This is a genomic window from Streptacidiphilus jeojiense, from assembly GCF_000719095.1.
Lineage (GTDB): Bacteria > Actinomycetota > Actinomycetes > Streptomycetales > Streptomycetaceae > Streptacidiphilus > Streptacidiphilus jeojiensis.
The window spans coordinates 115,064-172,734 of the sequence record NZ_JOEH01000015.1 but is presented as its reverse complement, the minus strand read 5'-3'; the positions used below and the strand labels follow the sequence as shown (position 1 = coordinate 172,734).

Below are 57,671 nucleotides of genomic sequence, written 5' to 3'. Positions count from 1 at the left end.
CTGCGTACATGGCGCCCGAGCAGGTCTTCCAGACCGGTGGGTTCGACGCCCGGGCGGATGTGTACGCGCTCGGCGTCGTGACCTTCGAACTCCTGACCGGGCAGAAGCCGTTCGGCTCGGGCGGGCACACCACGCTGATGACGGGCCAACCGTCCACGTCAGCGCCGCCGGCGATTCCCGCGGCGCTGGCGGTTCCGAACGGCATCGACGCACTCCTTCGCGCTGCGATGGCGGTGGCTCCCCAGGACCGACCATCGTCCGCGAAGGCGTTCGCGGACGCGCTGCTGGCACCGGGAGCAGGCGACTGGACGCCGACCGGGACGCCGACTGGGTCCTCGCGACTGACACGCCGTGCGGTCTGGTCTGCGGCGAGCGCGCTGTTCGTGGTGACGACACTGCTGACCTGGCTGGTGCGCTGAGCTCCGATCGCAGTGACCTCACGTGGCCGTGGCCGTGGCCTTGGTCGGGTCAGTGGCCGGTGGGGGTGTCCCCGCGGAATGCTCCAGCCACCACAGGGACCAGCTGCCGTTCGATCTGCTCGGCGGACAGCGCGGCGAGTTCGGTGCCGATGGGCGCCAGCGCTAGCCAGTTCAGCAGGCCGGCTGCGCACCGGGTACGGAAGATCAGTTCTTCCTCGTCGACTCCGGGAAGGTTGGGTGCCAGCACCCGGACGGCTCCACGGCGGCTCCGGTCGAACTTGTCGTCCAGTCGATCCCACCCCTGGGGCGGATCGATTCCGACGCGCGCCACCGTCCGCATCACGGCCAGGTCCTGGCCTCCGGCCGACAGCGCACGCATCATCGGTCGGGCGAACGCCACCGCCACCTCATGGAGTGTGGCGGTGGGGGAGAGGGAGTCGAGTTCCCGGATCTTGTCGTCCAGATAGCGCTCCAGCGCGTGCTCGATCGCCGCGTCGCACAGCTTCTTGAGCGACCCGAAGTGGTAGCTCACGGCGGCGACGTTGGCTCCGGCGCGATCAGTGATCTCGCGGAGTGTCACGCCCTCCTGGCCCCGTTGCGCGATCAGCTCCAGGGCGGCCGTCTGGAGGCCGTCCCGTGTGCGCTGGCCGGCCTCCCGGCGCAGGTCTGCCTTCTCCACGCGCATCATACGATGTATTCAATCAGATGTTTGAGTGCATCGTCAACGGCCGCCTCGCAGGTCGGGGGGCGGATGGTAGCGCTCGCGACGGCATAGGTCCGGTCCGTAGGCGTGCCTCGGCGGCCGTGCGGCCACGGAATTCAAACAGTGGCTTGACATTCCGCGCTGGCCGTCCATAAAGTCAAGCGAGCATTTGAATTACCAAGAGCGCGGCAGACGCCGTCGCGACGGATCTCGAACCCTGAGTACCAACCTGGAGGAACACGACATGAAGCTGCTCAGCCGGAAGTCGATCACCGCCGCGACCGCGGTAGCTGTTCTGGGTGCACTTTCCATCGCCGCGGTGCCGTCACAGGCCGCAAGCTCCGCCGACAGCAGGGCGGCGGTCCGCAGCAACGCGGCCGCCCCGACCCTGACCGCACGCCAACTGGCGGAACTGCCGCTCACCGACCGCCACCTGACCGCGCACGAGAAGGCCAACCTCGCGGTGGTCCTGCGCGACTACTACGTCGCGGAGGGCAGCCACCTGGACGTCGCGACGTTCGTCAACAGCTTCACCAAGGACGGCGTCTTCAACGACATGGTCGCCGGCCAGGCCTACCGGGGGAAGGCGCTCGGCAACGTTCTGCCCTACATGAAGGGCCTCTTCTCCAACGTTCACCGTGACCTGAAGCGCATCACCGTGAACGGCGACGAGATCAGCATCGAGCTGTCGATCCAGGGCACGTTCGACGGGCAACTCGTATCGCCGACAGGCGGCGTCGTCAAGGGCAAGGGCCAGCAGGTCGACGCGCCGACCGCCGACTTCTGGTACCTGAAGAACGGCAAGGTCCAGATGTTCAACTGCTTCGTCGGGTACTCGAAGATGTACCACGACATGGGCGTGGACTTCGACTGGGCCTCGGCGGTCAACAAGCCCTGACCCGCTCGTCGAGCGGGCCGGGTACTCACCCGGCCTGCGGACACGTACGTACGCGCGTCCGCATCTCGGCTGAGGTCCGTGCCCGGGCCGGCTGCCCGTTCTGTTGGCTACCCATCAGCTGTCGCCGGCGAAGTGCCAGGCGTCGATGTCGCGGTAGCGGATGGCTCCCGGGCCGCGGCCGATGTTGCTTCCCACCAGGTGGAGGCGCTCGGTCTGCCAGGGGTGGCCGGTGAAGTGGGCGAGGCTCGCGGCTGCTGGCGGGATGGTGGCCTGCTCGCTCCGGCGGGCCCGGGCCAGCGTCAGGTGGGGGCGCAGCGGGCGCTCCGGAAAGGTGATGCCGCAGGTCCGCACCAGCTTGCGGACGTCGTCGGCGAGGTGGTGGAGGCCTTCGAGTTCACCCTGGATCCCGCTCCACAGCAGGCGCTCGTCGAAGTGGCCGCCGCCGTTCAGGCCCAAGGTCAGGGGTGGGCGAGATGCGGCCAGTCGGGCAAGCACCGGTCGCAGGGTCGGAACGGCCGTCACCGGGAGCTCGCCGAGGAACGCCAGGGTGATGTGCCAGTCCTCGATCCGGTTCCACCGCAGACCGGGGTACTGCTCGTAGGCGGGCCGCAGGGCATTGGCCAACTCGTCCTTCGCGTCGTCGGGCGGGGCGAGTGCAACGAACACGCGTACGGTTGAGGGCTGCTCGGGACGATCGTTCACCAGGGCTTTCTAACACTCTTCCGTCGCTGCTCCTATCGCTTCGTGATCTGGCTGTGGTTGGTGAGCCTTCAGATGGTGCGCACCGGGAGTGCCTCCCGTCGTTGTTCTGCGGTGGGAGGCACTCCCGGTTGTGTGGCGCGGGTGGATCGGTTCTGCAGCGCAGTGCCGGGGCTATCCGCCGAAGGCGATGGCGAACAGGTGCACCGTTCCGGACGCCCCGGTCACCGGGAGTGTCACGGATGCCACTGCCTTGGTGCTGTCCAGCGGTACCTTCACCGAGAAGACGTAGGCCTGCACGGTGTCCTTGGTGCCGTCGGCGGTGTTGCGGTAGGTGGTGGTGATGGCGGTGGTGTCGCCTGCCACCGGCTTCGTGGAGGCGCCGTTGAGCGTCCAGTCGGAGAAGGTCACCGTCGCCGTCGTGGTGGTGCCGTCGGTGTAGGTGACGGTGAGTCGGCCGGGGACGCCGGTTCCGTCGAGAGGTGCGTCGGTCGCGGCGCCGAGCAGGCCGAGGTAGGCGCCGGTGGTGCCGTCGGGTTGCGGGATCGTCTGTCCGGCGACTTCCAGGTTGTCCGGTCGGCCGCTGGCGACCGTCGGCCAGGTGTAGGTGATGCCGTCCGCGCTGACCTTCGTGCCGCTGCCGACTCCGGCCGTGGTCAGCGCGCTCTGTGAGTAGGCCCATCCTTCGTCGTCGAAGCCGCCGGAGAAGTGTGTGCCGTCGGGGTAGATCCCCTCGTTGGACTCGTACGGCCACAGTTCGCCCGGTTGGGCCACCGACACCCGCAGCGTGGCGGCGGCGATCGAGGCACCGCTGCTGTGGTCGGTGACCGCGAAGGTCACCGCGTAGGCACCTTCGGTGCCTCCGGCGGTCACCGGAATCTTCGCCTCGGCGCTGCCCGAGGCCGGCACGGTCAGTGAACCGGTGAGGGTGGTGAGTGTGACGCCGGAGGGGGCGGTGGCGGTCCAGTCGGCGGTGACCGGTTGGGTGCTGAGGTTGGTCAGCCGCAGGGTGGCGTCGGCCGATCCGCCCGGTGCGACGATCAGCCCGTCGCTGCTGGGGCCGGTGGCCGCGAGCATCCGGCTGCCGCCGGTGGTGTCGGAGGGCGGGACCGCGGTGCCCGAGGCGGCCCAGGTGGTGTTCGGCACGGTGTTGAGGCTGTAGTCGAGCGTGCCCGCCTTCTCGAACTGACTGAACGTCAGCCACGGGCTGTTCCACTCCTTGCCCTTCACGTCCAGGGCCTGGACGTAGGGGGCGTCGGGTGCTGCCTGCGGGGCGCTGATCGCGGCCTGCTTGCCGTTGCCGAAGGTCACGTTGGCGACGGGGAAGGTCGGGCTGCCCAGGACCAGGGTGTCGGTTCCCGGCGTCTCCGGGTACATCCCCAGCGAGGACCAGACGTACCAGGAGCTCATCGCCCCCAGGTCGTCGTTGCCGAACGAGCCGACCGGGGCGTTGAAGTAGAGCTTCTGCTGGGCCTGGCGTACGGCGGCCTGGGTCTTCCAGGGCTGGCCGAGGTAGTCGTACTCCCAGGGGATCTCCAGGCTGGGCTCGTTGCTGAGGTCCGCGTTGGTGCCGCCGGGGTCGGTGATGTTGCCCAGCAGGCTGTCCAGGTAGGACGAGTACGCCGCGTCCCCGCCGCGGGCGGTGATCAGCTGCTGGAGGTCGAACGGCACCATGGGCGTGTACTGGGCGGAGGTGCCTTCGACGAAGCCGTTGGACGTCCCGGGGGTGAAGCTGCCGGCGAACTGGCCGTCCAGGTCCTTGCCCTGGATGTAGCCGGTCTGCGGGTTGAAGACGTTCATCCAGTCCTGGGCGCGGGTGGCGAACTTCTGGTAGTCCGTCGTGTCGCCCAGCGCCTTGGCGTAGGACGCCAGGGCGTAGTCCGCGCTGTCGTACTCGAGTTGGGTGGAGACCGGACCGTAGAAGTTGCAGCAGCCGTAGTCGGTCTCGTCCAGCGGCAGGTAGCCCTTGGCGTCGCGCACCGACTCGCCGGGACGGTCCTGGTTGGGCGCGGTGGCCTCGTGGACCATCGCGTCCAGGGCGTGCGCGGTGTCGAAGTTGCGTACTCCGAAGGCGTACGCGTCGGCGATGATCGAGGCGCCCGGGTCGCCGACCATCACATAGCTCTCGCCGTTGTTGGAGGCCCACTTGGGCAGCAGGCCGGTCTGGTCGTAGCCGTTGAGCATGGAGGTGACGATGTCGCCGGTCACCTTCGGCTCGACCATGGCGATCAACTGGGTCTGGGAGCGGTAGGTGTCCCAGCCCGAGTAGTTGGCGTACTGCGCCTTCTGGCCCTTGCTGAGCTTGTGGACCTGGTCGTCCATGCCCATGTACTGGCCGTTGTCGTCGGAGTACACATTGGGGTGCAGCAGCGAGTGGTAGAGGGCGGTGTAGAACTGCACCTGCTGGTCGTTGCTGCCGCCGCCGACCTGCACCCGGTTCAGGACGGCGTTCCAGGCGTCGTGGTTGGCCTGCCGCACGGCGTCGAAGTCCCACCCCTTGACCTCGGTGGAGAGGTTCGAGGCGGCGTTGTCGTCGCTGGTGTACGAGATGCCGACGGCCGCCGTCACCGTGGTCGACGCGGAGGTGTCGAAGGTGAGGTACATGCCGTTGGCGCCGGTGACCGGGGCGGAGGAGGCCGTCGCGGTGGGCGAGGGAGCCTTGTCGGTCGGAGGCCGGGTGCCCACGGCCTTGGCGCCCCCGGTCGGGTGGATCTTCGGCGACGGGGTGGCCGGGAGGGTGAAGTGCTGCTGCTTGCGCGGGGTGGTCTGCGGCGCGGCCGGCGTCTGCTGCGGCTGACCGAGGCTCAGCGACTTCGCGTCGGGGTTGATGGTGCTGCCGACCCAGGTGCCGCTCTGGGTGAACGGCTGGTTGAACTTGATGTCGAAGTGCAGGGTGTAGCGGTTGTCCGCGCCGCAGAAGTGGCCGCTGTCGACGGCGCCGCTCACCTCGGTGTCACTGACCACCTTCGCCCGGGTGCCGTCCACCTGGGTGGCCCCGCCGCTCAGCTTGAGCAGCAGGTTGGCCTGCGCACCGGCCGGGAAGGTGAACTTCCCCAGGCCCGCCCGGGTGGTGTCGGTCAGTTCGGTCTTGACGCCGGCGGCGTCGGTCAGGCCGTAGTAGCCGATCCCGGTCTGCTCGTTGGCGTGGCTGAACGTGGCAGTGGTGGTGGAGAGGTTGCCCGACAGTGCGCCGGTGAGCGGCAGGATCGGGATGTCGCCGGCGACGGGGCAGCCGGGGCCCGATATGTGGGTGAGGCTGTAGCCGGAGATCTTGGTGCTGTTGTACTCGTAGCCGCCGCCGTCGGTGCGGGAGGGCGTGGTGTCCGGGCCCCACTGGATCATGCCGTTGGGCATGTCGGGGCCGGGGAAGGTGTCCACGGCGCCCGAGGTGCCGATCAGTGGGTTGACCAGGGCTGCGGGGTCCGTGACGAGCTGCGGGCCGGATGCGGCACCCGCCACGGCACTGCCGAGGGTCTGGAAGGGGATGACCGCGACGGCCACCAGGGCCACTGCGGTCAGGCGTTGACGGAGTCTGCTGCTGAGACGGGGTGTGTCCGGGTGCCGCCGGGTGGTCATCGGTTGCCTCCGCGTTCCGTGCTTCGCGCATGGGTGTGCCAGGGACAGGTGGCTTCCACGCTCGGCAGCGACGTCGGACCTGATGATCTGACAACGTTGCCAAGTGGCACGAAGCCTGAGTAGAGCGCGGATGCTGAGTGCATGTCAACCAGGCGTACGTGCGCCTCCGGCGGAGGTCCCGGCCAACCGGGCGGTCCTAGCGGAGGGTCTCCCGGGCCGCGGCGATCGCGCCGCGTAGCAGTCCGGTCAGTCTGCGGTTGCCCTCGGCGGTGATCAGATGGCCCTGCCAGGGGTCCACCGACTGCCAGTCACGGTCGGTCAGGGGAGGGACCGGCTCCCCGGGCTTCAGGTTCTCCGGCAGGGCGGGCAGCCGTACCAGCAGGGTGCGCATGCCCATGGCGACGGCCACGGCGATGCCCTCGTAGCAGAGCACCGGAACGCCGTAGGCGCAGTGCAGGCGCTCCTGGTGGGCCCGGACCGTCCGGGTGGTCAGGGTGGGGGAGTGCAGCCGCTCCTTGGGGGTCAGGTCGGCGAGTCGCCCCTCCAGGTCGGGATGGGTGTGCAGCTGCCACTCGCCCAGGGTCCAGTCCTCGGGGCCGCTCGGCGGAGAGGCCTGTTGCCGGAGGAAGTCCAGCAGGGCCGTGTTGGCGGGCAGTTCCGGGACCGTGCGCGGCGGTTCCAGCTCCATGCGGTGGGACGCTACCCGGCTCCCGGTGCGGAGGCCAGGGGTGGTGGGGCATGGGGCCCGGCGCTCCGCGGTGATGACCTGATTATGATCGCGGGAACCTTCGACCGGTTGGCGGACACATACAGAGCATGGAACTGAACGACGCTGGTCCCGCCGCTTCGGTCGGACGGATGTCCGACCGGGAGTTGTGGGCGCGGGCCGTCGACGGGGACCGGGAGGCGTTCGGTCGGATCTTCGACCGGCATGCCAAGACGGTCTACAACTACCTGTTCCGGCGCACGGCCGACTGGTCCGAGGCCGAGGACCTCACCTCGACGGTGTTCCTGCATGCCTGGCGACGGAGATCGGAGACGGTGCTCGACCGCGACTCGGCCCTGCCCTGGCTGCTGGGGATCGCCGACGGTCTGCTGTCGAACACCAGGAGGCGGCTGCGCCGGGCCGAGGCGTTGCTGCACCGGCTGGTCTCGCACGACGAGCCGGTGGGCGACCACGCGGACGGGGTCGCCGGTCTGGTCGACGACGAACGCCGGATGTCGGAGATCCACCGGGCGCTGGCCCGACTCCCGCGCCATGAGCGCGAGGTCGTCGAGCTCTGCGTGTGGGCGGGCCTGGACCAGCAGGCGGCCGCGGCGGCGCTGCGGATCGCCGTCGGGACGGTGAAGTCCCGACTGCACCGGGCACGGCGGCGGCTGGGGGCCGACCTCGGCGTGAGCGGCGGGTCGGCGGGCCCGCCGGGACCGGCGTCGTTCAGTTCCAGACAATCCGTCAACGCGGGGGAGGTCGCACGATGAATGACAAGCAGGGCATTCCCGCAGCTCCCCCAGATCGTGATCTGCCGAACCATCGGCGGACCCGGGAGGAACTGCTGATGAAGATCGATCCGGATGACCAGCGCGCTTCGATGCACCGCAGGTGGGGACTGCCGGTGGGCATCGCCGCCGGTGTGGCGGCGCTGAGCGTGGCGGCCGTGGCCGTCACCAGCGGCCACGGGGCCGCCAAGCCGGTCACCGCCGTCCCGGCGCTGGGCGCCGGCAGTTCGACGAGCGCCGCGCCGTCACCGAGTGCGACCGCGACGCAGGGATCCGTGTCGGGCGGAACCGGCTCGGGGCCGACCGCGGTGCACGAGAGCTCCGGCTCCGGCGCATCCACGGTGATTAGTGCCACGACCACTCCGATCGACGCCGGGACCGTCAGCCAGATCCTGGCCTCCTGCCTGGGCTCGGACGCCTCGCGCTACCACGCGGTGCTCGCCGCGCGCACGCCGATCGCCTCGACGGACTGGGACGGTGCGGTGGTCGCCGTCGACTCGGCCGGCCAGTACGTGCAGTGCGAGACCAAGGGCAGCAAGGGCACCAGCCCGGACGTCCCGCCGACGTTCATCAACAACCGGATGTGGAGCCCCGGCCACCTCATCGAGTTCTTCGACAGCTTCGGCATGTCCGCCGGCCGCGGGAAGTACCTGCTGCTGGGTGCCGGGCACTACGCGTCGAACATCGCCAGGATCACCATCAGCTACGGCACCAGCCCCAAGGAGTACCCGGCGACCATGACCGGCGGCGTGTTCTTCTACTCGGCCGCCCTGTCCGTCGCCGTCACCCCTTCCAGCTCCAGGCCGGTCCCGGGGCCGAGCGCCTACATCCACGCCTACGACGCGTCGGGCAAGGAGATCTACAAGCAGCAGGATTAGCGGCAGGAGTCGGACGGACCGTCAGTCCCGGCGGCGCGGTGCGCTGCCGGGACTGGCGGGACTGCCGGACGTACTGACGGCTGACGGGTGTTGCTGCGTCAGCAGGTGAGGTTGGAGCCCGGGGAGACGCCGAGGATCGCTGCGAACGCCTCGTAGTCGTTGACCCGGTCCTGCATCTCGGCGGTGTTGCCGCCGTTGCACTCGATGCTGCCGTTGATGGCCCAGATGGTCTGGCCGAAGCCGGCGCCGTTGACCATGGCGTTGTGGCCGGTCATGGTGCCGGGGCCGGTGTCGGTCATCCAGTACCACAGCGCGGTCTCCCAGGAGACGGCCGCGTTGGTGGAGACCAGGTTGGGGTTGTCGAGCAGGTCGACGCCCAGCGCGTTGCCGGCCGCCTCGTAGTTGAAGTTCCAGCTGATCTGCAGCGGGCCGCGGCCGTAGTAGGCGTAGGTGCCGGCCGGGCAGCCGTAGGACTCGGCCGCGCAGTAGTTGCCGGACTGGTCGATCTCGTTGATGTAGACCAGACCGCCGGTCTCATGGTCGACGTTGGCCAGGAACGCGGCAGCCTCCTGCTTCTGCACGGTGCTGCTGCCGGTGGTGGCGAAGCCGGGGTACTTGCTGAGTGCTGTGACCAGGCCGGTGTAGGTGTAGAAGGAGTTCCGGTTCGGGAACATCTGGCTGAACTGCGCGCTGCTCACGACGAATCCGCCGGTGCCGCCGCCCCCGCTGCTGGGCAGGGTCCAGGTCTGGTTGGAGCTGCCGGCGCAGGACCAGATCTGGACCTGGGTGCCGGAGCCGCCGAACCCGGTGTCGTCCAGGCACTTGCCGGAGTTCGGGTTGAGCAGTGCCCCGTTCGACTGGGGCTGCCAGACCTGGGCGGCGGTCCCGTTGCAGGCGTACAGGTCGACCAGGGTGCCGTTGGCGGTGCCGGCCCCGGCCACGTCCAGGCACATGCCCAGCACCTGCAGGGTGCTGTTCGACGCCACCGTCCACTGCTGGGCGTTGGTGCCGTTGCAGGTGTAGACCTGGACCGGGTTGAAGTTGGCGGTGCTGGCACTGCGGTCGTCCAGGCACAGCCCCTGGTAGCCCGTGATCGGGCCGGTGCCGCCGGCGGCCTGGGCCAGGCTCGCGGCGCTGACCCCGAGGCCGACCAGGAGCACGACGGCTCCGAGCACGGCCATGACGCGACCCCGAAGGGTGCGGATCGGTAAGTTCTTCGAGCGTCTCATCATCCGGTGTGTCCCTCGCTCCATGGCGCGCGGTGTTGGGCCCTGATGGAAGTGCACGATCCCGACCGCGTCGGCGGCCCTGCCGCATGCAGGCGCGTGTCCGCTCACGCGACTGCCAACGCGAGGCGCCGGGTCCGTCCCGGCCAGGGCAGTCCTGTGCCGGTGTGGTCGAACCCGTGGCGCCTCGCGGCGGTTGTGGCCCACGTTCCCGATGCCTGGTCGTGGGATCGTCTGCGATGCTGAGAATGGTCTAGTCCAACGGAACCGTCAAGACCCCGCGTCGACGCTCACGTGCCGAGCCCACTCTGCGGGCTCACTTTCCGATGACGGACTCCACCCAGTCGATGAAGTTGGTCGCGGGGTCGCCGTTGTCGTACTCGGCCTGGGTGTGGGCCATGGCCCAGACGGTGGCGAAGTCCACGCTGCGCACGCCGTAGTCCTGCAGCGCCAGCGAGACGTTGATCTCGGTGGTGTTGGCGGTGTCGCCCTGCATGATGCCGGTGCGGATGCGCCAGTGCTGGGCCACCTGCGACTGCCGGTAGCCGTCGAAGGCCGGGGACAGGTAGTACAGCGGGTTGTAGGCGTCCAGCCGCCAGGCGGTGTCCTTGCCGGCGTTGTCGCGCTCGGCGAAGTCGCTGTCGTACCCGGCGGCGCCGTAGGAGGAGTCCCAGTCGGAGTACGCGGCGTACTTGGCCTGGTTGGCCGCGATGACGTCGCGGGTCAGCGGCGCGAAGTGCTTGGGCTGGCTGAGCCCCTGCCCGAAGACGCCGTTCTCGGTCTGCCCGCGCGAGTACCCGTCGAACGCGCCGACCGGCTTGCTCGCGGTCTTCTGGCTGTTGACGAACCCTTCGAGGCTCAACACCTTGGCGGTGTTGCTGGCGGAGTCGTAGACCGCCCAGGTGCTGTCGGTGTTGAGGTGGGCGAAGTAGTCGGCGACCGTCGCGTAGGTGGTCGAGGTCCCGGTCATGCCCGAACCGGGCGGGCCACCCTGGGTGGTGTAGGTGTACGGGAACGTGGTGTAGCCCAGGAACTCGTTCAGCGAGGTGGTGATCACTGAGATCAGGTGGTCGTAGTAGCTGCCGGCCTGGTAGACGCCGCTGCTGGAGCGGGTCAGCTCCAGCCGCTTGCCGTGCCCGTCGCGCAGGCCCAGGCGGTTGAGGTAGGTGGCCCAGGCGTGCGCGAGGTCCGTCGAGTAGGCGCTGGTCCAGGTGTCGGTGGCGCGGGTGCCGGTGGAGGCGAACTGGCCCATGTTCCACTCGTAGGACAGGTTGGCCTCGTGCAGGCTGGTGATCGGGCACCAGGCCATGACGCCGGCCACGGCGTCGCTGAGGGGCCGGCCGTGGGCGTCCTCCATGGCCGCACCGATCGAGCGCAGGTAGGGCAGGTACAGGGCGCTGTCGCCGGACGCGCCGGCCACGGTGTCCTGGGCGCCGCCGCCGCTCATGCCGAACAGGGCGATGCGGTCGGTGCTGCCGGGCAGGGCCTTCCGGTTGTACCGCAGGTACCGGATCGAGGCCTTGAGGTCGGTCACGCCCCAGGGGGCGTCGCCGGTCAGCGTGCTGGTCGAGCTGGACGTGCCGCGCATGCCCGGCCATACGTAGACCAGCCCGGCCTCCAGGTACTGGGACACGGCCGAGTAGTTGTAGGACGTGGCCGGGGACTGCGCGGAGTAGCCCGGGGTGTTGACCGGGACCACGATCGGCGCGGTGCTCGCGGTGTACCGGCCGACGGCGCCCTTCTGGTTCACCGTGGCGGTGTACGTGGTGCCGTCGCTGTTCTGAGTCGCCGTCAGGTAGGCGCCGGGCACGTAGACCGACAGGGTCTCGTAGTTGGTGTCGGCCGGGTTCGCGGCGTACACCGTCCCGATCTGGTAGTAGACGTCGTTGGCCGAGTCGTAGGACCAGGCGGTGGAGTCGAACTCCAGGGAGTACTTGCCGGTCGCGGTCGAGCTGCCCTGCGCGGCCGGGGCACTGGCGAAGGCGGTGCCGGCTCCCTGGGCGATTCCGAGCGCGGCCAGTGCCGCGGCACCTGCGCCGTGGATGACGTTCCTGCGAGTGACGTCCACCCGTGGACCTCCTAGTGCATCGGTGTGCTGTGGGCACGGCCCGACGCCTCCGCCGCGTCAGGACGCGACGGAAGTGGCAGGCGGTGCACCTGATGAGCCGACCGTAGAACGGATAGCTATTGATTTCAATATTGTTGACAATTATGAGAATGATCTGTGAGCAAGTCTTGGATACCGACTTACTCCGAACTGGACCCGGGGCCGGTGACGCCAGATATGCCATCGTGAAGGCGTGACCGAGCAGCCGATCTACCGCCATCTGCGCGCCTACGCCGACCACCTGCGGCCGGAACTGCCGATGTCCCCGCACGTGGAGATCAGTAACGGCCAGATCCTGCTGACGATGAGCCCGGCCGGTGCGCACGGCCTCAACGCCAAGCGCGTCACCACTCAGCTCGACCACCAGCTCCCGGACGGCTTGATCGCCTACACGGCCGATATCGAGCACCCGGGAGCCGCCAAACTGCGTCGCCCGGACGTCGTCGTGGTCGACGAGGACGCGATGGACGTCCCGGGCGCTGTCGATGCCACTGCCGTCCGACTGGCCGTGGAGATCGTCTCTCCCTCGAACCCTGAGAACGACTACGAGGGCAAGCTGCGGGACTATCCGGTCATGGGCATTCCCCACTACCTGATCATCGACCCCCGAGACGGCACTGCCCACCACCACTGGAAGATCGCCACGGAAGACGGCCCTGGCCGGTACTCCGCGCATGTTCCCTACGTCTTCGGTGACAAGATCACCGTCGGTGACTGGGTCATCGACACCGGTGAGCTGCGGCGCTACCCGGAGTCGAAATGACCCCGGGGGAGCTCGTACGCGAGCGCCGTGAACAGCTGGGCTGGTCCCAGGCGCAGCTTGCCAAGGCGGCCGGGACGGGACAGGCCATGATCTCCCGGATCGAATCCGACCGCGTCAGCCCGACTGTCGGCATGCTGACGCGGCTGGCGGAAGTCATGGATGCCCAGCTGTCGTTGACGATGTTTCAGGTCTGATCCGAGGGAGGGCCCGGGTCAGCGGGCTGTTGCGTGCGGGGGCAGGTCGGCGTTCCTGGGGTCGCGGGGTGGGGACTTGGGGGCCGGTGGGTCCGGCTGGTAGAAGATGTCGATGTCGACCTCCTCGCCGCCGACGATCAGCGTGTCCCAGGGGCCGCTCTCGCGCAGGGTGCGCAGCGTTCCGCTCTGCAGCGTGTCCAGGTGGGTCCGCAGGGTCGCCTCGTCGGGCAGGCCGGACATCCGGGGGGCCAGCCGTGCTCCCACTTCCTGGAGCTGCTGCAGCAGGGCGTCGATGTCGGCCTCGCGGGTCTCCTCGGCCCCGTCCGCGGCCTCGGCCTGGAGGCTGCGGGCGATCTGGTCCTTGATGGCGTAGGTGACCCCCTGGTCGTCGGTGGTCACCATGGCGTTCCAGGCGCGGCTCTTGTGCCGGTACTGGAGGACCGACATCGCGGCCTCGTGGCGCAGGAAGTCCGCGTCGCGGAACCGGTTGCCGCGCCAGGCGCTCTTGAGCGAGCGGGCCAGTGAGATCGCCGACGCCAGACCGCTGTTGAGGCCGCGGCCGGGCCAGAAGTGGATCGCGTTCGCGGCGTCGCCCAGCAGGAAGCCGTAGGTGCCGGGGGCGTCGGCCGTCGGCGGGAACACCCGGGAGGTGAAGCGCGGGCGCTGGACCATGTCCAGGCGGAAGGCGGTGACCGCGGACAGGTCGGCCTCGGGGACGTCGAAGAACTTCAGCCCCTCCCGCACCTGCTTCCACAGCGCGGACCCCTTGATCAGGGCGGGGAGGAAGAGGGTGCTGTGGGTCGAGCAGTGGAAGTCCCCGTACTCGTCACGGGCCATGACGCAGGGGCGCGAGGCGATGCACTCCTCGAAGACCTGGCGGACCGGGTCGATGCCGACGACCTCCTTGGCCTCGGTGTCCGTCAGCCGCATGTTCAGGAAGCCCTCGCCGCGCAGCGAGTTGAGCAGGAAGCGGTTCTGCGCCACGGTCAGCAGCACGCTCATCGGGTCCGGCAGGCGGGACTTCACCTTCAGGCCCAGGACCACGTCCTGGACGTGCTCGCCGTTGAGCGAGTAGATGTTGGCGTCGGCCGTGCCGAACTTGTCGCTGAAGTGCTCACGGGTGCGGGAGCGACCGCCCTCGCAGATCGCCAGGACGTGCTGGTCGGTGAGGGTGCGCTGCTTCTGGGTGATGTCGAAGCGGGCCGGGACGAGGCGGATGCGGTCCTGCTTCTCGTTGGCTATCTCCAGCAGCCGGTCCTCGATCTCGGCGATGCGGATGTTGCGCGGGGGAAAGCCGTTGATGGAGTCCGGGCCGGCCGGCCACATCTCGGAGAACTCCTCGGGGCTGAAGAGACGTTCCTGCACCTCCTCGGGGAGGTTCAGGTACTGACGGCTCTGCACCGTCACCACCTGCTGGCGCCTGACGTTGCCCTGGGCCTCGGTCTTCCAGACGACCTTGGCGCCGTCCCTGGTCCAGCGTCCGTCGTAGACCGTGATCGCCGCCCGCGGCCCCATCGCGCTCTCCAGCAGCAGCGCGAAGGCCAGGCCGACCGGGCCGCCGCCGGTGACGGTCACCCGCAGCGTGTCCGGGTCGGCGGCCCGGGGCAGCGCCGAGGCATCCTTGACGGAGAGGTCCAGCAGCGTCTCCATGGCGTCGGTCAGCTCGAACGCGAAGGTCTCCTCGCCGATCCTGATCACGTCGTTGGGCCGCAGCACCCGCCGGGTCACCTCCTCCCCGTTGACCTCCGTGCCGTTGCTGCTGTTGCGGTCGTAGAGGACGAAGCCGCCGTCCTCGGGCACGATCTCGGCGTGCAGCCGGGAGGCGATGGGGCTGACGATGACGATGTCGCTGTCGCTCTTGCGACCGAAGGTGACCGGCGCGGTGCCGAGGGGGATGCGCTGCCCGGCGAATGGGCCCTTCTGCCCGACGATGACGGGTGGCAACCGACGCTCCTTCTGTGTGGATCAGCGGGCCGGCACCGGCATGCGGTGGTGAGGGGTCCTCAAAAGCCCACCTCAGCCGCCGGGTTGATGAATGCTCAACGGATGGCAGCATACCGAGGACCGGGGGTCCTGCCAGGGACGGGGACAGCCAGTGACCAGAGACATTAGGCCGTTCGTCGCGGCGCGGTGGCCCGAGGGTGGGGGCCGGGGCTGGCCCGGGGCGCTCACCCGGCGCCGCGGTGGACCGGAGTTGGTCGGCCGCGGGGCAGAGCCGGTGCGGGGAGGCCGCTCGAATTGCCGACCGCACCTGCTGCGCCCCGCGCGGTCGGCCGCCCAGCGACGGTGGCCACCGTCCGGAATCCGCCGGAATTCCGGAGCCATCGCAGTCACCCGTTCGATGGCTGCAGCAGAAGTTCTAGCACATACCTTCCGTCCTGTACTGGCACTTCGGGCGGTCGGGTGCAGTGGCCGGCCGGCTACGGCAGTTCGGTGATGCTGTCGACCCGGTCCGGGTAGAAGGCGACATGGTCCTTGATCTCGGCGACGGCCGGGTACGGGGACTCGTAGACCCAGACGGCGTCGACCGAGCGGTCACCGCCGACCGGGATGCTGTAGTAGCCGGCCTCGCCCTTGAAGGGGCAGTAGCTGGCCGTGTCGCTGGGCTCCAGCAGGGCGAGGGACACGTCGGCGCGCGGGATGTACTGCACGGCGGGGTACTGCGCCTCGCGCAGGGTCAGCGCGTCGCGGGTGTCGGCGACGGTGCGGCCGGCGACCGTGACCACGACCCTGGCCGGGTTGGCCGTGACGGTGATCGGATGGCTTGCGCTGGGCTGCAGGACGGGGCGGTCGGTCATGGCTGGGCTTCTCTCTCGCGGAGGTGGCATGCGGACCGGTGGCGACCGGACGGCCTGTGGCTGCCGGACGTTACTACCGATCAACGCTCCTTCCCGGCGCATGCTTCCCGGCGACCGCACCCGGCGCGGCGGGGTGGCGCTGCCGCAGTGGTCGGCGAGGATGGGGGCATGGACTCCCAGACGGTGATACACACGCGCCGGGCCCTGCACGCGGTGGCGGAGACGCTGCTGGCCGGTCCGCAGTACCGGACCAGTGGCACGATCAGGTTGCAGGCCTGCCCGGGCGGGTTCGCGACCCGGTCCGAGCCCTGGCTGCGGGTGGTCGGCGCCGAGCTGGTGGCGGCCGGCCGCTCCCTGCCGCTGCAGCGGACCAGCTGCGCCGGGCTCGCGGAGCAGATCGGGGTCGCGGCCGGCGCTCCGGACGGGCTGTACCCGGACGGGTCGGGGGTCGGCAGCGAGGAGCCCTTCGACGTCGATCCGGCCGCCGCCGAGTGGCTGGCCCGCTGCTTCGCCGTCGGCGACGCCGCACTGCGCGGGACCTTCCCGGGCTCGGACCCGGTGATCTGGCCCGAGCACTTCGACATCTCGGTGACCGTCGACGCGGCGAACTACGGCGTATCACCGGGCGACGGCTTCCAGTCGGAGCCCTACGCCTACGTCGGCCCGCACGAGCAGCGCCAGGGCGCGTTCTGGAACGCACCCTTCGGCGCCGCGCGGACCCTCCGCGAACTGGGCGGTGTCGGCGCCGTGGCCGACTTCTTCGGCCAGGGCCGGCGCCTGCTGGGCGGAGACGCCTGACAGACTGGCCGCCGCCTCAGCCGCGCCCGGTCCGCGCTGACCTCAGGTGCTGCAGGGCCGAGCGGGCGGCGCCGGCCCCGCACATGCCGTGCACCCCGGCCCCCGGGGGAGTGGCCGCGGAGCACAGGAACACCCCGGGAACCCCGGTGCGGTACGGGTCCAGGGCGGGCCGTGGGCGGAAGGCCAGCTGCCAGGCGGTGTTGGCCCCGGTGAGGATGTCACCGCCGACGTAGTTGGGGTTGTAGGCGGCCATCTCGTCCACCCGGCGGGACACCCGGCCGACGATCCGCCGGCGCGTTCCGGGGGCGAAGCGCTCGATCTGGTCGAGCACCGCCTCGGTGGCGTCGCCCTGCCAGCCGTTGGGGACGTGCGCGTAGGCCCAGACGGGGTGGATGTCGCCGGCCGAGCGTGACGGGTCGGCCAGGTACTGCTGGGCGACCAGCACGAACGGGCGGTCGGGCATCCGCCCTGCCGCGGTCAGCCGCTCGGACCTGGAGACCTCCTCGACGGTGCCGCCCAGGTGGACGGTGGCCGCCCGGCGGCAGGCGTCGTTGAGCCAGGGGATGCCGTCCCGCACCGCGAGGTCCACCTTGAACGCGCCGGGTCCGTGCCGCCACCGGGTGTAGCCGCGGCGGACCCCGGGCGGCATGCGGTCGCCGCAGATGGCCGCGGCGGCCCGGGGCGCGACGTCCAGCAGGACCAGGGCCGAGGGCGGCAGTTCGGCCAGTGAGCCGACCCAGGTCCCGGTCTCGATCGTGCCGCCGAGTTCGAGCAGGCGGGCGGCCAGTGCGTCGGTGATGGCGCGCGAGCCTCCCCGGGCGACCGGCCAGCCGCGCCGGTGCCCGGCGGCGACGAGCATCAGCCCCAGTGCCGCGCTGCCCAGGGTGTGCAGTGGGCGCAGGGCGTGCGCCGCGACCCCGGCGAACAGGGCCCTGGCCTCGGGGGTCGCCCAGGAGCGGGCCAGCAGGGCCGCCGGCAGGGCGGCGAGGGCCCCGAAGCGCGCGGTGGCCCAGGGGTGCGCGGGGCGGTGCAGCAGCGGGCGCATCAGGTCGTCGGCGATCTCGTCGAAGCGCTGGGTGAGCGGTCCGAAGACCCGCCGCCACGCGGCCGCGTCCGGCCCGAGGCCGGCCGCGGTCCGCTCCAGGGAGCGGTGCAGCACCGCCACTCCTCCGCCGTCCAGCGGATGGGCCAGTTCGATCTCGGCCCACAGCCACTCCAGCCCGTGGCGCTCCAGGCCGAGGGTGCGCAGGAAGGGCGAGCCGACGGCCATCGGGTGGATGGCGGCGCAGTGGTCGTGGAGCACCCCGGGCACCGTCAACTCGCTGCTGCGGGTGCCGCCGCCGATGGTGTCGGCACCCTCCAGAACGGTGACGGACACCCCTTCCTGGGCCAGGGCGACGGCCGCGGCCAGCCCGTTGGGGCCGGAGCCGACCACGATCGCGTCGTCAGCCATGGGTACGGAACCAGCGCAGGTACGCCGCGTCGGGGGAGCCCAGGCCGGTGGCCTCGTCGTAGCCGGGGGCGGCCGGCAGGCCGTAGTCCTGGCCCAGGGTGTAGAGGATGTAGCGCAGGTCTCCCGCGGCGGCGCCCATGTCGCGGACCGCGGTGAGCGGGCCGGGACCGGCCGCGGCGGGGTGCTCGGTCACGTCGTGGAAGACCCCGGCCCGGTCCAGCGAGTACAGCAGGGGGTTGGCGAAGCCGAAGGAGTGCCCGGTCTCCTGCTCGGCATCGGCCTGGACGGCCGCGAAACCGGGGGTCGCCGCGGACGTACCGCCGTAGCCGACGGTCCCGAACGTACCGTCAACTGTGTAGCCCACCAGGACCGGTAGCGCCGAGTCGCCCTCCAGGGAGACGTCCGGGGTGACCCGGTGCGCGGTCGCGCCCGACCCGGCGAGGGCGGCCGGCACCCGGGTCCGCTGGTACCAGGGCTGGGGGAAGTCGCTGGGGCCGCCTCCGCCGCCGTAGGTGAAGACTCCGGGGATCGGGGCCCAGGCTCCGGTGCCGTCGGGGCGGATGGAGAGGCTGTCACCCATGCTCGTCTCCCAGGCGTAGCCGCCTCGGGAGTCGGTGGCCAGTGTGGTGCCGCCCACCGAGGTGACCCAGGGCGAGCCGCTGGGGAAGTCGGCCTGCGCCTGGGTGGTCTGCGGGTCGCAGTTGAGCGCGGTCTGCGCCGCGCCGGGCGAGGAGTCGCCGCAGTCCCCGGCCGCGAAGTAGACCCCGATGCCTTCGGCAGCCGCCTGCTGGAACAGCATGTTCCAGGCGGCGACCAGACCGGGGGTGAGATGCCCGGGCTGGGAGTGGATGATCTCGGCCCAGGAGTTGGAGATGAGGTCGGCCGAATGGGAGTCAATGACCGACGCCTCGGCCGCCATCAGATCGCTGTCCAGGCAGGAGTCGGCGCCGACGTAGAGCACCGAGGCGTCCGGTGCGTAGCCGTGCGCCATCTCGATGTCGAGGGCCTGCTCACCGGCCCAGGACGCGGGCGGGGCGCAGCTGGAGCTGACGTTCCAGCCGGCCGGGTCGACCTGCTGCCGGTACTGCCCGGGGCGGAACGGCCGGTCGCCGGTGGCGGTGGCGAACCGGTCGGCGTCGGCGGGCATGGTGGCCGAGCCGTAGGCGTCGACGATGGCGATGGTCCGCCCCCGGCCGGTGGCGCCCGGAGTTCCGACGCTGTAGGCCTTGCGCAGCTGGGCCGGGGTGTAGGGGCAGGTCGCATAGGGGACGGTGCGGCCGTAGGCGGGTGGCAGGGTGGTGGCCTGCTGCTGGCCGAGGTAGGTCGAGCAGACGGGGTCGTCGCCGGGCGTGGGCGTTGGTGCCGTCGTGGGCGCGGGCGCGGGCGTGGGCGTGGGCGCGGGCGTGGGCGTGGAGGCGGGGGCGGTGGCTGGGGTGGCGGGGGCGGACGCGGGGTTGGCCGCGGCCGGTGCCGACAGTCCGTCGACGGCGACCACGTCGGCCGATACGGCGGCGGGAACGCTGGCGTCCTGCACGGGAGCCTGCAGCGGTCCCCAGGCGGTGCCGTAGCGGTGGATGCTGGTGCCCAGCGCCCGGTCCATCGCCGCCTCCGGGCCGCTGACCTGGAGGTAGTGCAGGGTGTCGGCGGTCACCCGCAGGCCGGACGAGGTGAGCCAGCGGACCGCCGCCCGGCGCTGTGCGGCGGTGAGTCCGAAGCGCTGCTGGTACTGGGCCGGGGAGAGGAAGTGCCGGTAGTCCGGGCTCCCCGGGGTGGTGACGGACTGCAGGAAGGCGGTGAGGGCGACAGGAGCCCGCGAGCCCAGGTAGACCCGGGCGGTCAGGGTCTGCGCCGCGGGTACCGCACCGAGGTCCTGGCGGCTCGTGGCGTAGTCGGGGTGCGAACCCTGGAGCACGGTCCGGGGCGTGGCCGGGACGGCCTGGTCGGTGGCGGTCCGGGCCTGGACGGGGCTGCCGGCGGCGATGACGGAGCCGAGGGCCGTTGCGGTGACGGCTATGTGACGGAGTCTCACGGGAGATGGCTTTCTGGGCAGGGCGAACCGCCCGGCGGCGGCAGGCAGGCGGGAAGGAAGGCGGGAACGGGGTTGGTGGGAACGGGTACTGACGGTTACTCAGGTTCGGACGGTGCGGCCCCGGTGGAGGCTGCCCTGCACGTCCACGAAGTCGAGGTCCAGGCCGACACCGTCGCGTTCGGCGTGGATGTGGAGGTGGGGCTCGGTGGTGTTGCCGGAGTTGCCGACCTCGCCGAGCAGGTCACCGGCGCGGACCGACTGGCCCTGGGCCACCGCGACGGTGCCGGGGCGCAGATGGGCGAGCTTGACGGTCTCGGTACCCGTGTCGATGAAGACGTGGTTGCCGTAGACCGGCCCGTACCGGATCACACCCGGGACCTGGTCCTCGACGCCGTCGACCGCGGAGACGACCCGACCGTCGCAGGGGGCGTACACCCTGGCCCCGTAGGCCAGGTAGGAGCCGAGGCTGCCGGCGGACCCCCGCCGGCTGCCGGTGGCACCGACCTTGACGAGGTCCAGGGCGCCGCGCTGCTCCGGCACCTGGAAGTGGTGGTTGAGCAGACGTCCGCCGCCCTGGCCGACGTACCAGGCCCCGCGCAGCGGGAACCAGGCCTGTGCGGTCACGGCGGTGCCCCAGCGGTGGCGCCGGGACCGGAGCAGCGCCCCGGCCGTCAGGCCCAGCATCACCACCCCGACGACCACGTCGAAGGTGCCGTTGCCGACCCGCAGGTGGGGCAGGCGCCAGGCCGATCCGAGCGCGACGAGCGCGCCCGCCTCGACGGGGCGGCGGACCCACCAGGGCTCCTCGGTGATGGAGGAGAAGCCCTCCAGGAGCAGGTAGCCCGACGCGACCACGAGCAGCGACCCGATCCATCCGGTGACGCTCCCGGCACCCCAGCACAGGGCGATCCAGTAGCAGCACAGGGCCACCCAGACGGCCGTGGCCAGCCGGCGGCGCCACCACCCGCCGGGCCCGTACCCTTCCGCGCCCCGGGCGATCAGCAGGTCCTCCAGCGTCCCGGCCTGATCGATCTTCGCCCAGGCCAGGACCTCTCCGCGGGGTCCGGCGACGAGCAGCCCCCGGGGCGAGTCCCGCACCTCGTCGATGCCGCCCAGTCGCTCCCGGGTGGCGTCCACGATCCGGCGCAGCAGGTCGTGGCTGCTGGACTCCACGGCCCGGGGCGCGAGTTCGGGCCATCGGTCCGGGTCGGCGGTCAGGAACGCCTGCAGTGCGGCGATCTCGGCGCGGCGGTCAGGCCTGGTGGGCACGGTCCTCCTCCTTCGAGGCCGAGGCCGAGGCCGGTGCTGGTGCCGGTGCCGGTGCCGGTGCCGAGACCGAAGCGTGCTCCGCTCCGGCCAGGGAGAGCGCAGCGCCGGCCGGGAACTCCGCCAGTGGCGGCCGCAGCCGGTCCAGCACGCCCTGCTTCAGCCGCACCGCACGCAGGTACAGCGACCGGTAGTCCTCGTCGCGCAGACAGGTGCAGTCGGCGCCGATCATCAGTAGTCCGAAGCAGACCAGGCCCATGCAGACCATGATCCCCAGGTGCATGGCCTCGATGGCGAGGGTGTTGGCCTTCCGCACCCACGCCCGGTTCGACAGTACGGCGAAGGGGAAACCCAGTTCGGTGAAGATGGTGAAGTAGCAGATCGCGGTGCCCAGGAACGCGCTGCTCATCACCTGGGCGTAGGTGGACGACATCTCGAACCCGGTGATCCGGCTGATGTAGTACATGGCCACGCCGTTCTGCCACACCGTTCCGGTGATCTTCCAGTAGCCGGCGGTGAAGTAGAGCACCGACGTCTGGAAGACGATGAGGTAGGCGGCCAGATTGTGCAGTGCGGTACCGATCGTGGGCCCGCTCTGCCGGCGCATTAGCGCACGGCGCTGCTTGGCTCCCGGCGCGAAGTAGGCGTTGGAGACCGAGAAGACCATGAAGATGATCAGGATCTGGGCGAGGTTGTCCCCGCCCTCCAGTACGTCCTGGTTGCGGTAGTGCAGCGACCACATCAGCACGGCCTGGGCGATGGTCAGGGCGCGGCCACCGAAGACCATGAACGCCAGGGAGACCAGGATCACCGCGTGGAAGAGCAGCTCGAACCAGATCTGCGAGTTGCTGACCAGGAAGAGCGAGAACCCCCAGTGCGGCAGCGCCTTGCCCGCGACCGCCGGTGAGTTGTAGGAGTGCGGCCCCCAGAGGAACTGCCTGCGGCTGTAGTCGGCCAGGCAGTAGAGGACGGTGGCGAGGCCGATGACGATGCGCAGCAGCGCGATGCCGACCAGGCGGCGTTCGCTGCGCGCCAGCCACAGCACTACAGCGTCGACCCGACCCGTGAGCTGACCCATGACCCGCCTCACTGGGCCACCCCCGCGACGTAGGGCAGCCACGAGGTCTGCATCAGCGGCTCGATCGGCTCCTTGGGCGCGGGACTCTCGTAGCGCTGGGAGAACGGGATGATCGGCTGTGTCTTGAACGTCGCTCTCACCGCCACGATCCGGTCCTGCGGGAAGAGGCTCTCCGCCCGTGCGGACATGAAGCGCTGCATTTCCAGGAAGTCATTGGCGTAGGCCTGGTCCAGATCGGTCTGTGCCTGGGCACGTTGTGCGGCGGGGAGCTTCTTGATCTTGGTCGCCGCCTGGTCGTAGTGCTGCGCCCCCTCGTCGAAGGCGAGCATGATTCCGGGCAGCTTGGTCGGGTTGACCCGGAACCCCCGAGGCGCACGGTCGATGGCCCCCTCGATCTCGACCGGGGAGGTCTGGACGACCTGACCGGAGGGAAGGCGGACCTGTGCCTCCATGTACACAAGGCTGTTGCTGTCACCGGGAGTCGGGCCGAAGAGCTGCCAGTCCTGCCAGAAGTACGGCTCCATGAACGCCACCGCGGTGGAGTCCACCCGGTTGCGGGCCGGTGAGGCCGGGGCGTTGTACACCAGGCAGGCGGCTGTGTAGAGGACCACCGGAACCAGTGCGAGGAGAGAGCCCAGACGTACCCGCATCGGAACTGCGGAGTCTCCGGGTAGGGTGGTTCGACTGCGTTGTCTACTGAAGAGATGTCTCATCTGACGGGAGATCACTTCCTGTGGCTCGTGGCCGCGCCCGGCGGCATTAGGGGCCGCCGGGCGCGGAACTGGGCTGCTACCTCACTGGTTCGGGCAGCGGTTTCAGTTGGCGGCGTCGAACTGCGCGTCGCCGGGGATCGCCCCGTGCAGGGAGGCCGGCGCGGTGACCGGGCCGCCGCTGGACGACGACGAGGAGTCGGACGAGGACGAGGAGTCCACGGCGGCGGCCTTGACCGTCGCCTTCACCGCGACCTCGGTCGCCTTGACCACGGAGGCGGCCAGCACGCTCTGCGCGATGCTCGCCCAGAACTGGGGCTGGGCGCCCTTGCTGAGGACCGTGGCGGTGGCCAGCGACTGCGTCGCGGCGACCTTCTGCTGCGGCAGCGCGGCGGCGGAGGCGCTGGTGCCCACCGAGCCGACGATGCCGGCTGCGGCGACGGTCGCCACCAGTGCGCCGGCGATCAGCTTCTTCTTCATGCTGTTGCTCCTTGGATCTGTGAAGGGTCGCCCCACCTGTGCGCAGGCGGGGCGGGGCCCGTGGCGGTTGCCACGGGAGTCGTGGGGCCCGGTGGCCGCGGCGAGCGGCCGGGTACCGGGAACTCGGTCGGGAGTGCTGAAGGGCGCGTCGCCAGGGAGTTCGCCGTGCGCGGGCCGCGGCGCGGTCGATACCGGCGCACCGGCGACGGGTTTCTTCCGCATAAATCCCACCCTGGTATTCGACGGGCTCGGCGGGACCAGGGCACGGAGAATTCGAATTGCAAGCCGTATTCGCTCCGATGATTTCCGGAGGAATGCCTTCCGGTGTGTGGGGATGGAGCGCTGGGCGCCGGCTCCCCACTGCCCGTGCTAGCCGGGGGAGGCCGCGATATTACAGCGGTCGGAAATCCCCGTGCGGTTCCTGCTCATCCCCGTGCCCCCGTGACGATGGTGTTCGTCGATCCCGCCGCGATATCCGTCGGCGTTGGCTCGATTCTTGCACCGGCGCAGGCCCGCAGTGAAGTCAGTTGAGCAGAACTTGAGGTTTCCCGGGAAATCTTCCGTTTCGTCAATACGCACACGAACCAATAGGTCATGAAAAAGCGAGGTGGGTCGATTTCACCGTTGTGCCGCCGCGAGTGCGACCAGGAGCGGGACCATGCGCTCGACCGGGACCTCGTAGTGTCCCCGCGACGACGAGTGCAGCCAGCCGGCCGCCGTCATCTGTCGCAGGTGGTGGTAGATCTGTCCGCTCGTCCCCATGTCCGCGACCTGGGCCAGCGAGTTGACGGTGCTGCGGCCGAGCAGGATCTCACGGAGCATCAGCAGGCGCACCGGGTTGCCGAGTGCGGAGAGGGCCTCGGCCGCGCTCGCGAGATCGCTCGCCAGCAGGCTCTCCGTGCTGTAGCCGGCCTGCCACTCGTAGCGCTTGCCCGACGGGAGTTGGACGGCGCCGGTGAACAGCACCCCGCCGCCGTCCAGTTCGGCCTCGGCCAGCTGCTTCTTCCAGGTGGACAGCGCCCAGAAGCCGTCCTGGGTCGGGGCCGCCGGCACTGCGGCGGGCTCGCTCCGGTCCAGCCTGGCCTCGAGGTCGGCAACGCGTCGCGTCAGGTCCGCGACGCGCTCCTCAAGGTCCATGGCGCAATAATACGTAACTACGGAATATTGGCAACACCGGAGCTGAGGGCGTGCAGCAGTGCCGCACGGGAACGGATGCCCAGCTTGCGGTAGATGTTGCCGAGATGGGTGTCCACCGTCCTGGCGCTGAGGAAGAGCTGTTCGGCGATCTCCTTGGTGCTCCTGCCCATGACGGCCAGTCGGGCGATCTCGCGCTCCCGATTGCTGAGGAGGGCCACGGCCGGGTTGGTGCTCAGGTTCGACAGCGTCACGACCGATCCGTCGGCGGGGTGGGGCGGCGTCAGCTCCGCCCGGGCCCTTGCCACCTCCTCCAGGATCCTCCGGGCGCCGCAGCCGCGGGAGACCTTCGCTGCCGAGTCCAGCCACTCCAGCGCCCGGCTCCTTCCGCCGGCCGTGTGCGCCGAGCGTGCCCCGGCCAGCAGGGTCAGTGCGTGTTCGACCGGCAGTCCGGCCCGGCGGAACGCCTCCGCGGCCTGGTGGAACAGTTCGGCCGCCGCGTCGTGGTCGCCCACCGCGGCGTGGAGCTCCGCCTGCGCCCTGCGGACGTGCTGCTGCTGCAGCGGCAGGCCCAGCTGCGTGGCGGTGGCCTCCGCCGCCACGGCCCAGCTGCGGGCAGCGTCGATGTCACCGCAGCGCAGCGCCGCGGTGGAGGCCAGCGCCAGGAGCGAGGCCCGCCAGGGCGGCAGTAACCCGCGCAGTCGCGGGCCGCCCGCCTCGGCGAGGGTGCGCAGGCAGTCCGCGGGATGTCCGCCGTAGAACTGGACGTAGGCCAGCAGCCCGACAGTGACGTTCGCGCGCAGGCCGCGCACGGCATGAGCGAGCGCGTGCCCCTCCTCCGCGATCTCGATCACTCGGCCCGTGTCCCGGCACGGCCGCGTCCACAGGAGCCCGGTCGCCCTCAGGGTCAGCGCGATGCCCGCGCCTTCGTCGGCCCCGATCATCCGGGCGAGCAGTTCCGCCTCGCGGGCCCGTCGGCCGAGCGCGTCCAGACGCCCCGTCAGCTGGTCGAGGTGGCACAGGGCCACCAACTGGTTGATTCTCAGGTACCGTCGGCTGCCGCCGGACGTGGCGTCCAGGCCCCGCTCCAGATGCCGGTAAGCGTCGTGGATGCGCTCGTGGAACAACTCCGAGCAGCCGAGCATCGCCAGCACCTCCGGCATGGAGGCGGCAGTGGCGTCCGGCAGGGCGTCCACCAGGCGCGCGCACTCGGTGATCTCCGGGGCGGCCTCGGGCAGCAGGCCGAGCTGGGTGTCGCCGAAGGCCGCCAGCGCCCGTAGATAGGGAGCCATGGGATCGGCGCCGGACGCGGCCTGGGCCGCTTCGCGCACCAGGTCACGCGCCTGGGCGTAGGCGTCCCGGAACATCTGCACCCGCCCGTGCGTGGTGATCAGTTCGGCGGCCGGGCCCGGCAGCGGAACCGGCAGCGGCCGGGGCAACAGGTCCAGGCCGGCGTGGACGACCGCGTCGGCCTCCTGGTAGCGACCCAGCAGGCGCTCCACCTCACCGCAGACGGCGTAGGCCCGCACCGCCAGGTCATCGGGCAGGTCGGACCGGTGCCGCAGCAGTTCGTGCGCCAGTGAGCGGGCCTCGCGCAGGTGGCCCACGGCGGTCAGAGCGCGGCAGCAGTCGAGCACCAGCACGGCCCGGGTGGCGCTGATCCCGGTCCCGGTCGGCAGATGCTCCAGCGCCAGGCCCAACCAGCGAGCGGCGGTGGCGGGCGCCTGCGCGGTGGCCTCCGCCGCGCCCTCGATCAGGCCCTGCAGAGCCGGGACACTGCCGGAACCCACCAGGTACTCGGCGTGCCGGGCACGCTGGACGGCCGGGGCCCGGCGCGCCGTGAGCAGCTCCAGCGCGGCGCTGTGGGCGCTGAGGCGCAGCGACGGCGAGGCGTGTTCCAGGACGACGTGGCCGAGTACCGGATGCCGGAAGGCGTAGCGACCGCCCCAGGGCAGCGGACGGATCAGGTCCGCCGCGGAGAGTTCGGTGAAGGCGCCGAGGGTTCGTTCGACCCCCAGTCCGGAGATCGCGGCCACCTCGGCCGGGAGGAAGGGATCACCGAGGACGGCTGCGACCTCCGCCGTAGTGGCGGCGACCGTGCTGAGGGCGGTGAACTCGGTGAGGAGGGGAGCCGCCGCACGCCGCAGGCCGTCGCGGTCCGGGCCCGCACTCAGTGGCCACTCGTCCGGATCCCATCGCGCGGCGGCGAGGATCTGGAGCAGCCGTGGATTGCCGCCGGACGCGGCGTGCAGCTGCTCGGCGTAGGCCCCCTGGTTCATCGGCTCCCAGGAGGGCCGCCGTGCTGCGGGAAGGTCGTTCCGGGGTGCCGTGCCCGGGAAGGGGGTGTTGGTCCTGGCCCGCCAGAGGCCGAGCAGGGTGGACGTGGCCTGGGTGTCCAGGGGCGACGGAGTCAGCCGGATGACGTCACCGGTCTCGGCGCCGCGCTCCAGTGCGTCCGTCAGCAGGGCGCCGGTCTGCCTGGGACGGTGGGCCAGGGCCATTGCGAAGGGGCCCGACGGGGGTCTGCGCAGCAGCTGCGCGACCGCCCTGGCGGACTGCTCGTCGCACAGGTGGACGTCGTCGAGCAGCAGCACGCCGCCCTGGTCGGCGGCCCAACTGCCCAGGAGGCTGCGGAGGTCGGGTTCCACCGGTGGACCGGTGTGCGACGCCGCGGGGCGCCGGCCCTCCAGGGCGGCCAGCAGTTCGCCGACGGCCTGGCCGTGTTCCGTCGTACCGTGCACTGCGTGGACCCGTAGCACCCGTGCCCCGGCGGCGACCGCCTGCTGGGCCAGCTGTCCGAGCAGGCTGGTCTTGCCGATCCCCGGCTCGCCGGTGATCTCCAGCACTCCGCCCCGACCGGTACTCATGCGTCGCACCAGCTCGGAGAGGCAGTGGAGCTCCGCGGGTCTGCCGACCAACTCGGCGCTGTTCTCCCATGCCGGATCTTCGAGAAGCAAGGAACTCCCTCTCTCCCAGCCGGCACACCCCCGCCGACGCACAGCCTGTGTATCACGCTGGAAGTGACCGATGCGCCTGAACGGCGTCCCCCGGTGGACTGGGAAGAAAGCGTTTCCGTACCGGTAGTTGACCAGCACCGAACTTTCGCTGGATAGCCTCTCCTCCAGCCGGACCTGTCACCCCGTCAGCTCCGTCTTCCGATCGAGGAGATCACCGTGCCTGAGACCATCGAGCCCACCATCGACTCCATCCTGAACCTGCAGATCCTCGAGAAGGACGTCAACGACGAGAGCAGCACACAGACCTGGACCTGCGTCAGCTACGCCAGCAATGTGCTCACCGCGTGAATAGCCGGAATTGGGCACCAGGGACGGCCTGGTGCCCAATTCCGGCTGCTGGCACCAAGATGCGGGCGGCCCCACCGCTGTGGATGGGGCCGCCCGCACCGACACGTCGGCTCGACGAAGAGAGCGGAGATCTACCGCTCGTCCATCTTGCTGGCGTAGCTGACGCAGGTCCAGGTCTGCGAGGTGCTCTCGTCGTTGACGTCCTTCTCGAGCATCTGCAGGTCCAGGATGGAGCCGATGGTGGGCTTGACGGTCTCAGCCATGGTGATCTCCTCGGTCTTGGGAAGGTCGTGGGCAGGACACGGAAACGGCCGGTCCTGCTGAGGGAGAAGCTAGCCGGTGAAAGTTCGGCAGTGGTCAACTGCCGGTATGGAAACGCTGTTTGCGTACAGATGTGTGAAGTGCGGCACCGAGTACAGCGTGGCGTGCGCCGTCACCTCGGCCTCCGGTGAGACGACCGCCCCGCGCTCGATCAGCGACTCCAGCTGACGCTGCGCGCGGACGGGGTCGCAGCCCAGGGCCGTCGCGGCCTCCGGCGCGGTGAACGCCCGCGCCAACGGCGCGGCCGCCAGCTGCAGCAGAGCGGACCGGGCCGGCTCGCCGAGCTGCCGCCACTCGTCGGCGACGCGTGAGCGCACGTCGTTGTCGCCGACCGCCAACTCGTCGAGCACGGACCGGGGATCGGCGAGCCGCGACGCGTACTCACCGAGCGTCAGATGCCGCAGCACGGCGAGCTTGAGGCCGGCCACCCTGACCGCCAGGGGTAACAGCCCGCAGGCCGTGACGATGCGCTCGGCGGCCGCGACGTCGCGGTTCGCCCGTTCCGGTCCGATGATCCGGCCCAGCAGTTCCAGGGCTTCGGCAGGGGAGTACGGCTGCACCTCGATCCGGTGCACCGAGGCGAGCCCGGCGAGTCGGCTCCGAGCGGTGACGAGCACCGCGCTCGGTCCGGAACCCGGCGTCAGCTGCCGGACGGCTGCCTCGTCGGGCGCGTCGTCGAGCACCAGCAGCACCTTCCGGTCCGCCAGCCAGGTCCGCCAGACTGCGGCGGCCTGCTCCGGACTGCCGGGCGTCGCCGCCAGGCCCGCGTACTGCAGCAGCTCCGCGGTCAGCGAGGCGAGCGACCGGGGCGTCCCGTCGTCCGCACGGAGCCGTACCCAGATCCGACCGTCGGGGAACTCACGCTCCAGTCGGTGCGCCACCCGCGCGGCGAGCGCGGTCTTTCCCACGCCTGCCGGCCCGACGACGACACTGACCGTATTGCCATCGGTGGCCCGCTCCGTCAGCTCCCGCAGCTGACTCTCGCGTCCGGTGAAGTCCCGGACGTCGGGCGGCAGTACCACCGGTGCGCGGCGCTGTCCGCCTGCACCGGCGGACGCCGGTCCGGTGAAGTAGCCGACCTCGTCGGCGAGGATCGAGCGGTACACGGACTCCAGCGCCGGGCTCGGCGAGAGGCCCAGCTCGCGCGAGAGGTGCTGGCGCAGTTCGTCGTACGCGGCCAGGGCCTCGGCCCGGCGCCCCGAGCGGTGCAGGGCCGTCATGTGCGCGGCGCGCAGGCGTTCCCGAAGCGGGTGCGCCTCCACCAGGTCACCGGTGGCCTCGGCGACGTCGGCGACCTGACCCGCCGCCAGCGCGGCCTCGGCCCAGTCCTCGCTGACGGCCAGGTACCGGGCCGTGATGCGCTCCGCCGCCTCCCGGACCGGCTCCGAGCAGGCCAGCTCCATCAGCGGGGGACCGGTCCACAACTGCCTTGCCTGCCCCATGAGATGGGCGGCACGCGGGAAGTCGCCCGCCGAGGCCGCCGCACGGCCGGCGCGGACCAGCCGGTCGAACCGCAACGAGTCCAGCTCCGCCTCGGCGGGACGCAGCAGGTAGCCGCCGGACCTGCGGAGCAGCCGGCCCTCGGCCCCGGTGCCGGACTCGGCCAGCGTCCTGCGCAGTGCGGATACGTACACCTGCAGGTTCTTGCGCGCGGTCCGCGGAGGTTCGTCGGACCACACCGCCATGGTCAGCATGTCGACCGAGACCACCGTGCCGGGACAGCACAGCAGCATGGCCAGGACCAGCCGTTGCTTGAGCGGCCCGAGTTCGAGCGGGCGTCCGTCGGCCTCGACGGACAGCGGGCCCAGGACGGAGAAGCGAAGGGTCCCCGGACAGTGTTCGGGATCCGACAGGTCAGTCACCGCAGTGCCTTTCGCTGTTCCGGGAGGAAGCCGATGGGCCATCGCTGGGAGCAACTCTGCCCAAGGCGGTGGCCCCTAGCATCGGGGGAATCCCTACACCCCGTGGTACCTCAGCCGGTGCCGACCGGGAGCAGGGCGTCCAGACGACCCTTGCCCTCCAAGGCGGTGTGCAGGGCGAGCAGGACCCCCGCCGAGCCGGTGGCGAGATCCGTCGAGAGCCGGGTCAGGCCGGCGCCGGGGAAGACCAGGCCGTCCTGCCTCCGCACCGCGTGCCAGGAGAGCCTGCGGATCGGTGCGAGCACCCGGTCGTCCTGATCGGGGTCGCCGAGCAGGCCCAGGACCGCGATGAGTCCGGCCCGCCCTCCGAACAGGCCCGGCTCGCGGACGAGTTCGGAGGTGCAGACCGCAGGGGCGCAGGCCGTGAACGCGCTCAGCGCGGGGTCGTCGGCGTGGGCCAGGTACTCCCGGGCCACCAGCGCGATTCCGGCGCTGCCCGTGTCCAGGTAGGGGAGGTGGCGGTGGCCGTACTTCGCCCAGACCGTGCCGTCGGGCAGGGTGACGCAGTGTCCGAGGTCCCAGTGCAAGGCGGTCCGGGCGGCCGTCAGATACCGCTGCTCCCCGGTGATGCGGTGCAGCCGCAGCTGGAGCAGCGCCGCACCGCTCAGACCCTCCAGCAGTCCGGCCGTGGCCGGCAGCCGCAGGCCGTCCCGGGCCCCCGTGCGCACCAGGGTGTCCAGTCGCTCCGCGGTGCGCACGGCTTCGTCGAGCAGGGTCGCGTCGCCGGTGCGGTGGGCGAAGTGGCAGAGGTTGAGTGCGACGCCGGCCTGTCCGCCGTGCAGGCCCGCGCGCAGCGGGTCGCCGACGGTACGGGCCCGTGCGAGCACATCCAGGGCCTCTTCGTGGCGGCCGAGTTCGTCGAGCACCGCGGCGGTGCCGTGCAGTCCGTCGTACAGTCCGTAGCCCTGCTGGGGGCGGGCGCGCAGAGCCGAGTCCGCCAGCCAGTCGACGTACTCCGTCGGGACCGCCGCGCCCGCCCGGTGCAGCGCCAGCAGCACGCCAGCCGCGCCGTGCGCGAGGGTGTGGCCGCCGGTGTCAAACACCGACCAGTGGGCCGGGAACAACCGGTCGGTGCGTTCCGGGGTCGCCCGGGCGTGGATGCCCGCGACCAGTTGGTCGCGCACCGCGGGCCAGTCGAAGGGCATCCGGTCGAAGAGGTCCTCGGGCGCGCCGGTCGCGCCGGGGGCCGCCGCGGAGCCGCTGATCACCGGCCTGCGCGGGCCCTCGGTGGCGGGCAGCCGGAAGCGTTCCCGGGCCGTCGCTTCGAGCAGTGCGGCCTTGCCCGGATCGAGGTCGATCATCTCGGTCAGCATCGTCAGCATGAACAGCCAGGTCGCCCAGAGGCCGTACTGGTCGGCCTCGACCCCCGTCGCCCCGGCCGGGGCGGTGAAGCCGGCCGCGCCGACCCGCGCGAGGTCGCGTGCGTCGACATCGGTGGCGTACTCGAAGTCCACCAGCACCACCGAGTCGTCGGGGCGCACGATGATGTTGCGGGGGTGCACGTCCCGGAAGCACACACCGCGGGCGTGGAACGCGCTCAGAGCCGCCGCCAGGCTGTCCGTCACGGTCGCCACCCAGCCCGCGTACGCGCGGAAGGCCGCTTCGGAGGTGTCCCGGCCGGGGAGCGGCATGCGGCCGATCACCGACTCCAGGAGCGTCGGCCCTTCGATGTACTCCTCGATCAGGAAGTGGTGCTCCCAGACGGTGCGCATCCCGTACAGGCGGGGTACGCAGTCCAGTCCCTGGAGTGTCATGAGTGCGCGGTACTCGTTGTGCAGCCGCTCCACCGCGTCGGCGCGGGCGCCGTCGAGGCCGCTGAACGGCCGTGCCTCGCGCAGGACGACCTGCTGTCCGGTGGTGCTGTGCTCGGCTCGGTAGATGCCGCCCGCGTTGGAGAAGTGCAGGGGCTCGCGGACCAGGTAGGGGAAGCTGTCGTCGCGAGCCTCCCGCCGGGCGGCGGCGTGCGGTTCCAGGACGGGCGGCAGCGGTACCCACTCGGGCAGGTGGAAGACCGGTGCCCGGACGTCGGGGACGAGTCTCCCGGACGGGTCGCGCAGCGCGGGGACGGGGATGCCGTTCTCGTCCGGACACTGCAGAGCGATGAACGCTCCGTAGCGCACGTGCACGGGTCCGCGGCCGATGCGCAGGTCACTGAGGATGTACGGGCCCGGCAGCCCGTCCAGAGCGGCGACCAGTTCACCCAGCACCTGCTCCAGTCCGGCCTCGCCCGCCGGATACACGGTGACGAACTTCCCGCTGCTGCCCCGCGGCATGTTCTTGTTCCCCATCAGCAGCAGTGCCTGACTGCTGCGCAGGAACTTGAACGGGACTCCCCGGGCCGTGCACAGGGCGGCCGCGCGCTCCAGGGTCGCGTCGGCCGTGTGCGGTGTGGCGGAGAGGTGGATCTTCCAGCCCTGCTCGACGGGCGGGGCGTGGTCCGGGGTCAGGTTGGCCCAGAGTCCCTTCACCGACCGGCGCCAGCCTGTCGGGACTTCTCCCGTCGCCAGTGCGAAGCAGGTGGCCTCATCAGCCAGCCGGCCGGGCGTCTCGAAGTACAGGGGGTCGGCGGTGCCGTAGACCAGCGCTTCGCGGGGGTCGGCCACGAGTCTCTCCTCGGTCAGGGGTTCACGGGTTCACGGGTTCACGGTGGGCCGGAGCCCGTTCGGTCGTGACCGGTGCGGGTTCGCTGCGGACGGACGGGGCCCACGACACCAGCGCGGCGCACACCAGGAACACCCCTCCCAGCACGAGGTACGCCGTGTCCGCTCCCCAGACGGTGAGCAGTGCACCGCCCGCAAGCGGGCCGAGCGGCTGGATCAGCGAGGAGACGAAGCCGGCGGCGCTCTGCACCCGCCCGACCAGGTGTTCCGGGGTGGCCACCAGGACGGAGGTCGCGAAGCCGACGCTCCCCATGGACGCAGTGGCGATGGTGAGGGAACACAACGCGCCCACGTACAGCGGACTCTGACTGATCGGCAGCAGCAGGGCGGTCCCGGTACAGGCCCAACAGGTGGCAGCGATCATGGTTCCGGGGCGCAGCTCCGCCGGCACCTTCCCGGCCAGCAGCGATCCGGTCAGTGAGCCGACGGCGATGAGCGAGACGATGGTGCCGCCCCCGATCCCGGAACTGCCGCCGTGGGAGGCCGTGGCCAGCGCCACGAACATCATGGCGCTGAACGCCGCGTTCAGCCCCAGCCCGAAGACCAGCAGCACGGTGCGCAGGTACGGCCGGCCCAGGATGAAGCCGACGCCGGCCGCGAACTCCTTTCGGGAGAAGGCGGAACGCGTCCCCCGGTTCGGTGCCGAGCGGGTCCGGACCAGGGTGAGGCAGCCGGTGGACAGCAGCAGGCCGACAGCCTCGGCGGCGAACGGGAGCGCCGGGTGCAGCGCGTAGAGGGCTCCTCCGCCGATCGGGCCGACCAGGCGGGTGGCGGCGCCCCTGGCCTGCAGGCGGGAGGTCGCGCGGCCGAGCAGTTCGGCCGGCACCATCGCGCGCAGCAGGCCGAGAGCGGCCGGCCCGTACACGGTGTTCATCACGGCCCCGACGGCCGCCACCGGCAGTACCAGGAGCATCGGGGTGCGGCCCAGGAAGACGCAGACCGCCAGTGTCCCGACGACGAGCGTGCTTCCCAGGTCGCAGATCCGCATCAGCCGCCGCCGCTCGACGGTGTCGGCCAGGGCGCCTCCGGGCAGCATGGCGATCAGCACGGCACCGATCGAGACACTGCCCACCGCACCGGCCTCCACCGGGGAGCCGGTCCGGTGCAGGACCAGGAGGGGCAGCGCGATCGCGGACATCTGCGAACCCAGGGAGGCCAGCAGTCCGCTGATCCAGAGCAGCCGGAAGTCCCGGATGCCGCTCAGGCCCACTCCGTCCCGCGGACCCATGGCGGGCGGTTACTTCCTGGTGGACATGTCGAAGGAGCTGACGAAACTGATGCAGGACATCTCGGACTTGTCCATGTCCTTGCCGAGACCCTGCAGGTCCAGGACGGAGCCCTGGACCTCGGTCTCGGCGGTGACGGGCTCGATGTTCTCAGCCATGGTGATCCCCTTGCTTCGTGGCGGGAGTGGAGCGGACCGTGAGTACCGGTTCGGCAGGGGGACGCTAACCGGCGGGGGTTCGGCGGCGGTCAAGCGCCGGTATGGAAACGGCTTGGCCGCCCCGGTGGCTGCCCCGCCGGTGCCGGTCAGCCGGTGGGGAGCACGGCCAGCAGGTCGCCCTTGGCCTCGAAGACCGTGTGCAGGGCGAGCAGGATGCCGGCCGCGCCGGTGGCGAGGTCGGCGGAGAGGCGGCGCAGTCCGGCCCCGGGGAAGAACAGCCCCTGCTGGTCGGGGACCGCGTGCCAGGCGAGCCGGCGAACCGAGGTCAGCACCTGGTTCTCGGCGTCCGTTCCGCCGAGTCGGGCCAGCACGGCGATCTGCCCGGCCCGCCCGCCGAAGAGCCCGGGTTCGAGCGGGACGTCGTCCGCGCAGCAGCCGCGGACGGTCGCCAGGAAGGCGGAGAGCTCGGGATCGTCGCGGTGTTCCAGGTACTCCCGGGCCACCAGCGCCACCCCGCCGCCGCCGTCCAGGTAGGGCAGCCGGGGGCCGGCGCAGTGCTCCAGCTCCCAGGCCAGGGCGGCCCGGGCCGCCGTGAGCCGTCGCTGCTCCCCGGTGATCCGGTACAGCCTCAGCTGGAGCAGGGCCGAGCCGCTCAGGCCGTGGAGCAGTCCGGCGGCGGCGGGCAGCAGCAGCCGGGGACCGGGACCCTCGCCCAGCAGCGCCTCCAGCCGATCGGCGGCCTGCTCGGCCTCGGCGAGCAGACCGCCGTCGCCGGTGCGCAGGGCCAGACGGGCCAGGTTCAGCGCGACTCCGGCCTGTCCGCGGGCCAGCCCGGCGAAGGGCGGGCGGTCGGCCGAGCGGGTCCGGGCGAGCAGTTCGTCCCGCCCGTCCGGGCAGCCGAGCTCGTCCAGCACCGCTGCCGTCCCGTGCAGGCCCTGGTAGAGGCCCTGCGACTGCGCCGGGCCGGCCCGGCGGCCCGAGGCGAGCAGCCAGTCGGTGTACTCGGCCGGGACCGGGACGCCCGCCCGGTGCAGCGCCAGCAGGACGCCCGCCGCGCCGTGGTCGAGGGTGTGGCCGCCGGCGCCGAAGACGGCCCACTCGGCGGCGAAGAGCCGGTCCTCGCGCTCGGGGGTCGCGGTGGCGTGGATCCCGGCGACCAGCCGGTCCCTGACGGACGGCCAGTCGGACGCGCCGCCGACGAAGAGCTCCTCCGGCGGTCGCGGCGGCTCGGTCCCGCCGGGTGCCGGCGGCCGGCGCGGACCCGCTCCCGGCGGGAGCCGGAACCGCTCCCTGGCGGCGGCCTCCAACTGCTCGGCCTTGGCCGGGTCGTGGTCCACCATCGGGTTCAGCGGCAACAGCAGCCACAGCCAGGTCGCCCACAGGCCGTACTGGTCGGCCTGGAGGCCGGTGCCGCCCGGCGGCGCGGCGAAGCCGCCGGCCCCCACGCGTGGCAGGTCCTCCTCGGTGAGCGGGACGGCGTACTCGAAGTCCACCAGCGCCACCGTCCCGTCCGGGCGCAGCAGCACATTGCCCGGGTGCAGGTCGCGGAAGCACAGGCCACGGCTGTGGACCGAGTCCAGGGCCGCCGCCAGGCCGTCGACGACGGTCTGCACCCAGCGCGCGTAGGCGTCCAGGGCCTGTTCGGAGCAGTCCCGGCCGGGCTGCGGACCGCGCGCCCGTACCGCGTCGTCCAGCCGCTCGCCCTCCAGGTACTCCTCGATCAGGAAGTGGTGGTCCCTGACCGTGGCGATCCCGTACACCTCGGGGACGCAACCGAGGCCCTGCAGCCGGGCCAGCGTCCGGTACTCCCGGTGCAACCGCTCGATCGCCTCGGTGCCGTCCCGGTCCAGGCCGCTGTACGGTCTGGCCTCGCGCAGCACCACCAAGGCCTCGGTGGTCCGGTGCCGGGCCAGGTAGACCCCGCCGGCGTTGCTGATGTGCAGGGTCCGCAGCACCTGGTAGGGGAAGTCGCCGTCCCTGGTCGCCTGCAGTCGGGCCTTGCGCGCGTCCAGGTGCGGCTGCAGCACCGGCGGCAGCTGTACCCAGTCGGGGAGCCGGAACGTGGAGCCACGGACGTCCGGTACCAGCTCGCCGGAGGGGGTGCTCATGGCGAGGACCGTGCTGCCGCCCGGGCCCGGGCAGGTCTTCCGGACGAAGGCCCCGTAGCGGACGTGGACCGGGCCCCGGCCGACCCGCAGGTCGCCGAGGATGTCCGGCCCGGGGAGGCCGTCCAGGGCCGCGACCAGCTCCGCCAGTACCTCGGTGAACTGCAGGTCGTCGGAGGGGTAGACGGTCACGAACTTCCCGCTGGCGGTGCGCGGCAGGTACTTCCGCGAGACCAGCCGCAGAGCGGTGGAGCTGCGGAGGAACTTGAACGGGACGCCCCGGGCGAGGCAGACCGCGGCAGCGGTGTCGAGGGTGTGCTCAGCCAGCTCGGGGACCGCCGCGAGGTGGATCTTCCAGCCCTGTTCCGCCGTCTCCGCCGCCCCTGCCCGGTCCGGGCGCAGCACGGTCCAGAGCCCCTGCAGCGAGCGCCGCCAGCCGGCCGGGACCTCCGCGACGGTCAGCGGATAGCGGGTCGCCTCGTCTTGGAGCCGTTCCGACGGCTCGTAGTAGCGGGTGTCGGCGGCGCAGTAGAGCAGGGTCGGGCCGAGGTCCGGCACAGTGCTCCTCCTTCGGTTCGGTCGCGGTTCAGTTCTGCGAGCTGGCCGCCAGCTCGGGGACCTCGGCCGGATCGTCGCCGGACCGGACGGAGTTGACGGCGGTGCGCAGCCGGGGGCTCGCGCAGAGTGCGCCCAGTGGCAGCAGCAGCGGGGCGACGAGCACGATCGCGGCGGTGAGCCCGCCCTGACCGGCGATCAGGAAACCGGTGATGCCGGGCCCGGCCCAGGCGATGCTGCCGGCCAGCAGTGCCACCGCGGCCGAGATCCGGCCGAGCAGGTGGGCCGGTGCGTCCAGGCCGACCTGGAGCGACACCAGCGAGCCGATCGGCGGCAGGAAGAACACGATGACGCCCACGGCCGCCACGGTGAGCAGGGTGTGTCCCAGCCCCGTCAGCGGTGTCAGCACCAGCCACACGGCACCGATTCCGCCGAGCACCGTCACCGGTCGGAACCGGCGCAGGATCCATCCGGTGCAGACGCCCCCGGCGATCCCGCCGCAGCCGGCCGCGGTCAGCACCCAGCCGGCCGACACCGGATGCCGCCCCAGGTCCGAGGCGCCGATGGCGGCGAGCAGTTCGACGGAACGACCGAGCAGGTTGAGGTAGGCGACGAAGGCCACCAGGAACAGCAGCGGGCGCTGCTTGAACACCCACTCGAAGCCGCGGGTGAGCTCGCCGGTGGTGTGCCGCAGCGCGCCGGCCCCGCCCCCGCCCGACTCCGCGGGGCGCGGGAGGTGCTGGTAGACGACGCGGGACAGCAGCAGCAGCGACAGCAGGTAGGAGGCGCTGTCCACCAGGAACGCGATCGGTGCGCCCAGAGTGAGCAGCAGGCCGCCCAGCGGGGGGCCGACCGCGATGGCGATGTTGGTGCGGACGATGGTGCGGGTGATCGCCTGGCGCCGCTGTGCGACCGGCACCGCCTGGCGGATCACCCCGGTCTCTCCGGCGGAGAAGAGGGTGGAGACCACCGCCGTGGCCGCCGCGGCCGCCACCGCCACGATGGTGGTCAGCTGCCCGACGGCCAGGGCGAGGGCGAGCAGCAGCGCGATCACGGCCCGTCCGGCGTCGCACAGCAGCAGCAGCGTCTTGCGGTTGACGGTGTCGGCGACGAGCCCGCTGGGCAGCTTGGCGATCAGCTGGGCGATCCCCACGGCGGTGGCGACCATGGCCGCGTCCACGGGCGACCGGGTGGCCGCCAGCACGGCGAGCGGCAGGGCGAGCGAGGTCATCTCGCTCGCCATGTCGGACAGCGCCTGGCTCACCCAGATCAGGGTGAAGCTCCTGCTGATCACGGCTGCCCCCGGCCCGGTCAGCTGTCGGAGCGGCGTACTGCGACGTACAGCCCCTTGGTGTGGACGTCCTCGTCGACCGAGTCGGCGAGGCTGCCGTTGCGCTCCAGCCCGTGCGCTGCCACCAGGTCGAGGCCGGCCGCGTCCAGGAACGCGGTGAACTCCTCGACCGAGTGGTGCCGCTGGAGGTGGTCGATGCTCTCGCGGGTCCAGGACTCCGGGTCCTCGGGGGACTGCCGGAAGGCGTTCATGACCAGCTTGAAGCGCTCCGGGTCGCCCTCCTCCGGCAGGAACCGGCCCTGGAGGGTGACATACAGGCCCTCCGACTCGAAGACGTGCGGCTCGTGCATCAGCCGGTACCCGCGCCGGGTGTTGGCGTCGAAGACCAGGACGCCGCCCGGGTTCATCACCGAGCCGAGACTGGCCAGGGCCTCGGCCAGGTGCTCCGGGTCGGCCAGGTAGTTGGCGATGTCGCTCATGCACAGGACGACGTCGTACGGGCCGCCGTGCGGGAAGGGCAGTCGGATGTCGTGCACGTGGAAGTCGATCCCGGAGTCCGCGTGGGTGGACCGGGCGATCTCGATCATGGCCGGGCTGATGTCCGTCCCGGTGGGGTGGAAGCCGCGCTTGGCGAAGGCGATGGTGCTGCGCCCGGTGCCGCAGCCGGCGTCCAACAGCCGGTCGCCGGGCGGTCGGGCCTGCTTGATCAGCTGCTCCAGCAGGTCGCCGAAGACCGTGTAGTCGTCCTGCTGGGTGAGCGCGTCGTAGAAAGGGGCGGTGGCGTCGTAGGCGACGGCCGCGTGGTCGGTGGAGAGCGTGGTCACGGGGACTCCTGTCGGGCGGTCGGTTGCAGCGGGGACGGGACGGATCAGCGGTTCAGCGGCAGGCTTCCTCGACGGCCTGCGCGGCCAGCGCCGCGCTCTTGGTCTGCCGCAGCGCCTCACCCAGCCGGCGGACCCGGGACCGGAGCACCGGGTCGGCCAGCGTCTCGCCGACCGGACCGGCCGGGTGCGCCAGGTCCGCGGCGGAGACGGGCAGTTCGGCGGCGACGCCGGCGCGCAGCGCGGCGGAGGCGATGACCCGCTGCTCGCCCCCGTTGGGGCGGAGCAGCAGCGGGCGGTCGTGCAGCAGCGCCCCGAGGACCGGGGCGCTGGTCCCGTTGGCGACGACCAGGTCGGCCCGGTCGAGCAGGGCGGACATCCATGGCAGACGGACCGTCAGCACGTCGGCCCCGGGGGCGGACCGGTGTTCCTCGGTGCGCCCGAGTTCGACCACGGCCCGGTGACCGGTGCCGGTGAAGGCCGCGTCGATCCACGGCCACAGGGTCGTGCCGCCGAAGGTCCGGCCCAGGTGCACATAGGCGAGCGGCCGGTCCGAGCGGGCGAGGAACTCCTCGGCCTGTTCCAGTCGCCCGGGGTCGGCCGGCGGCTCCCACCACAGCGGGCCGACGTGGCGTACCTGTTCGGGGAGCAGGGCTCCCTGCGGCTCCAGGTCGGGGTGGCCACGGAGCAGGAAGGCCTGGCCGAGCAGCGGGAGCATTCCGGCGGCCGGAGCGCGGGCGGGGAGGCCGACCTCCTGGCGGGCGGTGTCCAGCATTGCCAGGCTCTGTTCGAGCCGCCAGCCGCGATCGGCGTCGTCGGCCCCGTCGGCCGTGTGCGGGGCGTCGAAGGTCCAGAGGTGGCAGGTCAGGCCGAGGACCACCACGGGGAGGTCCAGCGTCTCGGCGGCCAACAGGGCTCCCGGGCACAGGACCGAGGTGACCAGCACGTCGGGCCGCCGGGCCCGGGCGAGCTCCAGCACCGCCCGATACTGCGCCGCGCTGCTCCGGAACCACCGGCTCACCTCGAAGGCGCCGGGCTCCGGCAGGGCGTCAACGTCGTGGACGTCCAGGCCGTCGGCGCGCGCGGCGGTCGCGGCACCGGCCGCGGAGAGCAGGGTGACCTCGTGGCCGCGCCGGTGCAGCTCCAGGGCCAGGGCCGTGGCCGGGTAGAGGTAGCCCGGGCTGGTCAACGGGCAGAGCAGCGCCCTCAACTCGCCGACTCCAGGGCCCGGCGGCGTTGGCGCAGCATTTCCAGCAGCCCCACCGAGAGCGCGTCGTCGAAGGCCTTCGAGGCCGCCTCGGTCGCCGTCTTCTTGGAGAACTCGCCGCAGCTGACCCAGCGCTCCTGCGGGTAGTCGCTGTAGCCGTCGTCGATGGTGCCGACCTCGTAGTCGGGCTTCCCGATGGTCTCCCAGCAGCTGTAGAGCGTTCCGTCGGCGTTGATGACCGCGCCGGAGACACCGTCCTGCTCGCCGCAGAAGCCGCACTCGCCGCCGCCGGGCCAGCCGACCTCGAAGCCGCTCTCCAGCGCGGCCGCGTACGCCCGCAGGATGGTCTCGACCTCGCCGCCGGAACGGTCCAGGACGTTGTCGAACATGCCCGCGTAGTTGAGCACCGGGGCGACGTCCAGACTGCAGCGGGTCGGGTCCAGTCGGCCGGACAGGTCGCGGATCAGGTCCTCCAGCAGCGGCAGGCCCTCGGACGTGGTGTTGAGACGCAGCGTGAGCCGCAGCGCGGTGGCCTCCTGGACGGCGGCCAGGTTGTCCAGGATGGCGTCGAAGGTGCCCCGGCCGGACCGGGTCGCGCGCAGTCCGTCGTGCAGTTCCCTGGGGCCGTCCAGGGTGATCTGCACGGAGCGCAGGCCGGCCGACTCCAGCCGCTTGGCCTTACGGGCCGTCAGCAGCACTCCGTTGGTCACCATCGAGGCCGTCACCGGGCCCAGCGCTCGCAGCCGGACCAGGAGTTCACGGCAGGCCCAGGGATTGAGCAGCGGCTCGCCGCCGAACAGCAGGACGAACAGCCGGGTGGCCCCGGCCTGCTCCATCCGCGGCCGGGTGAAGTCGACGATGCGGTCGATGGTGGGTCCGTCGAGCACCTGCTTGTCGATCCGGGGCGGGTCGAACCGCCCGGGCGCGGCCGCGTCGGTGTTCTGGAAGCAGTAGGGGCAGCCCAGGTTGCAGGCGGTGGAGGTGACCACGGTCAGGTTGTAGCGGTCCGTCGGCCCACGTTGCGCGATGTCCGCGCGCTCCAGCTCGCAGGCCCCCTCGGCGGTCAGCTGTCCGTCCTCGTAGTAGCGCTTCGGGAGGAGCAGGGTCCCGCCCGGGCCCATGTGCCAGACGCCGGACTTGCCTTCGATGATCTTCACGGTTGGCCTGTACTTCCTGTGACGGGGCGGATGGGAAGTCTCCGGGGGACGCGGGAACGCGGGGGCGCGGTCGGACCCGGAGCGGGTGAACGCCTCGGGTCCGACCGCGGACTGCGGGAGGCGAACGGCTAGGCCAGGTCCGAGACATAGAGGGGGCACCCGTAGGTGGGGGCCTCATGCAGCTCGGCGGTGTGGGCGAGGACGTCGTCGGAGTCGGCGCGGTCCTTGTCGAAGACGCCGCAGATCACCTCGGTGGCCTCGAACGCCTCGGCGCCGTGGGCGAGGACATCGTCCTTCTCGGTCGGGACAGACACGTGTTCCTCCAGCAGTTTGGGGAAGAGCGGTCAGTCCAGGTCCTGGGTGTAGACGCTGCACACCAGGTCGGCGGACTCGTGGATCTCGGCGGTGTGGGCGAGGACGTCGTCGGAGTTGGCGAGGTCCTTGTCGAAGACGCCGCAGATGACCTCAGTGGCCTCGAACTTCTCGGACAGGTAGGACATGTGTTCCTCCAGTGGCAGGAGTCCGACCGGCTCGAACGTGTCGGTCAGGTCAGGGTGGGGTCGTAGATGGTGCACATACAGGTGGCGGCGGTCTCGTGCAGCTCCACGCCGTAGGCCGGCAGGTCGTCGGAGTTGTCGAGCTCCCTGTCGACGACGCCGCAGATGACCTCGGTGTCCTCGAACATGTCAGTCAGGACGGGCATGTGTTCCTCCAGCGGTGAGGGGGCGGGGCGGACGATCAGAACAGGTCCTTGGTGTAGAGGTCGCAGATGTACTCGGAGCCGGTGAACTTCTCCGAGCTGTGGGCGACGACCTCGTCCGAGTTGGCGAGGTCCTTGTCGAAGACGCCGCAGATGACCTCGGTGCCGGTGAACTTCTCGGAGCTGTGGGCGATGACGTCGTCGGAGTTGGCGAGGTCCTTGTCGAAGACGCCGCAGATGACCTCGGTGCCGGTGAACTTCTCGGCGGTGTGGGCGATGACGTCGTCGGAGTTGTTGAGCTCCTTGTCGAAGACGCCGCAGATGACCTGGTTGCCCTTGAACTTCTCGGACATGGGTTGCTCCAATGGTTGGGTTCGGACGTCCTGGAGAGACACCCTTCGCTGATACGGGAGCAGTCTCGACCGCCGGGGTTCGGTACCGGTCGACAAGTGCTTCGTAACCGGTAAATCTGCAGCCCAGGGCGGCTGTTGAGGCGGGACGGCACCCAGCGGCGGTGCGGCCGGGGATCGGCATACCGTTTCCATGCCGGCTGTGGACCGCTACCGAACTCCGCCGCCCTAGCGTCGCCGCACTCCGGTTGAACACGCGCGAGGACTCTGGATCATGCAGCGAACAAGCACAAGGCTCATCAACCGCGAATACGCCCGGCTGTGGTGCGGTCAGGCCGTTTCGACCGTCGGCAACTACGTCTTCGACACGACCCTGGTGCTGTGGATCGCCACGGTCCTCGGCAAGGACAAGGTTTGGGCGCCGGCCGCAGTGAGCGGAGTCATGCTCTCCATGGGAGCAGCCGTGCTGCTGGTCGGCCCGGTCGCCGGTGTCTTCGTGGACCGCTGGGACCGGTACCGGACGATGCTGCGCTCGGAGGTGATCCGTGCGGTCCTCGTGGGCGCGCTGGCGATCGTCGCCCTCCTGCCGGTGAGCGCCCTGCCCGCCTACGGGTGGCTCGGCCTGGTGTACACGGTCGTCTTCGCGGTCGAGGCCACCGGCCAGTTCTTCGGTCCGGCCCGCTTCGCGATCCTCAGCGAGATCATCACCGGGGAGGTGGACCGGACCAGGGCGGCCGGCATCGGGCAGGCGACCATGGCGACCGCGGCGATCATCGGACCGCCGCTCGGGGCGCCGCTGCTCTTCGTCTTCGGCCTGCAGTGGGCCCTGCTGATCAACGCCGCTTCGTATCTGTTCTCCTACCTGGTGATCCGCTCGATGCGCACGGATATCTCGGAACTGGCGCGGACGGAGCCGGCCGGGCCCGAACGCAGGAGCCTGGGGCGGGAGTTCGTCGAGGGTCTGCGCTTCTTCGCCGGGAACCGCATCCTCGTCGCCCTGTTGACCGTCGCCGTGATCGTCCAGTGCGGCACCGGTGCCATGAACGCGCTGGACGTCTTCTTCGTCACCGAGAACCTGCGCACCGCGCCGAACCTCTTCGGGTTCATGTCGACGGCCTTCGGGGTCGGTGCCATCGCCGGATCGCTGTGGTCCGGACGTGTCGTCCAGCGGCTCGGCGCCCGTGCCACCATCTGGCTCGCGCTGCTCCTCACCGGGATGCTGTTCGTCGGCTACTCCCGGCAGACACACTTCTGGAGCGGTCTCGTCCTGCTCACGGCGTGCTCGATCCCGGTCGCCATGGTGAACACCGCGCTGGGTCCGCTGCTGCTGCAGGCCACACCGCAGGAGTACCTGGGACGGACGATGGCCGTCTTCAACCCGGTGAACCAGCTCGCCTCGACGTTCTCGGTCATCGCCGCCGGATGGCTGGCCAGCACCCTGCTCCAGGACTTCCACGCGGATCTCGGCGGACTGCACGTCGGACCGGTCGACACCGTCTTCTCCGTGTCCGGTCTGCTGATCGTGCTCGCGGCCGGATACGCGTTCCTCGCCCTGCCCCACGGGAGCGGTCGAACCGGGACCGGCGCCGAAGCGGAAGCCGAACCGGACCCGGTCTCCGTCTAGGGGGCTTACCGACAGAGGGCCTTCTGAGCGCCGGTGCGGATGTCACCATCCCCACCGACCCAGAAGGCCCTCACCCGTGTCAGGGTCGGTTGCGGAGCCTAGATCGAGGGCGGGATGTAGACGGCGCACCAGATGGAAGCGGCCTTGTGCAGCTCGGCGATGTCGGCGGGGGCGTCGTCGGAGTTGGCGGTGTCCTGGTGGAGGACGCCGCAGATGACCTCGGTGTCGAGGAGCTTCTCGGGCATGGATTACTCCCATGGGAGGAGGCGGACATGCTGGAACCGTGTCGTCCAGATCGGGAACAGTCTCGACGGCCCGGGTTCGGTACCGGTCGACAACCGGTTCGCAATCGGTAGATCGGCAGCATGTCCGCTGCGGACGCCTGCCGCTGACTCCCGACCGGGGGAGGGGCATACCACCCGCAAGCTTTCAGCAAACCGAAACCATACGCGGCCCCCCGACACTGGGGACGTTGCAGTCGCCGCTCAGCGGCACGATCACTGAACCACTGGGGGATCCATGGAGCTGGCCGAGTTCATCGGATTGCGGCCCGTCCCCTGCGCCGGTCTCCTGCTCACCCTCACCCGCCGCTGCCCGCTCAGCTGCGCGCACTGCTCGACCTCGTCCACGATGACCGGCGAGGAGCCCAACGCCGGTCAACTGCTGGAGTTCGTGGACTCGTTCACCGCGGAGGAGCGGCCGGAGGTGGTGATGCTCACGGGCGGGGAGCCGCTGCTGCTGCCCGCCCTGGTGCAGCAACTCGCCACCCGGATCCGGGCGGCCGGCGCCCGCAGCGCGCTGCTGAGCGGGATGTTCTTCGCCAAGGGCGGCCCGGTACCGCCGCGGATCATGGCGGCGATCAGCTCGGTCGACCACTTCTCGGCGAGCCTGGACGCCTTCCACGAGCGGGAGGTGGAGCGCGCCGACGTCTTCCGGGCGGTTCGGCAGGTACTCGACTCGGGGACCGCGGTCAGCTTCCATCTCGCCGGCACCGGGCCGGACGACCCCTATCTCGCGGACCTGACCGCCGCGATCAGGCGGGAGTTCGCCGACCGGGTGCCGATGCTGGTCAACGAGGTCCGCCCGGTGGGCAGGGCGGCTGCCTGGGCCGCCGCCGCCAGCACGCACCGCCCGGACGGAGGCGGCGTGCTGCCCTGCGCGATGGCGGCCTGGCCGGTGGTCGCCTTCGACGGCGCGGTGCTGGCCTGCTGCAACCAGCAGACCGTGGACCGCAGGCCGGCGCCCGCGCACCTGCTGCTGGGGCACATCGCCGAGGACGACTGGGGGACCGTGCGTCGCCGCTCGCTGTCCTCGCCGGTGCTGCGGATGGTCCGAGCCGTCGGACCCGCGCATCTGTACGACCGGTATGCCGCGGTGCCCTGCGCCGGCGGATACTGCGCCGGATGCCGGAGCCTGTCCGAGCACCCCGAGGTGATCGCGGGAGCCGTGGGCCAGGGCTCCGGACCGGTCGGCGAGCTGCTGGACCGGGAGGCCGCACGGAGGCAGTCGGCAGTCGGCCCGGTTCAGCTGATGCAGCGTCACGGCGTGGCGCGGTACGCCGATCTGGTGGCGCTCTCCGGCGCCGGGGGGCATTGATGACCGCGCCGACCGCCTCCTCCGCGCCGACCGCCTCCTCCGCGCCGACCGCCTCTCCCGCGCCGCCGCCCGCCTCCGTCGCGCTGCGCATCAAGCTCGACCTGGCCGGACCGGCCCTGCGCGCCGCCACCACCGCGCTGTGGCGGCCCAGCGGCCTGCGCTCGCGCTATGTCGAGTACCTGTACGCCATGCACGCGCTGATCCGGGCCTCGGTACCGCTGCTGGAGCGGGCCGCCCTGCGCTGCGCCGAACTGCCGCCCGGTGACGGGCTGGCGCTGCCGCTGCGGCGGTACTTCGAGCAGCACGCCGCCGAGGAGCGCGGCCACGACGACTGGCTGCTCGCCGACCTGGCGGCGGCCGGCGCCGATCCGGCCGCGGCGCTGAGCCGGCTGCCCGATCCGGTCGTCGCCGAGCTGGCCGGCGCACAGTACTACTGGGTCGAGCACCACCACCCGGTCACGCTGCTCGGCTACGTCCTGGTCCTCGAAGGCAACGCCCCGGCGCCCTGGTTGGCCGACCGGCTGGCCGACCGGACCGGTCTGCCCGGCCAGGCCTTCCGTACCCTGCGCGATCACGCCGAACTCGACGCCGGGCACACCGCCGCCCTGGACGCCCTGCTCGACGCCCTGCCCCTGACGCCGGCCCAGGAAGCAGCGGTGGCCGTCAGCGCCCTGCGCACGGCCGACGGCGTCGCCCGCCTGTTCCACCAACTCGCCGCCCATCCCGGAGGTACCCGATGAACGACCACACCCCGCTCGCGCGCCTGGAGACAGCCGGCTTCGCCCTGGACGCGCTCAATGACGAACAACGGGGCGTCCTGAGCGCCCTCACCCCGCAGGAGCTCACCGTCCTGATCGACCTCAAGGGTCAGCTCGACCGGGTCGGGCCCGAGGTGCAGGCGCACAGCGACATCGCCGGCGGCGCGCTCTTCTGAGCTGGAGCAGCACCCACCACGAGACGAAGGAACGAGGACGCCAGCCATGCCCTGCTCCTCCTGCCGACTCGCGCTGCCGCCGGACGCCCGCTTCTGCCCCTCCTGCGGGACACCGTGCGCACCGGCCCCGGCGGCCGCGGCGACGGAGGGCCGGAAGATGGTCACCGTGCTGTTCTGCGACCTGGTGGGCTCCACCGCACTGTCCGGCACCCTCGACCCGGAGACCCTGCGCACCGTCACCTTGCGCTATTTCGAACTGATGGGACGTCAGATAGAGGCGCACGGCGGCACCGTGGAGAAGTTCATCGGGGACGCGGTGATGGCCGTGTTCGGGGTGCCGACCGTGCACGAGGACGACGCCCGGCGCGCCCTCGCCGCAGCCCTGGACATGCTCGACGCCCTGGCCACCCTCAATGCCGAGCTGCAACTCACCCTGGGCGTCCGGCTGAACGTCCGGATCGGCGTCAACACCGGTCAGGTGGTGGCCGGTTCGGACGCGTCCGCCCGGCAGGCACTGGTCTCCGGCGAGACCGTCAACGTCGCCGCCCGGCTGGAGCAGAACGCCGCCGCCGGCCAGATCCTGATCGGCCCCGACACCCTGCTGTCGGTGGGGGCCGCCGTGCGCGCCGAGCCGGTCGGACCGCTGCTGTTGAAGGGGAAGACCGACCCGGTGGCCGCGTACCGGCTGCTGGGTCTCGGCGAGGACGACCCGGAGCTGCTGCGCCGCTTCGACGTCCGCTTCGTCGGCCGGCGCCGCGAACTGGCCGCACTGGACCAGGCCCTGGCGGAGGCCGGGCGGGGCAGGGGCGTCCAGCGGGTACTGGTCCACGGTGAGGCCGGACAGGGCAAGACCCGGCTGCTCAGGGAGTGGCTGCAGCAGACCGACCGGCCGGTCCTGCACGGCACCGGGCGCTGTCGGCCCTACGGCGAGCGGGGCAGCCTGCAGCCGCTGGCCGACGCGGTGACCGCGCTGCTCGCGGCCGGTGGTCCGGGTGACCCGCTCGGCCCCGGTGAGCAGCCGGACGTGACCGAGGCACTGCGGGTGCTGTCCGTCGGGCTGCTGCTGGACGGCACCCCGAACCCCTCGGTGGAGGAGACCTGCGCGGCGCTGGTCCGGATCCTGGCCGTGCTGGCCGCCCGGCGTCCGGTGGTGCTGGTGGTCGACGACTTCCACTGGGCCGGACCGCTGCTGCTGGACCTGCTCGACCGGCTGGTCACCGAACTCGGCCGGACCGCCGTGCTGCTGGTGTGCCTGTCCCGTCCCGAGCCGTCGACCCCGCGGCGGGAGCAGCCGGGCACCCCGTCCAGGTCGCTGCTGCTGTCCGGCCTGTCGGACGACGACGCGTCACTGCTGGCCGCCGAGCTGGCCGACGTCAGCGCCCACCTGGAATCCGGGCCGCTCCGGCTGCTGGAGCGGGCCGGAGGGAATCCGCTGCACCTGGAGCAGCTGCTGGCGGCCGCGGCCGGAGCGCCGGACGGGCTGCCGCTGAGCCTCCAGGCCGTGCTCGGGGCGCGGATCGACGCTCTCGAACCCGGCGAGCGCACGGCGCTGAACCTGGCCTCGGTCATCGGTCGGGAGTTCGTGCCCGGCGAACTGGCCGGACTCTGCGGCACGGATCCGGCCCGGATGGCGGACGGCGTGCGCGACGCCCTGCTGCGGCTCAGCCGGAGCCGACTGGTGGAGCCGGACCGGCGCAGCCGCCCCGGCCAGGTCACGTTCCGCTTCAGCAGCGGCCTGGTCCAGGAGGTCACCTACGCCTGCATGTCCAAGCGGGCCCGGGCCGAGGGGCACGAGAAGGCTGCCGCCCTGCCCTCGGTCCGGGTCGCCGGGCCGGCGGCGGTGGGCGGCCACCTGGAGCGCGCCCACGGCTACCGCAGCGAACTCGGCATGCTCGATGCCGCGACCGAGGACCTGAGGGTCCGGGCGGCCGAAGCGCTGGGACGGGCGGGGGACCAGGCCTGCGCCCGGTCCGACCTGCCCTGGGCGGCCGACCTGCTGGCCCGCGCGTTGGCCCTGGGCCGGTCGGACGAGCCCGGGACGACGGCCGCCACCCGCAGGCTGGGCGAGGTCAGACTGGCCCTGGGCCGCACCGACGAGGGCCGCGCCCTGCTCCGGAGCGTGCTGGCCGGTTCTGCCGACCCGGCCGAGACCGCCCACGCCCGGCTGTCCCTGGCGATGGTGGACGCCGACGGGGAGTCCCCCGCGGACGCGGCGCAGGCCGCGCTGCCGGTCTTCGAGGCCGCCGGGGACCAGCTCGGTCAGGCCCGTGCGTGCCTGCGGCTCGCCCAGGCCCGCCAGGCACAGGGCCGCCACGGGGAGGCCGAGGGCTTGCTGACCCGGGCGCTGGCCCACGCGGTCCGCGCCGACGGCGAGCCGGAGCGGGCCGCGGCCCTCGGTGCGATGGGCATCTCGCTGTGGCGGGGCCCGGAACCGGTGCCCGCCGCGGTGGCCCAGTGCCGGACCCTGCTGGCCGAGCAGGGGCGCGAACGGCGCACCGTCCGGGTGACCCTGAACTGCCCGCTCGCGGTCCTGCTCGCGCTGCACGGGGAACCGGACGCGGCCCGGGAGAGCCTGGCCGAGGCGGGCCGGTTGGCCGACGAACTGGGCTACGCGGAGGCCCAGGTGTTCCTCCCGCTCTTCGCGGCGGCGGTGGAGGTGCTGGCGGACCGTCCCGACCGGGCCCTGGACATGCTCGACGCCGCCCGGGTGGTCGCCCGCCGGCTGGGGGCGACCTCGCTGCTGGGCAACATCGCCCTGGAGTCCGCCAGGATCCTGGCGGACTCCGGCCGCTGGTCCGCCGCCGCGGAGGCCCTGGAGCAGGTCGGCTCGGGCGCGGGACGGCCGCGCGGGGACGCGGTCGAACACGACGGTCTGCAGGGCCGGATCGCAGCCGCCCGGGGCGATCGCGTCCCGGCCCTGGAGGCCGCCGGCCGCGCCGTGCGCGCCGCGGACCGCACCGACTCCCCGGTCCTGCGCGGCTCTGCCCTGCTCGACCGGGCCCACACCCAGCTGCTGCTCGGTGACGCCGCGGAGGCGGCATCGGCAGCGGCCCTGGCCCGTTCGGCGTTCGCCGCCAAGGGCCACCGCCCCGGTATGCGATGGGCGGCCCGGCTGATCCGGGCCGCCTCCGAGGGAAGCGAGCGACGATGAGCACGGCCACGCCACAGACCGGCCTCACCTGGAGCCTGCGCGGCCGGAGCCCGGAGGACATCCCGGTGCTGCTCGACCACGCAGCGGCGCCCGGGGCCGGCGGCCGAGGGGTGCGGGTCTGCGTGGTGGACTCCGGCGTCGACCGGGACCATCCCGTGGTCGGGCGGGTGGACTCCTCCTGGGTGGTCGAGAAGGACGACACCGGGATCCGGGTGGCCCCGACCGACACCGGCGACTCCTGCGGTCACGGCACGGCCTGTGCCGGCATCGTCCGGAGGGTCGCGCCGCACTGCGAGCTGCACAGCGTCCGGGTCCTCGGCGAACGCTTCTCCGGCACCGGCGAGGTGCTGCTCGAAGGGCTGCGCTGGGCGGTCCGGCAGCGCTACGACGTGGTGAACCTGAGCCTGTCCACCACGCGGATGCGCTTCGTCGAGGAACTGCACGCACTGGCCGACGAGGCGTACTTCAACGGCACGGTGATCGTCGCCTCGGCCCACAACACCCCGGTGGAGAGCTTCCCCTGGCGGTTCGCGTCGGTGGTCTCGGTGGGCAGTCACCAGGAGGACGACCTCGACCTGCACCTCTACAACCCCAGCCCGCCGGTGGAGTTCTTCGCCCCCGGCCAGAACGTCGAGGTGGCCTGGCTGGGCGGCCGGACCATCCGCACCAGCGGAAACAGCTTCGCCACCCCCTTCATCGCCGGGCTCTGCGCCCGGATTCTCTCCGAGCAACCGCGGATGACGCCCTTTCAGCTGAAGAGCGCGCTCTACCTCTCCGCGGCCAACGTCCGCTCCCCGCGTCCCGCCGCCGGCCGATCGATGGCCGCGGGCCACGGTCCGCAGCACCAGTAGAGAGGTTGTCACCGTGCCCTCCGACATCGAACCCACCACACTCCCGGTGGCCGATCCCGCCGACCCGGTCGCGCTGGAGCTGCTCCAGTCGATCGTCGACGTGGCCCGCGCCATCTTCGGCGCCCTGGCCAGTTCCGTGTTCCTGCTCGACGAGGAGAGCGGCGAGCTGGTCTTCCGGGCGGTCTCCGGCCAGGGCGAGGAGTTCCTGGTCGGCCGGCGCTTCCCGGCCGGCCAGGGCATCGCCGGCTGGGTGGCGGTCTCCGGTGAGTCGATCGTGGTCGACGACCTCACCGACAACGCCGCCTTCGACCGCTCGCTGGCCCAGTCCACCCAGTACGTGCCGGACGCCCTGATGGCGGCCCCGCTGATCCACGACGGCCAGGTGCTGGGCGTCCTGGAGATCCTCGACCCCTCCGCCCAGGCGCGGTCGGGGCTGCCGGAGCTGGACCTGCTCTCGCTGTTCGCCCGTCAGGCCGCGATCGCCCTGCGCATCGTCACCGCCGACAGGTCCGGCGCCGCCGAGGCCGCCCCGGGCATGCCGCCGCAGCAGCGGGCGGCGGCAGCGCAGCTGATCCGCGAACTGGAGCGTCTGATGGCCCTGTGAGGACGCGCCTCCGCGATCCCGGACGCGGGATTCAGTAGGAGAGTACGTAGTTCCCCGGACGCCCGGTGGACATGTCATGTCCGATGATCGAGGGAGCCCGGAGTGCTCCTGGCTTCACCACACGAACCGCTCACGCGGGGCTGGAGTTGAGGAGGCCGATGAGCGCACAGCGCCACCAGCAGTCCGAGGCACGACCGCTGACGGGCCGGGAGCACGAGATGTCCGTCCTGCGGTCCGCCGTGGCCGGCTGCGCCGGCGGCGCCTCGACGGTCATCGAGATCACCGGTGACCCCGGACTCGGCAAGTCCCGGATGCTCGACGAACTCGGCGCCCTGGCCCGGGCCGAGGGGCTCACCGTGCTGAGCGGTCGGGCCTCGGAGTTCGAGCAGGAGCGTTCCTTCGGGGCGTTCGCCGAACCCGTCCGGGGGTGCGTGGGCCGACTGACGGAGCGTTGGCACGAGACCCTGGACCTGGAGACCGCGGCCCTGCTGGACCTGGTACTTCCCCGGACGGCGGCGCCGCACGACGGACCGCCGCCCTCTCCCGGCGTGGAACGCTACCGACTCCACCACGCCTTCGGCCGGCTCCTCGCCGACGCCGACCGGGGCCGCGGGGTGCTGCTCTGCCTGGACGACCTGCACTGGGCCGACGAGGGCAGCGTGGAACTGCTGCACCACCTGCTGCGGCAGCCGCCCCGGGCGGCGTTGATCCTCGCCTGCGCGCACCGGCCACGGCAGGCACCGGCGAAGCTGCTCGCCTCCTTCCAGCACGCCGCCGCCGGCTACCGCACCGCCGGCCTGCCGCTCTCCCCGCTGGACCGGCAGTCCTGCCACCGCCTGCTCGGCACCGCGCACACACGCGCCCAGCGGGAGCAGCTGTGCACGGTGAGCGGGGGCAATCCGCTCTACCTCGAAGTGCTCTCCGAGCTCACCACCGAGGGCGCCACCGACTTCAGCGACCTCCCGGCCACCCTGCGGGCCGCGCTGGCCCGTGAGATCGCCCTGCTCACGGCGGACGAGCTGGCGGTGCTGCGCGCCGCCGCAGTGCTCGGCGACCCCTTCGACCCGATCCTGCTGGCCGCCGTGTCCGGCCTGGCCACCGGACCGGCCCTGGAGGCCCTCGACGTCCTCTCCGGGACGGATCTGATCCGCTCGTGCCGGCCGCCGGCACCGCAGCCGGAGGTACGCCAACTCCTGCAGTTCCGGCATCCGCTGCTCCGCGAGGTGGTCTCCGGCGAGACGCCGCCCGGCTGGCGGCTGGCCGCGAACGCCCGCGCCGACGAGGCCCTGCGCAGGAGCGGGGCCGGCACCGTGGAGCGCGCACCCTACATCGCGCGCGCCGCGCAGATGGGCGACACCGAGGCCGTCCGGGTGCTGACCGAGGCGGCCACGCAGACGGTCCACTCGGCGCCCGCGACCGGGGCGGCCTGGCTGCGGGCGGCGCTGTACCTGTCCGTCCCGGACGGTTCCGAGGAGTCGGTCCTGGACCGACTCGGGATGCTGCTCGGGCTGGCCAACGCCTACGGCGTGACCGGCGAACTCGCCGCCTGCCGTGACACTCTCGGCCGGGCCCTGGAGCTGGTCCCGTCCGACCGGCCCGACCGGCGGATACCGATCGTGGCGCTGCGCTCGATCATAGAACGGATCATCGGCAGCATCAAGGTGTCGGAGACCGTGCTGGAGGACGAACTGACCCGCTGGCCGACGACGGACCCGCGGGCGAATCCGCTCCGGCTCCAACTCGCCACCACACGTGTGGGCCAGGGGAGGACCGACGAGGCGGACGGCCTCCTCGACGCCCTGCTCGCCGACACGCCCGCACCCGACCGCCGGACCCTCACCTCCGCGGCCGCCTGCCGCGCCCTGGGCGCCGCGTACGGCGGCAGGGTCGCGCCACTGCGGGCGTACGCCACCGAGGCGGCGACCGCGATCGATCTGATGGAGGACCAGGAGCTGGCGACCTTCCTGGACGAGGTCGGACAGCTCGGCTGGGCCGAGGTCCTGGCCGAACGCCATCACGACGCGATCCGGCACATGGACCGGGGCATCCGGGTGGCCCGCCTGAACGGACAGAGCTACATGCTGCCGTACCTGCTGCTCTGCCAGTCGTACGCACAGCAGGCGACCGGTGATCTGGCCGGGGGGATCGAGTCGGCGGCCGAGGCGGAGGAGATGGCCCACCTGCTCGACCGGCCGGACCTGATCGGGTACGCGCTGGCGCTGCGCGCTGCGGCCACCGCGCTGCGGGACAGCCCGGAGGCCGCCGTCGAGGCCGCCGAACGCGCTGTGCACTCGGTGGGCCGCCGTGGCCGCCTGTGGGAACTCTCGACCGCGGTGCTCGCCTCCGTCCGGCTCGACCAGGGGCGTCCCGACGACTGCCTCGACCTGCTGCGCACCATCACCGGCAGCAACCGCTCGGTGACCACGCACGCGCTGCGGGCCATGTGGTGCTGCACCGCGGCCCAGGCCGAGACGGCCAGGGGGGACCTCGCGGCGGCGCGCGAATGGGCCAAGCACGCCGACGAGGCGGCCGAGGCTGTTCGGCTCCCGGGACAGCTGGGTTATGCCGCCCTGGCCAACGGATGCGTCCAGGACGGAGACCCGGCCGCCGCCGCAGCCCTCTTCGCCGCCGCGGTCGACTTCTTCGCGGTCGGCGGACTGGTGACGGCCGAGGGCCGTGCCAGGCTCCTCCTCGGCCGGGCCCTGGCCTGCGCCGGACAGGACGACGAGGCAGCCGCCGCCATCGGCCGTGCGAAGCGGATCGCCGACACCCACGGCGCCGCGCACCTGGGCGCGCTCGCCGTCAACGCCCAGCGCAGCCTGGGCGCCCGCCGCCCCCGTCCGGGCCGGAGCCGGGCGGCCGACCGCACGCTGTCCGAGCAGGAGCGCCACATCTCCGACCTGGTGGCCCGCGGCATGTCCAACCGTGCCATCGCGACCAGCCTGTTCCTGTCGGTCAAGACCGTCGAGAGCCACCTCACCCGGATCTTCCGCAAACTCGGCGTCAGTTCACGCTCCGCCCTGATCGGTGTCCTGGCCCAGTTCCCCGACGCTCCGAGCCACCAGGCCACCCGGTGAGGGGACTGGATGCACTACCGATCGGCAAGCCGCGCCCGCTGGGTGGTGACACCGGCTGCCAGCCGGGCCGAGCCGCACTGGTCGGCCAGGACCGCGGCCCGGTCCAGCCGGCCGCCCACCGCGTCGGTCCGGCCGGCGTCCAGGGCCAGTGCGGCCGCGGTGAGCAGGGTGCGGGCCAGCTCCAGGCGTTCACCGCAGGTGGCGAAGTCGGCTATCGCGTCCCGGGCGCTGCGGAGTGCTCCGTCGGTGTCGCCACGCAGCACCCGGGCCCGCATCCGCGCCCGCAGGGCGAAGCCCCGCCGGCCCGCGGAGGGCAGTTGTTCGACGCTCTCCTCGGCCAGCCGGGCCCAGCGGTCGGCCGCATCCTGGTCGCCCTCGGCGACCGCCACCTGCGTCAGGCTCTCGCACCAGCGGGGTCTGCGCCAGGCGGTGAACCTCGGCAGCCCCTCGCCGCCCGCGGCGTCGAGCAGCAGCCATCCGGCCCGGGCCGGTTCGCCGGCGTGCAGGACGAACTCGGCGGTGGTGCAGCGGACGGAGACGGCCCAGGAGGTCAGCGTGGAGCCGACGGACGCCATGACGCGTTCGGCGGTTTCCGTCGCGTCCGTCAGGTCGCCGGGGCCGTCGCGCCAGAACAGGGCCTCGGCCCGCAGCGTCATCAGCACCGCCTCGGTCGCGGTGTCGCCGATCCGTCTGACCTGGTGGTCGGCCTCGTCCAGGGTCGCCAGTGCGCCGTGCAGGTTCCCCGAACGCAGCTGGGCGTTGCCGAGCACCGTCACCATCTGCGGATGGATGTAGGTCTGCCCGGTGCGCCGGGACAGCACCGCGCCACGGGTGAGATGGCGTTCGGAGTCCACCAGCCGTCCCAGCATCCCTTCCGCCATGCCCACCTGGAACGCGGCCTCCAGGTTGGCCACCAGCGTCGAGTCGGGGACGGCGTCCAGGAGTTCGGCGGCCTTGCGCAGCGTCGTCAGCGCACTGTCCTGGTCGCTGGTGAACAGATGGGCGAGGGCCGCCTTGCCCAGGGCGTAGGTCTCGCCGACCCGGTCCCCGTGCCCGTGCGCCAGTGCCGCCGCGGTCTCGGCGTGCTGCCGGGACGTCTCGAAGTCCTGCACGTCGTAGGCGTAGTCGGCCAGTTCGGAATGCAGGGCCGCGGCCGTCGCCGAGTCGTCGTCGGTCAGCGCCGCGAGCCCGGCGCGGGCCAGCGCACCGGCCTCGGTGTACCGGCCCAGCCGCCGTTCGATCCGGCTGGAGTCGGCGAGCGCGGTCGCGTCACCGGGCGGTCCGCCGGGGATGTCCGAGCGCAGGGCCTCCAGCAGCGCACGGCTCTCGGAGGCGTCCCCGGTGAGCAGCCGGGCGCGGGCGAGCAGGACCTTGGCCTCGTACCAGTGCGCACCGCCCTCCTGGAGCAGCGACAGCGCCGCCTGCAGATGGCCCTTGGCGACGGCGGGGGAGGTGTAGATCATGCCGCGGGCCGCCGCGATCAGGGTGGTCGCGTGTTCCGGCCGCCGCGGATCCGCGGCTCGCGCGACATGGTGGGCGCGTTCCGCGATCGGCGCCGCCCGTGCTGCCAGTTCGGCCTCGGCCATCCGGTGCAGTTCGGTGCGGCGGCCGGGTTCCAGCCGCCGGTAGACCACCTTTCCGATCGCCGGATGACGCAGCGTCAACTGCGAGGCGGGCTCGGCCGGGCGGACCAGGTCCAGCCGGGCCAGTGAGTCCAGCGCGGCCATTACCACTGACAGCTCCAGACCCGCGACGCCGGCCAGCAGCTCCGGGTGGAACGGCCCGTCGAGGACCGCCGCCGCCTGCACCACGGCCAGCGCACGGGCGTCGAGGCCGGTGAGTTCACCGAGGATCGCCGTCTCGGCGTCGACCGCCGTCCGGTCGTCGGCGGCCATGATCTGGAGGTACTGGGGATTGCCCTCGGCCTCGCGGTGCACCTGGTCCAGGTTCGGCCGGTCGCCGAGCAGTTCGCGAGCCTGCTCCTGGGAGAGCGGCCCCAGGCTCCACACCTCCAGGAACCCGGCGGACGACGCCCGGGAGAGCACGGCCGCCAGCGCCGGCGACAGCTGGCGCTGCCGGTAGGAGAGCAGGCACAGCACCGGGCCGGCAGCTGTCGTTTCGATCAGCCGCTCGATGTCGGCGATGCGGTCGGCGGCGAGATCGTGCAGGTCGTCCACCACCGCCATGACGGCAGCACGGTCGGCGGCGTGCGCCGCCACCTCGTGCAGGTCCATGGTGCCCGGCCCGCCGAGGAGCGCGGGCAGGGCCGGGTGGCCGCCGTGTGCGGTGAGGACCTGGATCCCCTGGTCCCGGGCCTGTGCCGCGGCCGTCCGCAGCAGTGAGCTCTTGCCGATGCCCGGCTCCCCGACCAGCGCGATCGCCCGGCCCGTGCCCGCCTTGAGATCTTCCAACGCCCTTGTCACCGAATCGACTTCGACGCCTCGCCCGACCAGTCGGCTGCCCCGCGCTGCCCGCGGCGTCTGCGGGGCGATGTCAGCGGGCGGGTCGGCAGGCGCGGGCGGGTCGGCCTTGCTGCGGGTCACGATGGAGGCCAGTGCGGCGCGGGAGGACACCCCGGTCTTGCGGTAGATCCGGGCGATGTGGGTCTCCACGGTGCGGGGGCTGAGGTAGAGCTCGGCGGCGATCGCCGCGCTGCTGAGACCCTCCGCGACGAGAGCCGCGACCTGGCGTTCGCGCGTGGTCAGCGAGACCAGCTCGCCGACCGTTTCGGCTCCCGGATCCCTGACCCGGTCGTCCTGGGGCGGGGTTCCGAACTGCCCCGGTGAGTTGCCGTTCGCCTGGACCACTGGTGCTCCCTTCGGGGGATCCGACAACCCGGTGTGTCCGTGCTTGTGGTGAGTTTTCCAATCGTGGGGCCAGGAAGCATCCGTGATACTACGCAAATCTCGTACGTAGCCCGGCCGGGACCTGCGCCGTTCCGCTCGGAAGCGACCCCTCGGAAGCGACCCCTCGAAAGCACGACCCCGGCCCGTGCGGGAGGCGCGGGCCGGGGTCGGTGGTTCGCATCGGGTCAGGCCGTGTGGATGCTCCAGTCGCTCCAACCGGAGCTGATGCAGAAGGTGGCGACCTCCTGGGGCTCGGTGTCCAGGGCCTGCAGGGCGAGGATCTGGGTCATGGGGTGATTCTCCTTCTCGGTTGTGGTTCCTTCGCTGTGGTTCACCCGCGGTGCGCGGGGGTCCCGGTGGCCGGGTCCAGGGTGAACACCTCGTCCCCGGGCCCGTGCAGGACGCGGTGCAGGGCCAGCAGGACTCCGGCCGCGCCGCTGGACAGATCGGCGCTGAAGCGGTGCGCCTGCGAGCCGAGGAAGCGGACGCCGCGGGTGTGCGGGACGG

At 71.8% G+C, this 57,671-nt stretch carries 49 protein-coding genes (2 of these 49 running past the window's edge); 16 read left to right on the top strand and 33 right to left on the bottom strand.

What is annotated here, in order from left to right; genetic code table 11:
- On the top strand, positions 1-419 hold the 3' end of the coding sequence (locus IF29_RS0120935) for a serine/threonine-protein kinase (protein ID WP_030257149.1). It extends 502 nt beyond the left edge of the window; the window shows 419 of its 921 coding nt (coding positions 503-921); the start codon falls outside the window, past its left edge; the stop codon is at positions 417-419.
- Between the two features lie 49 nt (positions 420-468).
- On the opposite strand, the gene IF29_RS0120930 is transcribed toward IF29_RS0120935, so the two are convergent.
- Positions 469-1,104, bottom strand: a complete 636-nt coding sequence (locus tag IF29_RS0120930) for a TetR/AcrR family transcriptional regulator (RefSeq protein ID WP_232242303.1) — start codon at positions 1,102-1,104, stop codon at positions 469-471.
- A gap of 262 nt (positions 1,105-1,366) precedes the next feature.
- Between IF29_RS0120930 and IF29_RS0120925 the strand changes: the two genes are divergently transcribed.
- Complete coding sequence (locus tag IF29_RS0120925; RefSeq protein ID WP_030257143.1) at positions 1,367-2,020, top strand: nuclear transport factor 2 family protein; 654 nt, start codon at positions 1,367-1,369, stop codon at positions 2,018-2,020.
- A gap of 114 nt (positions 2,021-2,134) precedes the next feature.
- Here the strand turns inward: IF29_RS0120925 and thpR are convergent, their stop codons facing one another.
- From thpR to IF29_RS0120910, 3 genes are all read right to left on the bottom strand, one after another.
- Positions 2,135-2,722: an RNA 2',3'-cyclic phosphodiesterase gene (gene thpR, locus IF29_RS0120920; RefSeq protein WP_232242267.1), complete on the bottom strand. Its 588-nt coding sequence runs from the start codon at positions 2,720-2,722 to the stop codon at positions 2,135-2,137.
- A 171-nt stretch (positions 2,723-2,893) separates the two neighbouring features.
- On the bottom strand, positions 2,894-6,295 hold the full coding sequence (locus IF29_RS0120915; protein ID WP_030257137.1) for a GH92 family glycosyl hydrolase: 3,402 nt from the start codon (positions 6,293-6,295) through the stop codon (positions 2,894-2,896).
- Between the two features lie 196 nt (positions 6,296-6,491).
- On the bottom strand, positions 6,492-6,983 hold the full coding sequence (locus IF29_RS0120910; protein WP_030257134.1) for a hypothetical protein: 492 nt from the start codon (positions 6,981-6,983) through the stop codon (positions 6,492-6,494).
- A 128-nt stretch (positions 6,984-7,111) separates the two neighbouring features.
- On the opposite strand from IF29_RS0120910, the gene IF29_RS0120905 reads away from it, so the two are divergent.
- Together IF29_RS0120905 and IF29_RS0120900 are read left to right on the top strand one after the other, a co-directional pair.
- A complete protein-coding gene (locus tag IF29_RS0120905) occupies positions 7,112-7,774 on the top strand; it encodes an RNA polymerase sigma factor (protein ID WP_030257131.1) in 663 nt (220 codons plus the stop codon).
- 77 nt (positions 7,775-7,851) lie between these two features.
- Positions 7,852-8,670: a hypothetical protein gene (locus IF29_RS0120900; protein WP_030257128.1), complete on the top strand. Its 819-nt coding sequence runs from the start codon at positions 7,852-7,854 to the stop codon at positions 8,668-8,670.
- 98 nt (positions 8,671-8,768) lie between these two features.
- Here IF29_RS0120900 and IF29_RS0120895 read toward each other — a convergent pair whose 3' ends face one another.
- Both IF29_RS0120895 and IF29_RS0120890 read right to left on the bottom strand, forming a co-directional pair.
- On the bottom strand, positions 8,769-9,851 hold the full coding sequence (locus IF29_RS0120895; RefSeq protein ID WP_037595965.1) for a glycoside hydrolase family 19 protein: 1,083 nt from the start codon (positions 9,849-9,851) through the stop codon (positions 8,769-8,771).
- Between the two features lie 361 nt (positions 9,852-10,212).
- Positions 10,213-11,964 (bottom strand): hypothetical protein, encoded by a 1,752-nt coding sequence (locus IF29_RS0120890; RefSeq protein WP_030257123.1) that lies wholly within the window; start codon positions 11,962-11,964, stop codon positions 10,213-10,215.
- Between the two features lie 232 nt (positions 11,965-12,196).
- On the opposite strand from IF29_RS0120890, the gene IF29_RS0120885 reads away from it, so the two are divergent.
- Both IF29_RS0120885 and IF29_RS0120880 read left to right on the top strand, forming a co-directional pair.
- Positions 12,197-12,766: a Uma2 family endonuclease gene (locus tag IF29_RS0120885; protein ID WP_030257121.1), complete on the top strand. Its 570-nt coding sequence runs from the start codon at positions 12,197-12,199 to the stop codon at positions 12,764-12,766.
- Complete coding sequence (locus IF29_RS0120880; protein WP_037595963.1) at positions 12,763-12,960, top strand: helix-turn-helix domain-containing protein; 198 nt, start codon at positions 12,763-12,765, stop codon at positions 12,958-12,960. The genes IF29_RS0120885 and IF29_RS0120880 overlap by 4 nt, the downstream gene beginning before the upstream one ends.
- 18 nt (positions 12,961-12,978) lie before the next feature.
- Here IF29_RS0120880 and IF29_RS0120875 read toward each other — a convergent pair whose 3' ends face one another.
- Together IF29_RS0120875 and IF29_RS0120870 are read right to left on the bottom strand one after the other, a co-directional pair.
- Entirely contained in the window at positions 12,979-14,904 is a 1,926-nt protein-coding gene (locus tag IF29_RS0120875) for an FHA domain-containing protein (protein WP_037595961.1), read from the bottom strand.
- A gap of 476 nt (positions 14,905-15,380) precedes the next feature.
- Positions 15,381-15,758: a DUF427 domain-containing protein gene (locus IF29_RS0120870; RefSeq protein WP_030257110.1), complete on the bottom strand. Its 378-nt coding sequence runs from the start codon at positions 15,756-15,758 to the stop codon at positions 15,381-15,383.
- 168 nt (positions 15,759-15,926) lie between these two features.
- Between IF29_RS0120870 and IF29_RS0120865 the strand changes: the two genes are divergently transcribed.
- Positions 15,927-16,556, top strand: coding sequence for a hypothetical protein (locus IF29_RS0120865; RefSeq protein ID WP_030257107.1), 630 nt, complete (start codon positions 15,927-15,929; stop codon positions 16,554-16,556).
- A 16-nt stretch (positions 16,557-16,572) separates the two neighbouring features.
- Here IF29_RS0120865 and IF29_RS0120860 read toward each other — a convergent pair whose 3' ends face one another.
- The 8 genes from IF29_RS0120860 to IF29_RS0120825 form a co-directional block, all read right to left on the bottom strand.
- A complete protein-coding gene (locus IF29_RS0120860) occupies positions 16,573-18,009 on the bottom strand; it encodes a phytoene desaturase family protein (protein WP_030257105.1) in 1,437 nt (478 codons plus the stop codon).
- Positions 18,002-20,038 carry a S53 family peptidase gene (locus tag IF29_RS48570; protein WP_051725580.1) on the bottom strand — a complete coding sequence of 679 codons (2,037 nt, stop codon included), beginning with the start codon at positions 20,036-20,038 and terminating at the stop codon, positions 18,002-18,004. Before IF29_RS48570 ends, IF29_RS0120860 begins: the two co-directional genes overlap by 8 nt.
- 99 nt (positions 20,039-20,137) lie before the next feature.
- The gene (locus tag IF29_RS47785; RefSeq protein ID WP_051725579.1) at positions 20,138-21,307 is read right to left on the bottom strand and encodes a M23 family metallopeptidase; all 1,170 of its coding nucleotides are present in this window, start codon (positions 21,305-21,307) and stop codon (positions 20,138-20,140) included.
- Positions 21,291-22,382, bottom strand: a complete 1,092-nt coding sequence (locus tag IF29_RS0120845; RefSeq protein WP_030257098.1) for a hypothetical protein — start codon at positions 22,380-22,382, stop codon at positions 21,291-21,293. Before IF29_RS0120845 ends, IF29_RS47785 begins: the two co-directional genes overlap by 17 nt.
- An 8-nt stretch (positions 22,383-22,390) precedes the next feature.
- Positions 22,391-22,993: a DUF5819 family protein gene (locus IF29_RS0120840; protein ID WP_157623850.1), complete on the bottom strand. Its 603-nt coding sequence runs from the start codon at positions 22,991-22,993 to the stop codon at positions 22,391-22,393.
- Between the two features lie 204 nt (positions 22,994-23,197).
- Positions 23,198-23,572 (bottom strand): hypothetical protein, encoded by a 375-nt coding sequence (locus IF29_RS0120835; RefSeq protein WP_030257091.1) that lies wholly within the window; start codon positions 23,570-23,572, stop codon positions 23,198-23,200.
- 618 nt (positions 23,573-24,190) lie between these two features.
- Positions 24,191-24,709 (bottom strand): ArsR family transcriptional regulator, encoded by a 519-nt coding sequence (locus IF29_RS0120830; protein ID WP_030257088.1) that lies wholly within the window; start codon positions 24,707-24,709, stop codon positions 24,191-24,193.
- Positions 24,710-24,726: 17 nt separating this feature from the next.
- Entirely contained in the window at positions 24,727-27,705 is a 2,979-nt protein-coding gene (locus IF29_RS0120825) for a helix-turn-helix transcriptional regulator (RefSeq protein ID WP_269665016.1), read from the bottom strand.
- Positions 27,706-27,879: 174 nt separating this feature from the next.
- Here IF29_RS0120825 and IF29_RS48565 point away from each other — a divergent pair, with 174 nt between their 5' ends.
- The gene (locus tag IF29_RS48565) at positions 27,880-28,011 is read left to right on the top strand and encodes a hypothetical protein (protein ID WP_269665015.1); all 132 of its coding nucleotides are present in this window, start codon (positions 27,880-27,882) and stop codon (positions 28,009-28,011) included.
- A 131-nt stretch (positions 28,012-28,142) separates the two neighbouring features.
- On the opposite strand, the gene IF29_RS48560 is transcribed toward IF29_RS48565, so the two are convergent.
- From IF29_RS48560 to IF29_RS0120750, 14 genes are all read right to left on the bottom strand, one after another.
- Positions 28,143-28,274: a hypothetical protein gene (locus IF29_RS48560; protein WP_269665014.1), complete on the bottom strand. Its 132-nt coding sequence runs from the start codon at positions 28,272-28,274 to the stop codon at positions 28,143-28,145.
- Between the two features lie 69 nt (positions 28,275-28,343).
- A complete protein-coding gene (locus tag IF29_RS0120810) occupies positions 28,344-30,194 on the bottom strand; it encodes an AfsR/SARP family transcriptional regulator (RefSeq protein WP_051725578.1) in 1,851 nt (616 codons plus the stop codon).
- Between the two features lie 110 nt (positions 30,195-30,304).
- Positions 30,305-32,854, bottom strand: coding sequence for a class III lanthionine synthetase LanKC (lanKC, locus tag IF29_RS0120805; RefSeq protein WP_030257078.1), 2,550 nt, complete (start codon positions 32,852-32,854; stop codon positions 30,305-30,307).
- A 22-nt stretch (positions 32,855-32,876) separates the two neighbouring features.
- Positions 32,877-34,139 (bottom strand): MFS transporter, encoded by a 1,263-nt coding sequence (locus IF29_RS0120800; protein ID WP_051725577.1) that lies wholly within the window; start codon positions 34,137-34,139, stop codon positions 32,877-32,879.
- Positions 34,140-34,148: 9 nt separating this feature from the next.
- Positions 34,149-34,295, bottom strand: coding sequence for a hypothetical protein (locus IF29_RS46170; protein ID WP_157623849.1), 147 nt, complete (start codon positions 34,293-34,295; stop codon positions 34,149-34,151).
- Between the two features lie 146 nt (positions 34,296-34,441).
- Entirely contained in the window at positions 34,442-36,958 is a 2,517-nt protein-coding gene (lanKC, locus tag IF29_RS0120790; RefSeq protein ID WP_030257073.1) for a class III lanthionine synthetase LanKC, read from the bottom strand.
- A 28-nt stretch (positions 36,959-36,986) separates the two neighbouring features.
- Entirely contained in the window at positions 36,987-38,249 is a 1,263-nt protein-coding gene (locus IF29_RS42220) for an MFS transporter (RefSeq protein ID WP_037595958.1), read from the bottom strand.
- 17 nt (positions 38,250-38,266) lie between these two features.
- Positions 38,267-39,070, bottom strand: a complete 804-nt coding sequence (locus IF29_RS43750) for a class I SAM-dependent DNA methyltransferase (RefSeq protein WP_051725576.1) — start codon at positions 39,068-39,070, stop codon at positions 38,267-38,269.
- A gap of 52 nt (positions 39,071-39,122) precedes the next feature.
- The gene (locus IF29_RS0120775; protein ID WP_198037519.1) at positions 39,123-40,277 is read right to left on the bottom strand and encodes a glycosyltransferase; all 1,155 of its coding nucleotides are present in this window, start codon (positions 40,275-40,277) and stop codon (positions 39,123-39,125) included.
- Positions 40,274-41,431, bottom strand: a complete 1,158-nt coding sequence (locus tag IF29_RS0120770; RefSeq protein ID WP_051725574.1) for a radical SAM protein — start codon at positions 41,429-41,431, stop codon at positions 40,274-40,276. Before IF29_RS0120770 ends, IF29_RS0120775 begins: the two co-directional genes overlap by 4 nt.
- A gap of 128 nt (positions 41,432-41,559) precedes the next feature.
- Positions 41,560-41,745, bottom strand: coding sequence for a hypothetical protein (locus tag IF29_RS0120765; RefSeq protein ID WP_030257064.1), 186 nt, complete (start codon positions 41,743-41,745; stop codon positions 41,560-41,562).
- A gap of 30 nt (positions 41,746-41,775) precedes the next feature.
- A complete protein-coding gene (locus tag IF29_RS46165) occupies positions 41,776-41,931 on the bottom strand; it encodes a hypothetical protein (RefSeq protein WP_157623847.1) in 156 nt (51 codons plus the stop codon).
- Between the two features lie 44 nt (positions 41,932-41,975).
- Entirely contained in the window at positions 41,976-42,134 is a 159-nt protein-coding gene (locus IF29_RS46160; RefSeq protein WP_157623846.1) for a hypothetical protein, read from the bottom strand.
- Between the two features lie 35 nt (positions 42,135-42,169).
- Positions 42,170-42,484: a hypothetical protein gene (locus IF29_RS0120750; protein ID WP_030257062.1), complete on the bottom strand. Its 315-nt coding sequence runs from the start codon at positions 42,482-42,484 to the stop codon at positions 42,170-42,172.
- A 271-nt stretch (positions 42,485-42,755) separates the two neighbouring features.
- Here IF29_RS0120750 and IF29_RS0120745 point away from each other — a divergent pair, with 271 nt between their 5' ends.
- Positions 42,756-44,105 (top strand): MFS transporter, encoded by a 1,350-nt coding sequence (locus IF29_RS0120745; protein WP_051725573.1) that lies wholly within the window; start codon positions 42,756-42,758, stop codon positions 44,103-44,105.
- Positions 44,106-44,203: 98 nt separating this feature from the next.
- Here the strand turns inward: IF29_RS0120745 and IF29_RS46155 are convergent, their stop codons facing one another.
- Positions 44,204-44,350, bottom strand: a complete 147-nt coding sequence (locus tag IF29_RS46155) for a hypothetical protein (protein WP_157623845.1) — start codon at positions 44,348-44,350, stop codon at positions 44,204-44,206.
- Between the two features lie 274 nt (positions 44,351-44,624).
- Between IF29_RS46155 and IF29_RS0120735 the strand changes: the two genes are divergently transcribed.
- The 7 genes from IF29_RS0120735 (at position 44,625) to IF29_RS0120705 (ending at position 54,318) form a co-directional block, all read left to right on the top strand.
- Positions 44,625-45,701: a radical SAM protein gene (locus IF29_RS0120735; RefSeq protein WP_030257058.1), complete on the top strand. Its 1,077-nt coding sequence runs from the start codon at positions 44,625-44,627 to the stop codon at positions 45,699-45,701.
- Entirely contained in the window at positions 45,701-46,441 is a 741-nt protein-coding gene (locus IF29_RS0120730; RefSeq protein WP_084714674.1) for an iron-containing redox enzyme family protein, read from the top strand. Before IF29_RS0120735 ends, IF29_RS0120730 begins: the two co-directional genes overlap by 1 nt.
- Positions 46,438-46,635 carry an aroma-sacti cluster domain-containing protein gene (locus IF29_RS0120725; protein ID WP_030257053.1) on the top strand — a complete coding sequence of 66 codons (198 nt, stop codon included), beginning with the start codon at positions 46,438-46,440 and terminating at the stop codon, positions 46,633-46,635. The genes IF29_RS0120730 and IF29_RS0120725 overlap by 4 nt, the downstream gene beginning before the upstream one ends.
- A 46-nt stretch (positions 46,636-46,681) precedes the next feature.
- The gene (locus IF29_RS48555; RefSeq protein WP_030257048.1) at positions 46,682-49,786 is read left to right on the top strand and encodes an adenylate/guanylate cyclase domain-containing protein; all 3,105 of its coding nucleotides are present in this window, start codon (positions 46,682-46,684) and stop codon (positions 49,784-49,786) included.
- Positions 49,783-50,637 carry a S8 family peptidase gene (locus tag IF29_RS0120715; protein WP_030257047.1) on the top strand — a complete coding sequence of 285 codons (855 nt, stop codon included), beginning with the start codon at positions 49,783-49,785 and terminating at the stop codon, positions 50,635-50,637. Before IF29_RS48555 ends, IF29_RS0120715 begins: the two co-directional genes overlap by 4 nt.
- A 13-nt stretch (positions 50,638-50,650) precedes the next feature.
- Positions 50,651-51,241, top strand: a complete 591-nt coding sequence (locus IF29_RS0120710) for a GAF domain-containing protein (RefSeq protein WP_030257046.1) — start codon at positions 50,651-50,653, stop codon at positions 51,239-51,241.
- 158 nt (positions 51,242-51,399) lie between these two features.
- A complete protein-coding gene (locus IF29_RS0120705; RefSeq protein ID WP_030257045.1) occupies positions 51,400-54,318 on the top strand; it encodes a helix-turn-helix transcriptional regulator in 2,919 nt (972 codons plus the stop codon).
- Positions 54,319-54,332: 14 nt separating this feature from the next.
- Here the strand turns inward: IF29_RS0120705 and IF29_RS46930 are convergent, their stop codons facing one another.
- Together IF29_RS46930 and lanKC (IF29_RS0120690) are read right to left on the bottom strand one after the other, a co-directional pair.
- Complete coding sequence (locus IF29_RS46930) at positions 54,333-57,125, bottom strand: helix-turn-helix transcriptional regulator (RefSeq protein WP_030257043.1); 2,793 nt, start codon at positions 57,123-57,125, stop codon at positions 54,333-54,335.
- 370 nt (positions 57,126-57,495) lie between these two features.
- A protein-coding gene (gene lanKC, locus IF29_RS0120690; protein ID WP_037595956.1) for a class III lanthionine synthetase LanKC crosses the window boundary here: on the bottom strand, positions 57,496-57,671 show its end. 2,431 nt of this gene lie beyond the right edge of the window; only the last 176 of its 2,607 coding nucleotides appear in the window; its start codon lies beyond the right edge, outside the window; it ends in the stop codon at positions 57,496-57,498.

Coding starts and splice junctions, on each gene's coding strand:
- IF29_RS0120930 (WP_232242303.1), bottom strand. CDS start 1,104: ATGCGCGTGGAGAAGGCAGACCTGCGCCGGGAGGCCGGCCAGCGCACA.
- IF29_RS0120925 (WP_030257143.1), top strand. CDS start 1,367: ATGAAGCTGCTCAGCCGGAAGTCGATCACCGCCGCGACCGCGGTAGCT.
- IF29_RS0120915 (WP_030257137.1), bottom strand. CDS start 6,295: ATGACCACCCGGCGGCACCCGGACACACCCCGTCTCAGCAGCAGACTC.
- IF29_RS0120910 (WP_030257134.1), bottom strand. CDS start 6,983: ATGGAGCTGGAACCGCCGCGCACGGTCCCGGAACTGCCCGCCAACACG.
- IF29_RS0120905 (WP_030257131.1), top strand. CDS start 7,112: ATGGAACTGAACGACGCTGGTCCCGCCGCTTCGGTCGGACGGATGTCC.
- IF29_RS0120900 (WP_030257128.1), top strand. CDS start 7,852: ATGAAGATCGATCCGGATGACCAGCGCGCTTCGATGCACCGCAGGTGG.
- IF29_RS0120895 (WP_037595965.1), bottom strand. CDS start 9,851: ATGGCCGTGCTCGGAGCCGTCGTGCTCCTGGTCGGCCTCGGGGTCAGC.
- IF29_RS0120880 (WP_037595963.1), top strand. CDS start 12,763: ATGACCCCGGGGGAGCTCGTACGCGAGCGCCGTGAACAGCTGGGCTGG.
- IF29_RS0120870 (WP_030257110.1), bottom strand. CDS start 15,758: ATGACCGACCGCCCCGTCCTGCAGCCCAGCGCAAGCCATCCGATCACC.
- IF29_RS0120865 (WP_030257107.1), top strand. CDS start 15,927: ATGGACTCCCAGACGGTGATACACACGCGCCGGGCCCTGCACGCGGTG.
- IF29_RS0120860 (WP_030257105.1), bottom strand. CDS start 18,009: ATGGCTGACGACGCGATCGTGGTCGGCTCCGGCCCCAACGGGCTGGCC.
- IF29_RS0120845 (WP_030257098.1), bottom strand. CDS start 22,382: ATGGGTCAGCTCACGGGTCGGGTCGACGCTGTAGTGCTGTGGCTGGCG.
- IF29_RS0120835 (WP_030257091.1), bottom strand. CDS start 23,572: ATGAAGAAGAAGCTGATCGCCGGCGCACTGGTGGCGACCGTCGCCGCA.
- IF29_RS0120830 (WP_030257088.1), bottom strand. CDS start 24,709: ATGGACCTTGAGGAGCGCGTCGCGGACCTGACGCGACGCGTTGCCGAC.
- IF29_RS48560 (WP_269665014.1), bottom strand. CDS start 28,274: ATGGCTGAGACCGTCAAGCCCACCATCGGCTCCATCCTGGACCTGCAG.
- IF29_RS0120800 (WP_051725577.1), bottom strand. CDS start 34,139: ATGGGTCCGCGGGACGGAGTGGGCCTGAGCGGCATCCGGGACTTCCGG.
- IF29_RS46170 (WP_157623849.1), bottom strand. CDS start 34,295: ATGGCTGAGAACATCGAGCCCGTCACCGCCGAGACCGAGGTCCAGGGC.
- IF29_RS46165 (WP_157623847.1), bottom strand. CDS start 41,931: ATGTCCTACCTGTCCGAGAAGTTCGAGGCCACTGAGGTCATCTGCGGC.
- IF29_RS46160 (WP_157623846.1), bottom strand. CDS start 42,134: ATGCCCGTCCTGACTGACATGTTCGAGGACACCGAGGTCATCTGCGGC.
- IF29_RS0120750 (WP_030257062.1), bottom strand. CDS start 42,484: ATGTCCGAGAAGTTCAAGGGCAACCAGGTCATCTGCGGCGTCTTCGAC.
- IF29_RS0120745 (WP_051725573.1), top strand. CDS start 42,756: ATGCAGCGAACAAGCACAAGGCTCATCAACCGCGAATACGCCCGGCTG.
- IF29_RS46155 (WP_157623845.1), bottom strand. CDS start 44,350: ATGCCCGAGAAGCTCCTCGACACCGAGGTCATCTGCGGCGTCCTCCAC.
- IF29_RS0120735 (WP_030257058.1), top strand. CDS start 44,625: ATGGAGCTGGCCGAGTTCATCGGATTGCGGCCCGTCCCCTGCGCCGGT.
- IF29_RS0120730 (WP_084714674.1), top strand. CDS start 45,701: ATGACCGCGCCGACCGCCTCCTCCGCGCCGACCGCCTCCTCCGCGCCG.
- IF29_RS0120725 (WP_030257053.1), top strand. CDS start 46,438: ATGAACGACCACACCCCGCTCGCGCGCCTGGAGACAGCCGGCTTCGCC.
- IF29_RS48555 (WP_030257048.1), top strand. CDS start 46,682: ATGCCCTGCTCCTCCTGCCGACTCGCGCTGCCGCCGGACGCCCGCTTC.
- IF29_RS0120715 (WP_030257047.1), top strand. CDS start 49,783: ATGAGCACGGCCACGCCACAGACCGGCCTCACCTGGAGCCTGCGCGGC.
- IF29_RS0120705 (WP_030257045.1), top strand. CDS start 51,400: ATGAGCGCACAGCGCCACCAGCAGTCCGAGGCACGACCGCTGACGGGC.